Annotated in this window: 48 protein-coding genes and 2 pseudogenes (1 of these 50 running past the window's edge); 17 read left to right on the forward strand and 33 right to left on the reverse strand. The window is 41.0% G+C overall.

Annotation, left to right across the window (positions count from 1 at the left end; all coding sequences use genetic code 11):
* Positions 1 to 178 precede the first annotated feature (178 nt).
* From L1264_RS00005 to L1264_RS00050, 10 genes and pseudogenes are all read right to left on the reverse strand, one after another.
* On the reverse strand, positions 179 to 826 hold the full coding sequence (locus L1264_RS00005) for a transglycosylase domain-containing protein (RefSeq protein ID WP_199527855.1): 648 nt from the start codon (positions 824 to 826) through the stop codon (positions 179 to 181).
* Positions 805 to 1,299 (reverse strand): hypothetical protein, encoded by a 495-nt coding sequence (locus tag L1264_RS00010; RefSeq protein ID WP_199527856.1) that lies wholly within the window; start codon positions 1,297 to 1,299, stop codon positions 805 to 807. Before L1264_RS00010 ends, L1264_RS00005 begins: the two co-directional genes overlap by 22 nt.
* An 88-nt stretch (positions 1,300 to 1,387) precedes the next feature.
* Positions 1,388 to 2,947 (reverse strand): AbgT family transporter, encoded by a 1,560-nt coding sequence (locus L1264_RS00015; protein ID WP_135923948.1) that lies wholly within the window; start codon positions 2,945 to 2,947, stop codon positions 1,388 to 1,390.
* A 149-nt stretch (positions 2,948 to 3,096) separates the two neighbouring features.
* Complete coding sequence (locus tag L1264_RS00020; RefSeq protein ID WP_135923947.1) at positions 3,097 to 3,375, reverse strand: YfcL family protein; 279 nt, start codon at positions 3,373 to 3,375, stop codon at positions 3,097 to 3,099.
* 2 nt (positions 3,376 to 3,377) lie between these two features.
* Positions 3,378 to 4,520 (reverse strand): ATP-NAD kinase family protein, encoded by a 1,143-nt coding sequence (locus L1264_RS00025; protein ID WP_135923946.1) that lies wholly within the window; start codon positions 4,518 to 4,520, stop codon positions 3,378 to 3,380.
* The gene (locus tag L1264_RS00030; protein WP_135923945.1) at positions 4,510 to 5,079 is read right to left on the reverse strand and encodes an elongation factor P hydroxylase; all 570 of its coding nucleotides are present in this window, start codon (positions 5,077 to 5,079) and stop codon (positions 4,510 to 4,512) included. Before L1264_RS00030 ends, L1264_RS00025 begins: the two co-directional genes overlap by 11 nt.
* 90 nt (positions 5,080 to 5,169) lie before the next feature.
* Positions 5,170 to 8,346, reverse strand: coding sequence for an HD domain-containing phosphohydrolase (locus L1264_RS00035; RefSeq protein WP_235403557.1), 3,177 nt, complete (start codon positions 8,344 to 8,346; stop codon positions 5,170 to 5,172).
* Positions 8,347 to 8,468: 122 nt separating this feature from the next.
* A pseudogene (locus tag L1264_RS00040) lies at positions 8,469 to 10,061 on the reverse strand (HD-GYP domain-containing protein); the annotation flags it as partial.
* Positions 10,062 to 10,999: 938 nt separating this feature from the next.
* Positions 11,000 to 12,163 carry a GGDEF domain-containing protein gene (locus L1264_RS00045; protein ID WP_135923942.1) on the reverse strand — a complete coding sequence of 388 codons (1,164 nt, stop codon included), beginning with the start codon at positions 12,161 to 12,163 and terminating at the stop codon, positions 11,000 to 11,002.
* A 175-nt stretch (positions 12,164 to 12,338) separates the two neighbouring features.
* Positions 12,339 to 12,989, reverse strand: coding sequence for a glutathione S-transferase family protein (locus tag L1264_RS00050; RefSeq protein ID WP_235403558.1), 651 nt, complete (start codon positions 12,987 to 12,989; stop codon positions 12,339 to 12,341).
* A 101-nt stretch (positions 12,990 to 13,090) separates the two neighbouring features.
* On the opposite strand from L1264_RS00050, the gene L1264_RS00055 reads away from it, so the two are divergent.
* The gene (locus L1264_RS00055; RefSeq protein ID WP_199527860.1) at positions 13,091 to 13,930 is read left to right on the forward strand and encodes a LysR family transcriptional regulator; all 840 of its coding nucleotides are present in this window, start codon (positions 13,091 to 13,093) and stop codon (positions 13,928 to 13,930) included.
* A 13-nt stretch (positions 13,931 to 13,943) separates the two neighbouring features.
* Here L1264_RS00055 and L1264_RS00060 read toward each other — a convergent pair whose 3' ends face one another.
* Positions 13,944 to 15,947 (reverse strand): winged helix-turn-helix domain-containing protein, encoded by a 2,004-nt coding sequence (locus tag L1264_RS00060; RefSeq protein WP_199527861.1) that lies wholly within the window; start codon positions 15,945 to 15,947, stop codon positions 13,944 to 13,946.
* A 130-nt stretch (positions 15,948 to 16,077) separates the two neighbouring features.
* Between L1264_RS00060 and L1264_RS00065 the strand changes: the two genes are divergently transcribed.
* Positions 16,078 to 18,084, forward strand: a complete 2,007-nt coding sequence (locus tag L1264_RS00065; protein WP_199527862.1) for a fused MFS/spermidine synthase — start codon at positions 16,078 to 16,080, stop codon at positions 18,082 to 18,084.
* Between the two features lie 68 nt (positions 18,085 to 18,152).
* Here the strand turns inward: L1264_RS00065 and aroC are convergent, their stop codons facing one another.
* Positions 18,153 to 19,250 carry a chorismate synthase gene (gene aroC, locus L1264_RS00070; protein ID WP_135923937.1) on the reverse strand — a complete coding sequence of 366 codons (1,098 nt, stop codon included), beginning with the start codon at positions 19,248 to 19,250 and terminating at the stop codon, positions 18,153 to 18,155.
* A 65-nt stretch (positions 19,251 to 19,315) separates the two neighbouring features.
* On the reverse strand, positions 19,316 to 20,251 hold the full coding sequence (prmB, locus tag L1264_RS00075; protein ID WP_135923936.1) for a 50S ribosomal protein L3 N(5)-glutamine methyltransferase: 936 nt from the start codon (positions 20,249 to 20,251) through the stop codon (positions 19,316 to 19,318).
* Positions 20,252 to 20,352: 101 nt separating this feature from the next.
* Here prmB and smrB point away from each other — a divergent pair, with 101 nt between their 5' ends.
* On the forward strand, positions 20,353 to 20,910 hold the full coding sequence (gene smrB, locus L1264_RS00080) for an endonuclease SmrB (protein WP_199527863.1): 558 nt from the start codon (positions 20,353 to 20,355) through the stop codon (positions 20,908 to 20,910).
* A gap of 24 nt (positions 20,911 to 20,934) precedes the next feature.
* Positions 20,935 to 21,855, forward strand: coding sequence for an AEC family transporter (locus tag L1264_RS00085; protein ID WP_199527864.1), 921 nt, complete (start codon positions 20,935 to 20,937; stop codon positions 21,853 to 21,855).
* Positions 21,856 to 21,858: 3 nt separating this feature from the next.
* Here the strand turns inward: L1264_RS00085 and L1264_RS00090 are convergent, their stop codons facing one another.
* Genes L1264_RS00090 through sixA form a run of 4 tightly spaced genes read right to left on the reverse strand, consistent with a single transcriptional unit; the run spans position 21,859 to position 23,926 of the window.
* On the reverse strand, positions 21,859 to 22,593 hold the full coding sequence (locus L1264_RS00090) for an SDR family oxidoreductase (RefSeq protein WP_135923933.1): 735 nt from the start codon (positions 22,591 to 22,593) through the stop codon (positions 21,859 to 21,861).
* Between the two features lie 2 nt (positions 22,594 to 22,595).
* Positions 22,596 to 23,066, reverse strand: a complete 471-nt coding sequence (locus L1264_RS00095) for an ASCH domain-containing protein (protein WP_199527865.1) — start codon at positions 23,064 to 23,066, stop codon at positions 22,596 to 22,598.
* Positions 23,050 to 23,400 carry a RidA family protein gene (locus L1264_RS00100; RefSeq protein WP_199527866.1) on the reverse strand — a complete coding sequence of 117 codons (351 nt, stop codon included), beginning with the start codon at positions 23,398 to 23,400 and terminating at the stop codon, positions 23,050 to 23,052. The genes L1264_RS00095 and L1264_RS00100 overlap by 17 nt, the downstream gene beginning before the upstream one ends.
* Positions 23,401 to 23,449: 49 nt before the next feature.
* Entirely contained in the window at positions 23,450 to 23,926 is a 477-nt protein-coding gene (sixA, locus tag L1264_RS00105; RefSeq protein WP_135923930.1) for a phosphohistidine phosphatase SixA, read from the reverse strand.
* 196 nt (positions 23,927 to 24,122) lie between these two features.
* On the opposite strand from sixA, the gene L1264_RS00110 reads away from it, so the two are divergent.
* Entirely contained in the window at positions 24,123 to 26,843 is a 2,721-nt protein-coding gene (locus L1264_RS00110) for an insulinase family protein (protein ID WP_199527867.1), read from the forward strand.
* 176 nt (positions 26,844 to 27,019) lie between these two features.
* Positions 27,020 to 29,134, forward strand: coding sequence for a sensor domain-containing protein (locus L1264_RS00115; RefSeq protein WP_442960430.1), 2,115 nt, complete (start codon positions 27,020 to 27,022; stop codon positions 29,132 to 29,134).
* On the opposite strand, the gene L1264_RS00120 is transcribed toward L1264_RS00115, so the two are convergent.
* Positions 29,131 to 29,325 (reverse strand): hypothetical protein, encoded by a 195-nt coding sequence (locus L1264_RS00120; RefSeq protein WP_135923927.1) that lies wholly within the window; start codon positions 29,323 to 29,325, stop codon positions 29,131 to 29,133. The genes L1264_RS00115 and L1264_RS00120 overlap by 4 nt on opposite strands.
* A gap of 375 nt (positions 29,326 to 29,700) precedes the next feature.
* Here L1264_RS00120 and L1264_RS00125 point away from each other — a divergent pair, with 375 nt between their 5' ends.
* Entirely contained in the window at positions 29,701 to 30,177 is a 477-nt protein-coding gene (locus L1264_RS00125; RefSeq protein WP_199527869.1) for a DUF4234 domain-containing protein, read from the forward strand.
* Between the two features lie 78 nt (positions 30,178 to 30,255).
* Here L1264_RS00125 and L1264_RS00130 read toward each other — a convergent pair whose 3' ends face one another.
* From L1264_RS00130 to efpL, 7 genes are all read right to left on the reverse strand, one after another.
* On the reverse strand, positions 30,256 to 31,575 hold the full coding sequence (locus tag L1264_RS00130; RefSeq protein ID WP_199527870.1) for a DUF58 domain-containing protein: 1,320 nt from the start codon (positions 31,573 to 31,575) through the stop codon (positions 30,256 to 30,258).
* Positions 31,572 to 32,555, reverse strand: coding sequence for an AAA family ATPase (locus tag L1264_RS00135; RefSeq protein ID WP_138557453.1), 984 nt, complete (start codon positions 32,553 to 32,555; stop codon positions 31,572 to 31,574). Before L1264_RS00135 ends, L1264_RS00130 begins: the two co-directional genes overlap by 4 nt.
* A complete protein-coding gene (locus L1264_RS00140; protein WP_199527871.1) occupies positions 32,552 to 33,700 on the reverse strand; it encodes a hypothetical protein in 1,149 nt (382 codons plus the stop codon). Before L1264_RS00140 ends, L1264_RS00135 begins: the two co-directional genes overlap by 4 nt.
* Complete coding sequence (locus tag L1264_RS00145; RefSeq protein WP_199527872.1) at positions 33,690 to 35,150, reverse strand: hypothetical protein; 1,461 nt, start codon at positions 35,148 to 35,150, stop codon at positions 33,690 to 33,692. Before L1264_RS00145 ends, L1264_RS00140 begins: the two co-directional genes overlap by 11 nt.
* Entirely contained in the window at positions 35,140 to 36,090 is a 951-nt protein-coding gene (locus L1264_RS00150; RefSeq protein WP_199527873.1) for a stage II sporulation protein M, read from the reverse strand. Before L1264_RS00150 ends, L1264_RS00145 begins: the two co-directional genes overlap by 11 nt.
* Complete coding sequence (locus L1264_RS00155; RefSeq protein WP_199527874.1) at positions 36,087 to 36,815, reverse strand: RDD family protein; 729 nt, start codon at positions 36,813 to 36,815, stop codon at positions 36,087 to 36,089. Before L1264_RS00155 ends, L1264_RS00150 begins: the two co-directional genes overlap by 4 nt.
* 177 nt (positions 36,816 to 36,992) lie before the next feature.
* Positions 36,993 to 37,565, reverse strand: coding sequence for an elongation factor P-like protein EfpL (gene efpL, locus L1264_RS00160; RefSeq protein ID WP_135923919.1), 573 nt, complete (start codon positions 37,563 to 37,565; stop codon positions 36,993 to 36,995).
* Positions 37,566 to 37,755: 190 nt separating this feature from the next.
* On the opposite strand from efpL, the gene L1264_RS00165 reads away from it, so the two are divergent.
* Entirely contained in the window at positions 37,756 to 38,142 is a 387-nt protein-coding gene (locus L1264_RS00165; RefSeq protein ID WP_135923918.1) for an MmcQ/YjbR family DNA-binding protein, read from the forward strand.
* 14 nt (positions 38,143 to 38,156) lie between these two features.
* On the opposite strand, the gene L1264_RS00170 is transcribed toward L1264_RS00165, so the two are convergent.
* From L1264_RS00170 to fadI, 3 genes are all read right to left on the reverse strand, one after another.
* Positions 38,157 to 38,687, reverse strand: coding sequence for a GNAT family N-acetyltransferase (locus tag L1264_RS00170; protein WP_135923917.1), 531 nt, complete (start codon positions 38,685 to 38,687; stop codon positions 38,157 to 38,159).
* 138 nt (positions 38,688 to 38,825) lie between these two features.
* On the reverse strand, positions 38,826 to 41,051 hold the full coding sequence (gene fadJ, locus L1264_RS00175; protein ID WP_199527875.1) for a fatty acid oxidation complex subunit alpha FadJ: 2,226 nt from the start codon (positions 41,049 to 41,051) through the stop codon (positions 38,826 to 38,828).
* A complete protein-coding gene (fadI, locus tag L1264_RS00180) occupies positions 41,051 to 42,361 on the reverse strand; it encodes an acetyl-CoA C-acyltransferase FadI (RefSeq protein ID WP_063529462.1) in 1,311 nt (436 codons plus the stop codon). Before fadI ends, fadJ begins: the two co-directional genes overlap by 1 nt.
* 359 nt (positions 42,362 to 42,720) lie before the next feature.
* Here fadI and L1264_RS00185 point away from each other — a divergent pair, with 359 nt between their 5' ends.
* The 8 genes and pseudogenes from L1264_RS00185 to L1264_RS00220 all read left to right on the forward strand — a co-directional run bounded on the left by L1264_RS00185 (position 42,721) and on the right by L1264_RS00220 (position 50,939).
* Complete coding sequence (locus L1264_RS00185) at positions 42,721 to 43,677, forward strand: AAA family ATPase (protein ID WP_135923914.1); 957 nt, start codon at positions 42,721 to 42,723, stop codon at positions 43,675 to 43,677.
* 3 nt (positions 43,678 to 43,680) lie between these two features.
* Positions 43,681 to 44,625, forward strand: a complete 945-nt coding sequence (locus L1264_RS00190; RefSeq protein ID WP_138557446.1) for a DUF58 domain-containing protein — start codon at positions 43,681 to 43,683, stop codon at positions 44,623 to 44,625.
* A 2-nt stretch (positions 44,626 to 44,627) separates the two neighbouring features.
* Positions 44,628 to 45,068 (forward strand): DUF4381 domain-containing protein, encoded by a 441-nt coding sequence (locus L1264_RS00195; RefSeq protein ID WP_138557445.1) that lies wholly within the window; start codon positions 44,628 to 44,630, stop codon positions 45,066 to 45,068.
* Positions 45,061 to 46,047 carry a vWA domain-containing protein gene (locus tag L1264_RS00200; RefSeq protein ID WP_135923911.1) on the forward strand — a complete coding sequence of 329 codons (987 nt, stop codon included), beginning with the start codon at positions 45,061 to 45,063 and terminating at the stop codon, positions 46,045 to 46,047. The genes L1264_RS00195 and L1264_RS00200 overlap by 8 nt, the downstream gene beginning before the upstream one ends.
* Before the next feature lies 1 nt (position 46,048).
* Positions 46,049 to 47,926: a vWA domain-containing protein gene (locus L1264_RS00205; protein WP_199527876.1), complete on the forward strand. Its 1,878-nt coding sequence runs from the start codon at positions 46,049 to 46,051 to the stop codon at positions 47,924 to 47,926.
* Positions 47,920 to 49,569 carry a BatD family protein gene (locus L1264_RS00210; protein ID WP_199527877.1) on the forward strand — a complete coding sequence of 550 codons (1,650 nt, stop codon included), beginning with the start codon at positions 47,920 to 47,922 and terminating at the stop codon, positions 49,567 to 49,569. The genes L1264_RS00205 and L1264_RS00210 overlap by 7 nt, the downstream gene beginning before the upstream one ends.
* A 78-nt stretch (positions 49,570 to 49,647) precedes the next feature.
* Positions 49,648 to 50,190: pseudogene (locus L1264_RS00215) on the forward strand (sigma-70 family RNA polymerase sigma factor); the annotation flags it as partial.
* Positions 50,190 to 50,939 (forward strand): DUF3379 family protein, encoded by a 750-nt coding sequence (locus L1264_RS00220; protein ID WP_199527878.1) that lies wholly within the window; start codon positions 50,190 to 50,192, stop codon positions 50,937 to 50,939. The pseudogene L1264_RS00215 and the gene L1264_RS00220, both read left to right, overlap by 1 nt.
* A 74-nt stretch (positions 50,940 to 51,013) precedes the next feature.
* Here the strand turns inward: L1264_RS00220 and L1264_RS00225 are convergent, their stop codons facing one another.
* From L1264_RS00225 to L1264_RS00240, 4 genes are all read right to left on the reverse strand, one after another.
* Positions 51,014 to 52,204 carry an amino acid aminotransferase gene (locus L1264_RS00225; protein WP_054553227.1) on the reverse strand — a complete coding sequence of 397 codons (1,191 nt, stop codon included), beginning with the start codon at positions 52,202 to 52,204 and terminating at the stop codon, positions 51,014 to 51,016.
* 73 nt (positions 52,205 to 52,277) lie between these two features.
* Positions 52,278 to 52,937, reverse strand: a complete 660-nt coding sequence (locus L1264_RS00230) for a GAF domain-containing protein (RefSeq protein ID WP_199527879.1) — start codon at positions 52,935 to 52,937, stop codon at positions 52,278 to 52,280.
* A 45-nt stretch (positions 52,938 to 52,982) separates the two neighbouring features.
* The gene (locus L1264_RS00235; protein WP_235403560.1) at positions 52,983 to 54,653 is read right to left on the reverse strand and encodes an ATP-binding SpoIIE family protein phosphatase; all 1,671 of its coding nucleotides are present in this window, start codon (positions 54,651 to 54,653) and stop codon (positions 52,983 to 52,985) included.
* Entirely contained in the window at positions 54,653 to 54,958 is a 306-nt protein-coding gene (locus L1264_RS00240) for an STAS domain-containing protein (protein ID WP_135923903.1), read from the reverse strand. Before L1264_RS00240 ends, L1264_RS00235 begins: the two co-directional genes overlap by 1 nt.
* A gap of 133 nt (positions 54,959 to 55,091) precedes the next feature.
* Between L1264_RS00240 and L1264_RS00245 the strand changes: the two genes are divergently transcribed.
* Positions 55,092 to 55,421: a stress response translation initiation inhibitor YciH gene (locus L1264_RS00245; RefSeq protein WP_135923902.1), complete on the forward strand. Its 330-nt coding sequence runs from the start codon at positions 55,092 to 55,094 to the stop codon at positions 55,419 to 55,421.
* Positions 55,422 to 55,437: 16 nt separating this feature from the next.
* Here the strand turns inward: L1264_RS00245 and L1264_RS00250 are convergent, their stop codons facing one another.
* A protein-coding gene (locus L1264_RS00250) for a bifunctional diguanylate cyclase/phosphodiesterase (RefSeq protein ID WP_199527881.1) crosses the window boundary here: on the reverse strand, positions 55,438 to 57,671 show its 3' portion. Its footprint extends 766 nt past the window's final position; the window shows 2,234 of its 3,000 coding nt (coding positions 767–3,000); its start codon lies off the right edge, out of view; it ends in the stop codon at positions 55,438 to 55,440.

A 57,671-nucleotide genomic window follows, 5' to 3' on the forward strand; every position in this document is an offset into this window, starting at 1 on the left:
GCTGTAAGCTGTAAGCTGTAAGCTGTAAGCTGTAAGCTGTAAGCTGTAAGCTGTAAGCTGTAAGCTGTAAGCTGTAAGCTGTAAGCTGTAAGCTGTAAGCTGTAAGCTGTAAGCTGTAAGCTGTAAGCTGTAAGAAATAAAAACCCTTGTCATTCGAATGACAAGGGTTTTTTTATAATTAATCGTACAACAATTTACTTTCAGCCTGTTCTATAGATTTATATTGTTTAATAATCCACAAGGATCTTCTTTCAACTTTTTTCTTCCAATAAGTATCTACTTTACTAGGTTGAGGGTACTTCAAGCGTGCAATAACTTTTGCATAAAATTCTAAATCATATATTTGAGGCTTAAGATTACAGCAAAGAGCAATATAGCCATTCATTGAAGTACCAAAAAATGCCATTGATAAATAACTTTCTGCTATTACTTTTTTACTCAGCTTAATACTCACCAGCAAAGCTATTATTTGTTCTTCAATCTTTCGAGAGACGTTTTTATCATAGCGACCAGTTACAGTTCGAACAAATTGCTGCTCAATCGTACTAGCACCTTGAATATTTCCTCTAAAAGTACTGAAAAGGGCCCTAATAATCCCATAAAAATCTACTCCATAATGGATGTTATTTCGCTTATCTTCTCCTAAGTATAAACAATGGATTAAACGCTCATCAAAGTTTTGGTGTCTAATATTCGCTACTTCTAAACAAAGGTTAAAATATTCTCTTGTTTTACGTATGTTTAAAATATAAAACAGAAAAGAAATTAAAAGGAAAGGCAAAGATATTATCAGATACAAGATTCTTAAAATGGTATTCGTTGCCAAACTGAAAGTCCTTCTTGATCAGCTACAAAAGAATTAAACGTCCCTTTGAGAATACTCTTATTAACTTTTAGAGTAAAAAAGTTTGTTGATTCACGACCTTTGCCACGCTCATTAACATGGATATGAACAAGGTCTTTGCTAAAGTAATTTTTTTCGTAAACACCTGTTAGACTTCCTCTTGACCTATGTTCACCAACATACGCCCTCTCTCCAGTAGAAGAAATTTCATATATCTTTTCCACTGTTCCATACAAGTGATTTCCTTCTCTCCAAATAACAGCCACATATTGCAGAACCATATTTTCGTAAGGTTTATATGCTGTTTTTTCAGTGGTCATATCAAAATACCACTTACCAGATATATTTTCTAAGCCAAAGCATTTTTCACGAACCCAAAAAAAGAAAACAGCTAAGAAAACACCACCAATTATTGTAGATAGAGTACCAACAAAAAAACTCTCTAAAACCCCCATTTTATCTCCCTATTTAATGAAGCTTCGAACAAAATCAACAATATTTTAAAGCCTCAAGCTGGATTGCTGAGGCTTTAAAACTTAATCATTATGAACCAATGGCTGGGTATGCGTAGCTTGATTGTAGACCTAGTGGGATACCTAAGCCCCAGTACGCGAGTAAGAAGATGCTCCAGCCGATTAAGAAGGCGATTGAATACGGTAACATCATCGCAATTAATGTGCCGATACCTGTGCCTTTAACATACTTTTGGCAGTACACTACAACCAGTGGGAAGTATGGCATCAGTGGCGTGATGATATTCGAGCTTGAGTCACCTACACGATACGCAGCTTGCGTTAAATCAGGTGAAATGCCCAGTTGCATCAGCATTGGAACAAAGATTGGCCCTAACAGCGCCCATTTTGCTGAGCTTGAGCCAACAAATAGGTTCACAAACGCCGTTAAAAAGATAATACCTACCACAGTGACTGAGCTTGGCAGTGCCATTGCTTTAAGTAGCTCTGCACCTTCAATCGCAAGTAATGCGCCAAGGTTTGATTTACTAAATGCGGCAATAAATAACGCACAGAAGAACGCCATAACAATATAGTAAGCCATACCGCTCATAGCTTTACTCATGGCATCTATCATATCTTTAGAACTTTTGAAGGTACCCACTGCAAAACCGTAGACGGCGCCTGGGATCCAAAACAGTAAGAAAATAAGCGGTACAATTGATTGCATTAACGGTGAGCGGAAGTTAGTTAATGAGCCATCGCTGCTTCGCATGGCTGAATCGGCTGGGGCCGAAACAAACCAAAGTAAAGCAAGGCCTGCAATCATCACTGTGCTTGCAATATAAAACGCTCGTTTTTCGTCACTGCGCGCTTCATCAAAGGCAGGTAAATCTTGTGTGTCACCATCAAGTGGCGTGTTTTGTAAACGCGGCTCGATGATTTTATCTGTGATATACCAGCCTAATAAGATAATAAATAGGCTCGAAGCCGAGGTGAAAAACCAGTTATTAAGCGGGTTAATCGCCATATCTGGGTTAATAATTTGCGCCGCACTTTGCGTAAAGCTTTGTAGTAACGGGTCAATGCCTGATGGAATAAAGTTTGCGCTAAAGCCACCACTTACCCCAGCAAACGCTGCTGCAATACCGGCAAGCGGGTGACGACCCATCGCATAGAAAATAACCCCAGCCAATGGGATAACTAATACATAACCGGCATCAGTGGCGGTATGACTGACAATCGCCACTAAAATAATAGAAGGCGTTAAAAGCTGTTTTGGCGTTACTTTTAACATTAATTTGAGGCCAGTGTTGATGAAGCCTGAATGCTCAGCAACCCCGACACCTAACATAGCAACGAGTACCACACCAAGCGGGGCGAAGCTGGTAAATGTTTTCACCATCGACGATAAGAAGGTGGCTAATGAATCACCCGCAAGTAAGTTATTTACAACTATGGCTTCGCCTGTGCGTGGGTCTATAGCGTCAAATGTGGTGCCCGAAAAGAGCCAAGATAAAAACCAAATTAATAGCATAGCGACTAAGAAGATAATCGCCGGATCGGGCAGTTTATTACCCACCCTTTCAATCGTATTTAGAAAACGTGCTATCGCACCGCTTTGTGCTTGCACATCATTATTGTTATTCATTTTCAAATTCCCTAGAAAAAATTCTCGTTAACCTTAACGTATCTAAGTAATAAGGTAAATTTTAAGTTAATAGCTTTACTGATAAAGCTAAGGTCTAGCTGTAAAAAAAGCGACACAGGTCGCTTTATAAATTTGGTTTAGATACTAAGTTAAGCTGCTAGCGCTTTAACTTCATCCCACAGACGCACAACAAGCTCTTTATCTTCTTCGTTTAGCTCACCATTGCGGTAAGCTTTAACTAAGCTTGATTCTACTTGATTGTTAAGCTCCTCAATTGACAAGTTTAATTCTTCTACTTGTGCATAACCTACCGCTAAGTCAAAGTGACCACGTAAATAGCCGCCCGCAAACAGTTCGTCGTCAGTCGCTTTATCAACTAAATCATCAAAATATTGCTGCGCTGCATCAATATAACTTACTAAACTCATTGTTACTTCTCCTCTGGGTGCAGCCCATCTTGATGACCCACTGCATACATAATATGGTCATTAAAACCGGTGGTTACGCGTATATAACCACTTAATTCATCGTCTAACTCACTATCGCCGGTATCGGCAATCAGCGGTCGGCCATTTAGGGCCTGTAATTTAGTTTTAGTCGCCACTACAATAATATTGTCACGACCAATAGCACGAATAAGTGCAGGGCTTAATTGCTGATTTCCTCTGCCAAATATATGGCCTTGGCCACCAATTAAGGTAATCACTAATTTAGTCGCTTTACCTTCGGTAAGCTCAAGTAATTGCTGAGCCGTTAAATCCTGTGCAACGAGTTCTTGATCAGCCACTAAATCAACACCTAACAAGGTATTTTCAAGGCCCATTTCTTCCATTATTGCAGCCACGGTTGAACCACTGCCCATCACATATAAACAGTCTTCATCCATTTCACTAACAACATAAGCCGCAATATCAGCAAGGACTAATTCATCCGTTTCTTTGCCGCCATTTTTAACTGCTTGCACATAACGCACTTCACTAGGTACTTGCATTTCACCATAGCGCTTAGCTTTTACCGTGCCTTCGCGAAATGCCTCTTCGTCGATATCCATCACATCTGCATCACCAAGGCTTACAAGCTCACCTTTTACTAACATTTCGACAACGCGACCTGCTGCCTTTGGAGTAATCGCATAAACACCAGAGTGTATTTTACAGCCAGCAGGAATACCCAACACAGGTGTGCTATCACCAACTGCGTGACAAATGTTGCGAGCAGTGCCGTCACCACCAGCAAATAAAATAAGATCGACACCTTGCTCGACCAATAGCTTGGCTGCCTGCTCTGTATCATCAGGGGTAGTGATTTCATTTGTTTGGTAAATGACGTGAGTATTAAAACCAAGCTGGCTTGCCGTTTGCTCACCCATTTCACCGTTTACAGTGTAAATGGTTAACTCATCTTGATGTGCAAGCAGAACCTCAAGTGCCGCTCGGGTGCGTAAGTTTGCTTTTGGCTCTGCGCCAAGTTGCATTGCCTTTGCTGCGGTATCTGCCCCATCACTGCCCTTGAGTGCCACACTGCCACCTAAGCCGGCAACCGGATTAACAATCAAACCTAATTTAAACTGCATCAGCTAAAACTCCTGGGTTGCTATGAAAATCGCGCTGCCACGTAAACTGTGCAGCGGATAATGGCCATGGGGTGTTATAAAAATCGCTCAATGCTTTAAGTAACGCCTCTGTGCGCTGATTAAAGCCAGATGCTAATAGATCCAATACTTGCTGATGAACCCGCGCTTGAAAGTCAAATCGGCAGGTTTGCTCGCCATTAAGATTATCAACCGATACATTAAAATCGAAACCCGCAGCTGTACTGAGCGCCCACTCAATGGCTTGCGGTTTTACTTCAACCGCTTCAAATTCAGCTTGCTGGTGTTTATCACGGCCATCTGGGCAATACCAATAACCATAATCTTCTTTTAACCGGCGTGCCTCTCCTGCCACCAGCCAATGGGCAATCTCATGCAAGGCGCTGGCATAAAAACCGTGGGCAAATACAATTTGATGATAAGGCGTTTGCTCATCAGCAGGCAGGTAAATAGGTTCATCATCACCTTTTATCAAACGTGTATTATGACTTTGATAAAAGGTGTTTTCAAAAATAGTGATTAAGTCAGCAATCTGATGCATACGGCTTGAATTCGTCTCGTTAAAAGCGTCACTAAAAACGAGGCGAATTGTACGGACTTTTCAGCCTAAAGTAAAAGCAACCGCCCTCAGTTACAGGTATTTTGCGATATCAACATCATCAATTTGCTCTGGGTTTAAATAGCGCTTTGCATACTCAAGGTAAATACCTGACGTTAAGAACAATTTGAATACATCTTCATCAACATGCTGATCGGCCACCATCTTGGCTAAAATATCAATGGCAACACTCAGCGGCTTGGCTTTTTTGTAGGGTCTGTCGGCTGCGGTCAATGCTTCAAATATATCAGCAAGCACCAACACGCGTTCAGGTATCGATAAATCATCCGCAGACAACTTACGCGGATACCCCGTGCCTTTTAAAGTTTCGTGGTGAGTCGAGGCATAACGTGGCACACGGGCTAATTCTTCAGGAAACGGCACATTATCGAGCATACGTATAGTACTAATAATGTGCTCATTAATTTTAAATCGGTCTTCACTTGTTAAAGTACCGCGCTGAACCTGTAAGTTATATAACTCTCCTAAGTTATATTTATACTCTGGAATATCTACTTTTATCCCTAACCGTTCATCATAGTGAATTGGTTTATCGTGGGCAATCAAATGCTCAGGCTTATCAGAAAGTAGCTTTTCAGTTACAGGGAGTTGCTCATCATTGCTATGAACTCGCAGCTCTTCGATTGGTGAAAGGCCTATTTTATCGTCAAAATAGCGCTGCCAAGTAATAGTGCTGAGCGCTTCTAAACGCTCAAGGCTAGCTTCATCCATAAACTCGCCCCCGACATTACAAGTAGCGATAAACGAAAAATCACTCCGCAGCTCTGCTTGGCGTTTAGTAAGTTCAGCCTCAAGCTCTGGCTGCTTTTCGGGTGTGGCTTGCAATGCTTTTAGATAAGCGATTTCTGCATCTCGCCAAAGTACTTCAAAACGTGTACGCACTTCGTGTATACGGTTGTATATTGTTTCTAACTTAGTGCCTTTATCTACGATATGCTCTGGCGTGGTAATTTTACCGCAGTCATGTAGCCACGCTGCGAGACTAAATTCTCTTAGCTCGTCTTTATTTTTAAACGCAAACTCTTTAAAAGCATGTTCATTTGAGTTTGAAGCTGCTTTGGCTAGCATAATGCCAAGCTCTGGTACCCGTTCGCAGTGCCCTGCTGTATAGGGAGACTTATCATCGATAGCCTGTGCGATAAGCTCAATAAATGACTCCATTAAGGCCTTTTGCTTTTGCTCATGTTGCTGAATCGATTGACTCATTTGCACCATAGAGCGAGATAGGTTGTTAATTTCTTTAATACTGCTTTTTAGCGTAGAAACTTGGTCAAATTGACGCCGTTTAATCTTTAAGTTTTCGCCCTCTAAGGTCTTAATTGGTGCAACGATAGGTGAGGCAAAAAACCACGACACCGGTAAAACCATAATTAAGCATGCGGCAGTGATAAAAATAGAAAGCTTAATTTTCTCGCGAGTAGAGCTTAATACACCTTCTTTGGGCACCACTATCGCTAGGAAATCGCTATTATCGCCCATCTCAGAAAGCGGGGTGATATATACGTACTTTTCAACTCCATTAAGAGTCATCAAACGTAAATGGGCAAAGTTTGTTTTATCTTTAATTAAGGTTAAAAATTCAGGGTAAGGCACGGTGCCAATCACTTGTGGTTGCTGATTGGGGTCGCTTCCTAACCATTTACGCTCAAGTGCTGCAATATACGAATCTGGCAGTTGCTCTATTGCCATATCAATTAAATCTTTAAGCGCTGCATCCTCAGGGTGAAACAGTAAATGCAGCGTATCGGGTAAAAGGTCATGGCTGTAACTATCAAGCTGATTATATTGAACCCCATCGATAAAAAACTGCTTTTGGGTGTATTTAAACACCGCCTCGTTATCTAGGCCTGCAAAGACCCGCCCTTGGCTTACCGCATCAAGTACCGCTTTTGTACTTGGCAGCTCAACAATGTCGATGTCGGGAAAGTGCTCTTTGATCACTTTGATCACCGACCAACCTTCGCCAATTGCAAGCTGCTTACCCGCCAACTGCTTCATGCTAACAACTGGGGGCGTACCATGTGCAGTAATAATACTAAATGGTAAGGTTGCCATGGTTTGGCTCATAATACCAAGCGGCTCATTGGCAGGCGTTTTAAAAATAGGCTGAATAACATCTATTTCTTTTTTAGCAAATTGATTCAAAAACTCAGACCAAGTAAACCCATTGATAAAGGTCACTTTAATGCCGAGCATATTGGCCAAGCCATTAATGTAATCAATGCTATAGCCTTTGGGGTTACCGCCAACACTAAAATCCATTGGCGGCCAATTAGTTTCGTTTGAAACACTTAAATAAGGGTACTTAGCCAAGACACTTTGCTGGGCCTCAGTCAGAGGAAGTTTTTCAAGCGTTGGCAGAAGTAAGCTATGCTTTTGTTGGTTAGAGGCGACAATTTCACCGTCTTTATTATAAATATACAGCTCACTTAAATACTGGCTGCTCATTTTACTTTGCTGTTTGCTTAGGTACTCTGAAATGCTCGATAAGCTAACGTCTAACGCCAACACACTATTTTCGCTTGCTGACTTTATCGAATAGGTTTGCCCTGGTGCTTGCAGGTGGGTAAAGAAGTATGGTTTGGTTTTATTGACACGGGTAGAGTTTGCTTGCTTAAACCACAAACGCTCTCGGGGGTCATAGCTGGTACCTTTTGTTTGAGAGATGCGTAAATTAAATTGCTGGTCAAAATAATGAGTGTGCTGAACTCGATCTGCCCCTTCATCGGTAATATGGATCACCACCCAGCGATCAGCTTCGATGGCTTGCAGCTGTTGGCGAACTATTTCACTACTCTCTAAATTAATTAATTCGTAAAAGTCACCATTTTCATACCCCACATATAAAGCATAAAACAATGGATTGAGCTGCATGATTTCACTCATGACATTTCTCAGTTCACTTTTATCTTCATTGTTGGCACTGATAAGACTACCGTTTTGTACCATCACACTTAAAGTGTTTTCAGATTTTTCGTTCACACCGGTCAGATAATCAGCGACAGAGCCTGTGGCTAAATTAAAGTTTTTGACACTGGGTTCTAACGCCATTTTTTCACTGAAATAATATTGCAAACTGATGGCAATTAACGCGGTGAGTGAGGTTGCTAATACGAACACAGCAACAACGGTAAGACGAATCGAAAAACGAATTTTTTGTTTGAGTTTTTGAAAAGCAGATACCAGCACTTATGCATCTCCTTGCAATGCTTTGTTCGTAAATAATATTAGCTTGTATAATATGTATACACCAATAACTTTGTATTACAAACAAAAACACTGCAATATTAGCCTAAAGCATAAGCAAATAATTATCTTAGATATTTTTGAATATCGACCGAATCGATTTGCGACTCATCTAAAAACTGTTTTGCATATTTTAGGTATATGCCTGAGGTTAAAAATAGCTCAAATACATCACGATCAATATGCTCGTCATCGACCATCTTCGCTAAAATATCAACGGCAACACTCAGAGGTTTGGCTTTTTTATACGGCCTATCTGTCGCAGTTAGAGCCTCAAAAATATCAGCCAGCACTAACACTCGTTCAGGTATTGATAAATCTTTTGCAGTTAATTGGCGAGGATATCCAGTACCTTTTAATGTTTCATGATGTGTCGAGGCATAGCGTGGGATCCGAGCAAGCTCTTTCGGAAAAGGAACATTAGAAAGCATGCGAATAGTACTGATAACATGTTCATTAATTTTAAACCTATCCTCAGCAGTAAGCGTACCGCGTGAAATAGATAAATTATAAATCTCACCTAGATTGTATTTATACTCAGGGATTGTCATTTTTATCCCTAAATCAGGTTCGTAATCAATGGCCTTTTCATGAGGAATTAAATCACTTGGTTTATCACTCAATAGTGATTCTTCAACAGGCAAAGTTTGATCTTTAAGGTTTACCATGCGCAACTCTTCAAGTGGCGATAAACCAAGACTAGCATCGAAGTGACGATACCACTTGATGCTGGCAATCTGATGTAAACGATTTAATTGCGACTCATCCATAAACTCTCCGCCGACATTACATGCCGCAATAAAGCTAAAATCTGCATGCAACTTTTCAATCTCAGCGTCTAATTGCTGTTGTAACTGCTGTTTTTGTTCTGGGTTTACAAGCAGTTTTTCGTAGTAGTCTAGTTTTGCATCTCGCAGCAGTACTTCAAAGCGCATACGAACTTCATGAATTCGGTTGTAAATTGTTTCAAGCTTAGTGCCTTTATCAACAATATGTTCTGGCGTAGTAATTTTACCGCAGTCATGCAACCATGCTGCTAAACGAAACTCTCGTCGTTCATCTGGGGTTTTAAAACTAAACTCAGAAAACGCCTCATCCTTTGAATCTGATGCTGCATCAGCAAGCCAAATACCGAGCTCTGGCACCCGCTCACAATGCCCTGCCGTGTAAGGTGATTTATCATCAATTGCTTGCGCTATAAGCTCAATAAAAGATTCCATTAACGCTTTTTGCGAGTTTTCATGCTGCTCAATTGAGCGACTCATATCAACCATAGAACTGGCTAAATAATGAATCTCTAGAATATGGCTCGAAAGTGTAGAAACCTCATTGTAATCACGCTGTTGGATTTTTTTATTTTCGCCCACCAATTTCAAAATAGGATTAACAATCGAAGATGCAAAAAACCACGATACGGGCAAAAGTAACAATAAACATAACCCTGTGACTAAAATTGAGATTCTGATTTTCTCTTTAATAATTGCTAGCACATCTTCTTTCGCAACTAGCACTGTAAAGTAATCCACTTCATCAGAGTGCATATCGCCACTAAGTGGCAATGGCACTACAAACATATATTTTTCTTGACCATTTTCGTGCACATCAAGCATTTTACCGAACTGTTGCTTTTTATTGGCAAGCCCAGGTTGTTGCTCATCAAGTCGAATAAGCGCAGATAAGTCGTCGAATGTTCGTTGCTGACTTTGATTACGACTTGCTGCGATGATTTCGCCATCACCCCGGTAAACATACATTTCAGAAGAAACTAAGTACTGCATTTTAAGTTGTTGCTCTACAAGAAAGTGGCTCAAACTGGAGCTGGCTATATCAAGTGCAAGTACATCACCTGTGTCTGCTGACTGTATTGAATAGGTATAGCCCGGCATTTCTAATAGATTAAAAACATACTGCTCAGACTTTGAGACTGAGTCACTAGAGGCCTCCTTAAACCACTTTCGGGTACGAGGATCATAGTCAGTTTTTTCTTCGTTGACTCTAATAACCGAAAGGCTTTCATCCAAGAATAACTTTACGGTTTTGCGAGCATCACCTTGCCCGGAGACTTTATAAATCAACCAGCGCTCCAAAGGCCGGACTTGAAAACTAGCGGGTAAGGTTGCATCACCTTTTAAATTAATTACTTGCAGCATATCACCATTTTGATGCGCAAGAATTAATGAGTAAAAATCCGCATGTCGACTTAGTACCTCTATCAACACATTACGCAAGGTGTCTTTATCCTTGCTATCTTCAGAAAAGAGTCGAGTATCATGGATCATTACGCTGAGCGTATTATCAACCCGATGATTTATTCTCGAGATATGGTCTGCTATTTGTTGACTGGTCTGCTTAAATTGGTCCGTTTTTGTCTGCAGTACAAACTTTTCACTAAAGTAATAATGGAGACTAATTGCCACAATCCCTGTTAATAAACTTGCCAAGGCAAACACCAGTAACACACTGACGCGAATTGAAACTTTAAAGCCCTTAGGTTGGCCTGGTAGCATATTGCGGCTCCTTGCATGCTGAATATACCTATCTAGGTATAAAATAAAAATAAAAGTGAAATCTAAAACAACTTATTTAGACAGACTCGCTAGATTTTAACGACCAGTTGATTGCGACCAGCCTCTTTGGCTTCGTATAACGCTGAATCAGCTCGAGCAATAACAGACTTTTGAAGCTCCTCACGCATAACTGTCAAACCAAAGCTTGCTCTTATTGATAAAGACATATCATTTAGATGTAACGGCTCAGCATTCAGTGTTTCAATCATTTTATTGACAATTATCGTCGCATCTTCAACAGAACAAAGCGGCAACACAATTACAAACTCCTCTCCTCCAAAACGATAAACATCGTCAGAAGCTCTCAAAGACTTTGTAAGGAATGTTGAAAACTTTTCTAGCACAGCGTCGCCAACTTCGTGCCCATGGGTGTCATTAACACGTTTAAAGTAATCAATATCAGCTAAAACAACGCATACTTGTTTTGATTTATATTGATTTTCTTTACTGAGTTTTTGGTAATGCTCATAAGTATTATCAAACGCTCTGCGGTTAGGTAACTGTGTAAGCGCATCTTTCAAGGCCTGCTTTTTCATTTCTTGAGCTAATTGACCTAATTGCGTATTACGTACAAATAGCTCACGACGAATAATGTGTTCATGGGCAGCCATGATCGATCCCGCTAAATTAGCCGCTATGTGAGCTAAAATAACCACATAAAAAGAATGCAAATTTATATCTTTATTAAAATAAATAACGGAAATAGCCAAACAGCTATAAAACACACCTAATAGCGCTGATAGTTTCAAAGAGAGCAAAGTCGAGAAGTAAAATGTAATCAATACAATGACATCAAAAAACATATGCAATATATAATGACGCTCATAGGTGATAACCATAAATTGCATATTCAAAAACATAAATATCATAAAGGCGATGACCATCTTTATTAACTGCTTCGGTGACTTTACAAAACTAATACCAAAAGCAGCGCTAACGCATACAAATACAGTGATAGTTCTGCCAATCAAAGCAATATCAGGCCAGAAATCTGGCTGAATAATCATCTTATCGAAAAAAGTGACGAGCATAGTCACAACGGCGATTATACATGCAAGAAATTGAGCAAGCTTTTTATCTTGCACCAATTTACTTTGTATAAACAACAACTCAACCTGTTTCGACTTGAACTGACAAGCATAACGGTTAATAGTCATATCTTTGTTTAATAACTTTGCAGCATAAACGCCCATAAATGTGCCTACAACAAAAGGGAGAATGAGAAGTGTTGAATTAAAGAGCAACAACTCTATTATAGAAGGAAGAGATTAGAATTGAACTAGTTATTTTGTATAAAAATAACACATTTTAACCAGCACAATATAAGTAGGGACAAACGAAGTATTAATGAAATACTCCGTAATTATGTTATGAAATCTCTTTTCCTGCCTCATCACATACAACAATATCGGTTTCTTTTAATGCTTGATTGATCCAGGTTTGCAACACAGGGCATGCTAGCACATACTGGCAATAAGCTTGTGCTGCACTCGATAGCTCCACCTGATAGGTTTTAAAACGCAACACCACAGGTGCAAACATCGCATCAACAATAGAAAACTCGCCAAATAACCACGCATTAAGATAACGCTGCTGCTGAGCCGAAAAAATCTCATCGATACGTGCGATATCTTTTTTAGCTTGCTCTGATAATTCAACATGCCTTTTAGCGCGAATGTTCATCGGCATTTCATTGCGAAGTGCAGCAAAACCAGAATGCATCTCGGCAGCTAGACTGCGCGCTTTTGCTCTTTGGGCTATTTCACTAGGCCAAGCTGCACCATTTAGATAAGCATCATTGATATATTCACAAATAGCGAGTGAATCCCACACGATTAACTCAGCATCAATAAGTGCCGGCACTTTTTGCACTGGAAACTTACTTTTTAATGCTTCATAAAACTCAGGCGTATCTAAAACCAACTGTTGCTCTGTAAAAGAGATATTGAATTTACTCAGTAAATACCACGCTCTTAATGACCAAGTTGAGTAATTTTTATTGCCAATAAATAATTGCATTGCGCTTCCTTTAACGTTTAGATTAGGCTCACTATAAAACAGCAATTGGGTAATTACTCGCCAATTGTTTTTATGCTACCTATAAGTAAAGTTGATACATTATGGATATTGATGCCCTCAGGACTTTTTGTGCCTTTGTTGATACAGGCAGTTTTACCCGCGCTGCAGCACAGATTTGCAGAACCCAATCTGCGGTAAGTATGCAAATGAAAAAGCTTGAACAAGACATTGCAAGCCCCCTATTTGAAAAGCAAGGTCGTCAACTGGTGCTAACTCATCAAGGCCACCAGCTAGCAAGCTATGCAAAACAATTGATAGCGCTTCGTGATGAAGCGTTTAAGCAATTAAAAGCAGGCACAGGCAATATGCGCGTACGCATAGGTTGTCCTGACGACTATGCCCACTCTTTACTACCAGAGCTTGTTGGTGCCTTACATCAACAGTTTAATGCGCTAGATTTACAAATAAGCTGCGCCCCAAGTACTGAGCTTAGAGCCAAGCTAGACCAAGGTATGCTCGATTTAGTGATTGCCACTCGCTCGCCAGACAGCGAAGAAGGTTACTTATTACAATCAAGCCAAGGCGTGTGGGTGAAAAGCCCCGCTTTTGAGATTAACGATTCAACCCCACTTCCTATCGCCTTGTTTCAACGAGACTGTAAGTTTCACCAAGCCAGTATTGAAGGCCTTTTAAAGGCCGAACGCCGTTTTAATATTATTGCCTGTTGTGGCTCAGCGGGAGCGTTACATGGCTTGATTAAACAGGGACTGGCAATTGGCAGTATGGCGCGAATCAGCATGCAATCAGGTGTGGAAGAAATCAGCGATACCTCACTTCCGATACTGCCTGTCATTGATATCGTCCTGCTTTACGGTAATCATGCCCACAACCCGCTAAGTCATGAAAAAATTAAACAGCTTGTGGAAATAATTAAGGCATAAAGACCATATCAAGCTAAAGAAGCTTTACTAACTTACGAGTTCTATTAGGCTCTGTAAGGTATAAAAACTCTGTTAAATCATGGGCACTGTTGATCAGCATATGTTGCTTAGGTTGAGTTAATTGCCAACTTTCGGTTGCGGCAGTTGCCAAATCGATACGCTGGAAATTAATAGTATCAGCATGCTCCATAGTGACCGCTAATTGCTGGTTGCTTACAGATATACCAATGATGTCATTGTTAGCTGCTTGCCAAACAGTCTCAATATCTCCTCGGCTATTAACTCGAAACACTTCGTTGCTATTTGAAAAATAGATCTGGTCTTGCTCATCTAAATCCATGCCATAGCAGCTTAAACGTTTCCCTGAGCCTGTGAATGGTGTCAACTTTAGGCTTGTTAAATCGAATTTAGCCGGATGAAACGTCTGTCCATCCTCTGCTCGATACGAAACTAAAATCGCGTCTTGATTGTGATACATTTCTCTCAAATAGAAAGAATGATTGCCGTGAGGAATTGTTTCATAAGTGCCACTGCTTAAATCAATTTTAAACAATGTATCTTTACTTGCGGTGTACACCTGTCGTGCGTCCTGGCTCCAAACAATGCCAAATAACTCATGGTTATCAGGATTAGCAAAAATGCGCGTTTGCTTGCCATTATCGTATAAAAATAATTGTTTTAATCCAAAACGATGTGACTCAAAAACAAATTTCGTTGAGTCTGGCGAAAACACGGGTAGAAAGTCGATTGATGAGGTATCAACGAGTTTGGTCAATTTGTCAGGGGTGGCGCGTGTTTGGCTAACAATATCTACATCAACATTCACTAACTCCATCAAAATGGCTTCAGCGTCTGGTGTGTACTGGGCATCACGAATTATTTGATAATTATTAAATGAAATTAGCTGAAGCTCACCATCTAGCTCTAGATTAATAAGCTGATTTCGTTGACTAATCAATAGCGCTTGATTGTTCGGGTGCCAACTTAACCCTTGAATACCGTTTTCTATGATAGCAATAGTTTGTATTTTTTTACTGGCAAGGTCGAGTACATCAATACGGTATTTGTTTTGACCCGCTTCAATCCCCATTGCGACTTTACGGCCGTCTTTCGATAACGCATTAACGAGTAACCAATCTTGCTGTGTAGCGGCTAGTAAATGTGCCTTTTGTTTAGACTCTAAGTTGAGTGAAACCAGTCGAGTATCGTTGTTTAGTTTATCTTTTTCTATGTAATAGAGCAGCTTATCAGCATGCCAATCGATATGGTGACTGGTCAGAACGGTGTCATTTAAAACACTCACCGTCGCTTGTTCTAATGGCTGAAATTTCGATAAATCAATGCTTAATGTGTTCAGATATTGTTTCTGCTCTGCGCTTTTCACAAACGCAATCGCATTATCGGAGTTAGACCACCCCAAAGCGTAGTAGCTTGCTGCGTCTTCAGTTAGCCTCACCTCTCGCTCAGTCGCAAGCTCTTTAATCCAAATCTGCTGACTTCCTTTATTACCTCGAACAAAAGAAAGGTACTTACCACTATGTGAAAGTGACAAATTAGCTTCATTTAGTTCACTCGAAGTGAGTGGCATCAGTTGGGTAAAGTGAGCATTATCTTGTTGCTTAGGGACTAGTTGCCACGCAATAGCGATAAGGCTTACTAGTAAAACAAACAGCAACCCAAGATGTTGCGATTTTAGTTTTTTGCTTTGCCCCTGTGTTACTTTTTCAAGGCTATAACCGCGCTTAGGGTGTGTAATTATATACTGCGGATTTTTGGCATCTTCTTGGAGTGCTTTTCGTAGCAATGCGATACAACGCTGTACAGAACTTGGGTTGTAGGTAGCATTAGGCCACACTTTTGCAAAGATTACTTCTTGGCTTACAACTTCACCTTTATTTAAATAAAGGGTATGTAATACATCCATGACCTTTGGCTCGACTATTTGCTCATAATCTTGCGATGAAATTAAACATCGACTCTCATCAATTGCAAATTTGCCGATTCGATAACGCGCCACTTACTTCTCCAATAAATATTTACGAATCAAAGATTAAGGTTTTCTTAAGAGAAACTCAAGCGTTACTCCATTGTCACTTTGCTCTGGCTATTGGATTGTTTTTGCTATCTCAAAATAGGTAATAAAAACAATGTATAAATATTTATCAACGCTCACTATTTTCATCAGTGCTTTTTTAATTTTTCAAATTCAGCCGATGCTTTCAAAGCAACTTCTACCGCAATTTGGTGGTGGTGCTTCTATCTGGTCAGCAAGTTTAGTGTTTTATCAAGTCATGTTACTTATTGGCTATTTCTATGCGCATGGTATGGGTCGCTTTCATATTAAGTTGCAGGTAGTCACCCATATAGTTTTAGTCAGCTTTGCCACACTCATTGTTGTGACAGAATTTGCAGCCCCAAATCTCACAAATTGGCCGCCTACGCTTGCGGTGTTTGTTAATTTATTTATAGAAATTGGTCCAATATTTATTCTACTGAGCGCTACCAGCGTTCTTTTACAAAGATGGTATGTGCAAACTGCTTCAGCACAGGTGCCTTACCATTGGTATTCCATCTCAAACTTGGGTTCTTTAATGGCGTTAATGAGCTACCCACTCGTTTATGAATTACTATTTTCTTTAGAGCAGCAAACTACTTACTGGCTATTTGGACTCATCAGCTACTGCTTGTTATTAGCACTTCTTGTAATATTTTTACTAAAAAAAGCACCCGATTTATCAAGAGCATCTATTCAGACTAGGCATATCACGCTATTAAAAGGTAAAGGTCAATGGCTGTTATTAAGTGCCTTAAGCTCGGCCATGTTGGTATCTACCACGCATATGATCAGCACTAATATTCCACCCATGCCATTACTTTGGTCGTTACCTCTTGTAATTTACTTGCTCACCTTTAGTTACACGTTTGCCAACAAAGTAAATTATCAGCGTCATGTGTGGGCATATGCGTTTATATTTTCGGCTTTTACAGGCCTGCTGATGTTTTATTTTGGCAGCTTATTCAATGCCCTAGCCCAGCTTATAATTTACAGCTTTATTCTATTAACCGCCGGTATGGTCTGTCATGGTGAGCTGAGAAACAAAGCCCCTGAAAACGAGCAATTTACCGTTTTTTATTTTTATATCGCCCTTGGCGGTGTGTTAGGTTCGCTTTTCAGTACGCTCGTTGCCCCATTGCTATTTGTCCAGATTGACGAGTATTTACTTACATTAGCGGTTATCTTTAGTTTTGTGTGTTACTACCAAACAAAAGCTAAAACAAAGACAAACCAGCTCAAATTCACTCTCATGACCAGCTCAGTTACTTGGTTAGCATGCTATTGTTTTTTAGCGGTAAACTTTAACCAATATAACATTGCCACTAGCCGCAATTTTTATGGCTATTTAGCGGTAAAAGATATAAACACTCAATCAATAAAAGAAAGGCGCTTAATTGACGGCACCACGATTCATGGCTCAGAGCCACTAAATCCAAACCAACAGTTTGAGCAAAGTTATTACCACCAGCATACTGGTGTCGCTAAATCACTTGCCATACTAAAGCAAAACAGCGCACTAAACATTGGCGTGATTGGTTTGGGTGCAGGCGTTTTAGCTCGGTTTGCAGACCAACAGGATAGTATTCACTTTTTTGAGTTAAACCCTGCTGTGTACGAGATGGCAAAGCGTTATTTCTCATATTTAGAAAACAGTGAAGCCAAGCTCACAGTCAGCTTAGGGGATGGTCGTATTGCGCTAAAAAATAATGCGAACGAAGTATTTGATGTTTTAATTATTGATGCATTTTCCAGTGATGTAATTCCTGCACATTTGCTAACCCAAGAAGCAATGTCACTTTATTGGCAAAGGCTCAATGAAAATGGCGTATTGATTGTGCATATTTCAAATAATCATATCGACTTACTGCCTGTATTACAGGCACATAGCCAACACTTTAATAAGGCTATGTTAAAGTTTAGCTATCAAGGCCATAGCCCATCAGACATAGGCTCAGACTGGGTGGTGCTAACTGATAATCAGGCTTTTTTAAATCGTGTATCTATCAGTGATTTGTCGCCTATTAAACGCTACCCACATAGCGAGCTGGCAATGTGGACTGATAGCAAACACAGCCTACTCCCTTTATTAAAATTCTAACAGGCATAAAAAAGCGCGATGATAATCATCGCGCTCATTAACTGCTTTTACTTTATTTAAGACTGCGCTTAAATCGAACCTTTGATTGGTCCATGTTCGTGGCTTACATGTGGGTTTTGACCACGTTGGCGCAATAAGTGATCCATTAAGGTAATCGCCATCATCGCCTCAGCAATAGGAATTGCACGAATACCCACACATGGGTCATGGCGTCCTTTGGTGATCATCTCTACCGCTTCGTTGCTGGTATTAATGCTGTTGCCCGGTATAGTAATGCTTGAGGTTGGCTTAAGTGCGATAGAGGCAATGATATCTTGCCCTGTTGAGATACCCGCAAGTACACCGCCCGCGTGATTTGATGTAAAACCATCAGGAGTTAACTCATCACGGTGCTCAGAGCCTTTTTGCTCAACCACATCAAAGCCATCACCAATTTCAACGCCTTTTACCGCATTAATGCTCATTAATGAGTGTGCAAGCTCTGCATCTAGGCGATCAAATACTGGCTCACCTAAGCCTACAGGCACATTTTTAGCAACCACTTTAACTTTAGCGCCTACCGAATCACCTTGTTTTTTTAGGTCGCGCATGTACTCATCAAGCGCTTCTAGCTTGCTGGTGTCTGGAAAGAAAAATGCATTATTTTCTACTTCATCCCAGTTGTAGTCTTCTGCTTTGATTGGTCCTAGTTGGCTCAAACATGCTCGAATTTCAATACCATGAAACTGTTTTAAGTATTTTTTAGCAATTGCACCTGCCGCTACACGAATAGCCGTTTCACGGGCAGAAGAGCGACCTCCCCCTCGGTAATCACGGATACCGTATTTATGCCAATAGGTATAATCGCCATGACCTGGACGAAACACTTCAGCGATTTTGCCGTAGTCTTTTGAACGTTGATCGGTGTTTTCAATCAGTAAACCAATGCTAGTGCCTGTGGTTTTACCTTCGAATACACCTGAAAGAATTTTTACTTCGTCACTTTCGCGGCGCTGCGTTGTATAACGACTTTGCCCCGGTTTACGACGGTCTAAATCAATTTGTAAGTCGGCCTCGCAAATTTCAAGGCCTGCTGGTGTACCATCAACAACGCCGCCTAATGCAACGCCGTGGCTCTCACCAAAGGTGGACACTTTAAATAGTTGTCCAATGCTATTACCTGCCATTAACTTTCCTCATTCCTAATGACTACTGAGACCGAGCCCTCAGGCTCGGCTTTTAAAATCTGCCGTTAGTCAGCAAAATACTTAACTAGTTGCTCTTTGCTGATCACAAACACACCTAATCCACCTTGCTCAAACTCAACCCACTCAAACGGTGCATTTGGATATAACGCTTCCATATGTACCATAGAGTTGCCGACTTCGACAAATAACAAACCGTTATCAGTTAGATGTTCAGCGGCTTCAGCTAAAATTGTACGCGTTACGTCTAGGCCGTCATGACCCGATGCTAAACCAAGTTCTGGTTCATGGTGGAATTCACGCGGTAAATCAGCCATATCTTCAGCATCAACATAAGGTGGGTTTGCTACGATCAGATCATATTTTTGACCCGGAACGCCACTAAACACGTCTGATTGAATTGGTAGTACGCGGTCATTGAGCATGTAATCGCTAATATTAATATCAGCAACTTCGAGCGCTTCATAAGAAATATCAACCGCATCAACTTGAGCATCTTCAAATGCTTGTGCAAGTGCAATGGCGATACACGCAGAGCCGGTACATAAATCAAGAATGCGCGTTACTGAGCTTGGCTCTTCTAACCAAGGTGCAAAGCGGTTGTTAATTAGCTCTGCAAATGGCGAGCGTGGAATTAACACGCGCTCATCAACATAAAACGGCATACCTGCAAACCATGCTATGTTGGTCAGGTATGGTACTGGCGTACAATCATTAATACGCTCTGCAATTAGTTCAGCTAAACGGTTTTTCTCGGTGCTGGTTAAACGCGCATGCATTAGCTCTTTTGGCGCGTCGATAGGCAAACTTAATGCGGGTAATAATAAGCTAACTGCTTCATCCCACGCATTATCTGTGCCGTGCCCAAAGAAAATACCACTGCTGGCAAATTGACTGGTTGTCCAACGTAACCAATCGTGCAACGTTGAAAGTTCTGCAATTGCCTCGTCTAAAATTGCATCTTCAATCTGGAAATGGTTCATGTATGTTCCTTAACTTTCAAAGTCTATTCTGACGCGTATTGTACCGTCTTTTCAGTTGGTTTTTACTCGATTTTTAGCGTTTTTTTGTTTAGACTGCCGCCATGAAAAAAGATCCCCACGCCAACAATCACATTAGCCCTGACGATATTGATTTATTTCGTCAGAGTATTAGTGGTGCCAAAGCCTTTAAACAAGACACTATTCGATTCACCAATAAGCCTAAAGTGTCACAAGCGAAGCAATTTTCCCAGCAAAAAAAGCAACATCAGGCAGAATTTTTCTTTTCTGATGAATATGTACCAGACATCGACACTCATGGCACTGTCAGTTATGTCAAGCCAGGTCATGATAGCTTTTTGGCAAAGCAACTTCGTCGTGGAGATTACCCACCAGATTTAACCCTTGATTTACATGGCTTAAATAAAGAATTAGCCAAAGATGAGCTGGCTGGATTAATTCATGAGTGTAAAAAACAGCACTACTATTGTGCCTGTATTGTGCATGGTATTGGTGAGCGCATACTCAAACACAAAGTGCCACAATATTTAGTACAACACCCTGATGTAATTGCTATGCATCAAGCACCTCTTGAGTTTGGCGGTAAAGGTGCGGTACTTATTTTAATTAATCTTCCACAAAGTGATGAGTTCAGACGCTAACGTCTTCTTATCATAAGGCCTAATGTGCATATTTTTTCGATTATTTTTCCACTGATTTTTATCGTTTTAAGTGGTTACATTAGCTCGCGTAGCAAGTTTTTATCGAAAGAGCACATAGCAGGGTTAAGCAAGTTTACCTTTTACATTAGCGTGCCTGCTTTTCTATTTTTGAATATGGCACAAGCCGATTTAAAAAATAGTGTTTCTGTTGCCGGCTTTTTAAGTTTTTATATTCCAGTATTAGCTATTTATGCCCTTGGCTATGTAATTGACCGGTATTTTATAGCAACGCAATCTGCACCATCGCGTCATGCTGTATTTGCTCTTGGCAGTAGTTACTCAAATACCGTACTGGTAGGTCTGCCTATTATTATTGCTGCTCTTGGGCAGCAAATGGTCGGCATTGTGTTTATGATCATCACTTTTCACAGCGCATTATTGTTTACCCTCACCTTTTTGCTCAGCGCTAAGTCGCAGCAAACATTCTCTTGGCGAGCGTTTGCTAAAAACATGCTACTGAACCCAGTCGTGTTGAGTATCAGTAGTGGCCTTGCTGTTAACCTATTTGGTTTTACACTTTTTGAAGATTTAGCAAATGGCCTGAGCTTACTTGCTAAACCCGCCATTGCGTGTGCGTTATTCGTGTTAGGGGCAAATTTGGTGTTCTATAAAGTTGCAGACAACTGGCAAGCCTCCGTTATTGCTACCATCATCAAACTTGCCGTTTTACCTTGTGCTGTATACTTTTTTGCTAGCCATGTTTTTAATTTGGAGCAATCTCTGCTGAAAGTACTTGTTCTTTTAAGCGCCTCTCCTTTAGGTGTAAACGCTTATTTAATTGCTAATCAAATTAAACAACATCAGGCGACACTGGCAAGTAGCGTTGTGCTTTCAACGGTGTTAAGTGTAGTGAGCTTTAGTGTTTGGTTAACTATTTTACTTTAGTTTTTATAAACCACCTGAAACATCTATAAAACTGCCTGTTGTAAATGATGCTTGCTCACTTGCCAAAAAGTAAATCGCTGAAGCGACCTCATCAGCTTCTCCACCACGCCCCAGCGGCAATTTAGATTTTAAACGATCGACGCGGTTTGCTTCACCACCATCACGATGCATATCGGTATAAATAAGACCAGGCCTTACCGCATTAACTCGAATGCCTTTACTCGCTACTTCTTTGGCAAGGCCAATAGTGAAGGTATCAAGTGCTCCTTTAGATGCGGCATAGTCTAAATATTCATTTGGCGAGCCGGTTCGCGACGCACCCGATGACACATTCACAATACTGCCTTTATCCATGCGCTTAATTGCTTCTCGCGCACACAAAAATGCCCCTGTGACATTGCAACTTAAAATAGCGTTGATTCGCTTAGCATCCATCTCTAATAACGGCATTTGCGGCATCATCATCGCCGCGTTATTCACTAACACGTCTAAGCGCGCAACCAGCCCATCGAGTTTGGCGAACATGGCGATTACTTGCTGCTCATCTGCGATATCAGCTTGTAATAAGTACGAATTCACACCGAGGGATTTTAGCTGTTGGGCTACCTGCTCTGCACTTGCTTGATCTGACTTATAATTAATACACACATCATAGCCATGTTTAGCAAACAGCTTTGCTGTCGCGGCACCAATACCTCGTCCGCCGCCAGTGATAAGAACCACAGGATTTGAACTCATGCTCACTCCTTAAAAATTAACTTAAACTGTTCACACACTAAAGGCATATCGGGGTGACATTGATAGCCTGTGCCAGCTAATTCTCGCTGATAATAGTCCCAATGTACGCGTTGCCAATATTCAAGGCTTTTGTCGCCCTCGCCTTCTAGCGCGGCATAATCTGCGCTTATTTGATTAAATGCGGTAATGGTTACAGAGACAGTTTCAATAATGCCGAGGGGCTGCCCCTGCCAATTGGTAAAAATGGCCAAATCACCCACTTCAGGAAGGGCTTCATTGTTGGCTTTAAACCAATAAAGTGAAGGGGTTGTTGCTTGTTTTACACCCTTTAAAACCAGCAATGCGCAGTCATTGGCATCTTGCTCATTGTCGCAAAAATGCCAACTTGGTAATTGAACAACTGCGCGCCCTGATTGCTCATTAAAGCGAGCAATCATTTGCGCTATACGCTGCTCGTTACTTAACGGCTGCAACAACAGATATCTCTACAAGCAGAGCATCGCGCGCCATTTTTGCCTCAACACAAGCGCGAGCAGGTGCATGGCCTTGAGGTACCCATGCATCCCAAACAGCGTTCATCTTGGCAAAATATTCCATGCTTTTCAGATAAATAGTGGCACTTAACATATGCTCTTTGCTACTACCCGCATCAATGAGTAAGGCTTCAACTTTATCAAGCATAGTTTGAGTTTGTTCAGTGATATCTTTTTCAGCATCAGCACACACTTGGCCACACAAGTAAACAGTGCCGTTATGCTTAACGATGCGGCTCATACGCGCACCCGTTTGTAAGCGTTCAATTGTCATAGTAAGGACTTAAAAAATTAACAGTGGCGCTAATTTAGCAAATCCACTGTTATATTTCGACGTTATTTGGTGAGTGAATACTATGGTAGTAACTGCGCTGATTGTGCTCATCATATTCAATTACGGCGACTGCGCCAGTATTGAAAATAGGCATGTGGCCAGGACTCAACTGATCAACTAAATAGCTGACTATTGGCATGTGCGCTACCACTAACCAAGTATTACACTGAGGGTGCATGGCAATGAGGGTTTCTAAATAATCAGCAGCAACTTGTGGCACGCCATCTGGCGTAATATCGCTACAAGTTTCATTAAATTGTAACGAAATATTTTGCGTTGCATCAGTAGCGGTTTGTTGAGCGCGAATGTAAGGACTCACCAACAGAGCATCTGGTTTATAATGTGTTGCTAACCATTGCCCCATTCTACTGGCTTCTTGATGACCATTTTCGGTCAGTTGTCTTGCTGCATCATCTGCTTGCATTGGCGTTGCTTCACCATGGCGCATGATTAAGATTGTTTTCATAAAAAATCAACCGATTAAAGAATATAAAACAGTAGCCAGTTTGCTTGATTGTTAGCTATATTAGAATATCATCACTAGATACATTAAACATCCGCTTATTGATATTCAGGTAGATTTTCATTGCTGTGCCATTTTTAGCCTTCCTGAAGTTATCATCTGTTGTTAGCGAGTTAACGCATTCTTTCAGGAGCATCTTTTGAATATCAGCCGCAATGATAACAGAACATATCAGCCCCTAACACTGGACAATGGTCTAAAAGTGCTCTTGGTGCAAGACCTTGAGTCAACAAAATCCGCGGCTTCTATGGCGATAAACGCTGGTCACTTTGACGATCCTCTTGATAGACAAGGGCTCGCTCACTTTTTAGAACATATGCTTTTTTTAGGTACCGATCTGTACCCAGAGTCAGGCGGGTTTTCTAATTTTGTTTCACAATCAGGTGGCAGTACCAACGCATGGACAGGCACTGAGCATTCTTGCTTTTTCTTTGATATCAATAACCAACAATTTTCAGAAGCTCTGGCTCAATTTAGTCGCTTTTTTATTGCGCCATTATTAAGCCCTAACGAAACTGCTAAAGAACGAAATGCGATTGATGCAGAGTTTAAATTAAAAATAAAAGACGATGGCCGTCGTATTTACCAAGCCCATAAAGAAACCGTTAATCCTGCTCACCCTTTTGCTAAGTTCTCGGTTGGTAACCAACAAACACTTGCAGATCGTGAAGGTTGTATTAGCGATGAATTACGTGCCTTTTTTGACCGCCACTACCAAGCACAATGGATGACTTTAGTCATTTGCAGTAACGAAGATATTGCCACGATGAGCGACTGGGTAAGCCAATATTTCAGCGCCATTAAAGGGCAGCAAAAAAGTAAGGCGATCATTGAGCAGCCTCTTTATCGCAAACAAGACTTAGGTAAAGTGCTGCATATTGAGCCACACAAGCATATGCAAAAGCTAATTATAAGTTTTGCAATGCCGAACATTGATGACTTTTATCGTCACAAAACGGTGAGCTTTATTGCTCACTTACTCGGCTATGAAGGCAAAGGGTCGCTGTATTCAATTTTGAAAGAGCAAGGTTGGATCAACGCGCTTTCTGCAGGTGGTGGTATCAATGGCAGTAATTTCAAAGACTTTAACATCAGCATGGCGTTGACAGATGAAGGTATTGAATACTATGAAGATATCGTCGAAATGGTGTTTGAATATATCTGCTTAATTAACCAAAACTGCGATAAGTTGCCGCGTCTTTATCAAGATAAAAAGAACCTTTTGCAAATCGCCTTTGATAATCAAGAAAAAGCACGCTTAATTGATTGGGTAAGTAATTTAAGCATTAACATGCAGCATTATGATGAAGCTAACTATGTTCAGGGTGACTACCTTATGGAAGGCTTTAATCAGTGTGCCCATGAAATTGCTATGCAATGGCTTACACCAGACAATATGCGCTTAGTGTTAATTCACCCAGGTGTCGAACCTGAGCATACGACAGCATGGTACAATACGCCTTATAAAATTGAGGATATTTCTCCTTGCTGGTTAGAAGCACTCGGCGAAATAAACACCCCCCTGCCTAAAATGTGCTTACCAAGCGCGAATCCTTACCTTAATAAAGAGGTTGAGTTACTCCCCTTAGACGCGCCAACAAAAACACCAGAATTACTTGTAAAACAAGAAGGTTTTGATTTTTGGTTTAAGCAAGATGCAACCTTTCGTGTTGCAAAAGGGCATTTTTATTTAGCAATGGACTCTTCCTTTGCGATAAAAGATGTTAAGCATATGGCACTCACACGTTTGTTTGCCGACCTATTTATGGACAGTGTCGCTGAACAATTTTATCCAGCAGAACTGGCTGGCCTTAGTTATCATTTAACCTCTCACCAAGGCGGTTTGACCTTACATACTGCAGGCCTTTCATCGAGTCAGTTAGAGCTGGTTAATGAATTACTTGAAGCACTCTTTAATGTTGAGATCTGCGCAAAACGCTTTGCAGAATATAAAAAGCAACTAGTTAGGCATTGGCGAAACAGCAATCAAAACAAACCTGTAGGTGAATTATTTAGTATCCTTGGTGCACAGATAATGCCTTGGAACCCAGAACCAAATGCACTTGCACAAGCTTTAAAAGATACGAGTTTTCATCAATTTAATTGCTTTAGAGAAGAGTTTTTCAAAGCATTGCATGTAGAGTCTTTTTTGCATGGTAATTGGCAGCGTAGCGATGCATTGAAATTTCAAAAACAAATCGCTGAGCACCTCGCTGGCAGCAATACCATTATTGATTTAACCAGACCTCTATCTACTATTACGGATGTATCGCAGCAGCGCTTTTGTTTAAATTGTAATGACCATGCGATGGTTCTTTATTACCAAGCTCAAACCGATGCGACTGAAGAAAAAGTAAAAATGATGTTGTTGAACCACCTCATCAATCAAGATTACTTCAATGAATTAAGAACCAAGCAACAGCTAGGTTATTTGGTAGGTGCAGGTTACGCACCTTTCAATACCCGCGCTGGTATCGCTTTTTATGTGCAATCCCCTAAACATAGCGCTGATGAAATTTTAAAACGTCATAAGCAATTTATTGAAAATTATGTGACACAGATCTCACAAATCAGTGAGCAACAATGGCTTGATACAAAAGCAGGCTTAGTGACTCATATCGCAGAAAAAGACAAAAATTTGCGTCTTCGCTCACAGCGTTTATGGCTAGCCATAGGTAATCGCGACAGTGATTTTAACATGCAACAGCAACTTTTAACTGCCCTAGAAGCATTAAGTCTGAGCGATATGCAGCAATATGTGTGCGAGATATTCAGCGATGAACGCCCAAGAATAGAACTTTTAAGCGAACCTAAGACTAAAAAGACAGCAAAAACCACCCTTTATTCGCATTCTCTTTGACTCATTCGTCAGCTTGGATTAAATTAACTGGTGCGAATTAGGGTAATGCATTAATGACAAAAATAATAACAATGATTTCTGCTTTTCTAACAATAAGTATAGCGAGCGTTTTTAGCGCCGCTGCAAGCCCCATAGAACTTGAGCAAACAACTTTGCTGTTAATACCAAGTGGGGTGATGTTGTTATTATTGCCGTACCTATTATTTATAATTTTCAAGCTCAAACGCTCTCGCCATCAACTCCGTATCTCAGAACATCGACTAAAAAGTACTGTAGAAGGAAGTGGAGATACATTGTGGGATTGGAATATAAAAACAGGCGAAGTGCTACGTATTAACGACAAATACACCGCGAATACTAATAATACCAGCGCCTTCCCTCCTAATCGTGACCTTATCCATCCCCATGATGTCCAACAAGTAGAAAAAGCACTAAAAAAACATTTCGCTGAACACACTGCTTTTTTCGAGGCAAGTTACCGTATTAAAGATAATTTTGACCGTTGGCACTGGGTATTAGACCGCGGAAAAATTATAGAAAAAGACGCAAACTTACAGCCATTACGCATGACTGGCACCGTGCGGGATATTTCGCAATTAAAGTCCACTGAGGCACGCTTAAACTTATTTGCTAAATGTGTTGAGTCATTAACTGACGCGATTGCTATTTACGATAAAAACTTCAAATTAGTCGATTTAAACCCAAGCTTTTTAACCTTGTTTGGTGGCAGCCGCGAGCAATACCTAAAAAAAGACTTCATGCTTAATGGTTATGACCAAAGTTATGTAGATGAAGTTAAAGCGACTGTTAAAGCCACTGAACATTGGCAACAAGAAGTCAAACTGAGAAACGCCAAGCGACAGCTACTGCCCATTGAAATTTCAATTGATGAAATCAAAAATGAGCACAATCAAATTTGTAATTATGTGGTTGTATTCTCAGATCAAATTGAACGAAAAAAAGCCGAATCGCAACTTCATAATTTATCAAACCGTGACCGCACAACAGGCTTACCTAATCGAAATCTGTTCTTCACGAATTTAAAGAAGCTCGCTAAGCAAGATAACCATCATGCCCTGTTAGTTTTCGATTTAGATAACTTTAAAAAGATCAACGACTCACTTGGTCATCAACTTGGGGATAGCTTGCTGTCTAAGCTTGCGATGCGTTTGAATAAACTTACCCGCGAAAAAGACGTATTTTATCGCCTAGGTGGAGATGAGTTTGCGCTGGTCATGTCGGGTACCAACGACATACACACCATTACTCGTATGGCTAAGCTATTTTTAGCGGCGATAGCTACACCATTCAACATGGCAGGCCATGAGCTGGTGATCACATCGAGCGTCGGTATTGTGTTATTTCCTGAAGATGGTAATACCCCAGAGTTATTGCTTAAGAATGCCGATACAGCCATGTATCATGCCAAGAAAAAAGGGAATAGTTACCTATTTTTCAACGACACGATGAACCGCCAAGCCGTCAAAAGGCTACAAATCGAAAACTTGATGCGCTACGGCTTAAAAGAAGATCATTTTGAAGTCTATTATCAGCCGAAAATGAATATTCGCACTGGCAAACTAGATGGTATGGAAGCACTGGTTCGTTTTATTACTCCGAAAAAAGGCATTATAAGCCCGGGCGTATTTATCCCTATTGCAGAAGAAACCGGGCAAATCATCGAAATCGGTGAAGTGGTATTAAACAAAGCATGTCGTGATGTAAAAAACTGGATTGATCAAGGCTTATTTAACGGCCGAGTTGCTGTTAACTTATCAGCGAAACAATTCAGCTTGCCTGATTTGACCACTCGCATTGATGTAATTTTACAAAAAAATGAGCTGCCATCTTATTTTTTAGAACTTGAAATTACCGAAGGTACAGTAATGGATGACCCTAAAGAAGCGATTACAATTATGCGCTCACTAAGCGCTCGTGGTATTCACCTAGCAATGGATGACTTTGGTACGGGTTACTCATCATTAGCCTATTTAAAGCAATTTCCGCTTAACACCTTAAAAGTTGATAAAGCCTTTATTGATGATATGCAATCAGAGCGTGGTCGCAACATGGTCGACTCGATTGTGACCATTGCCCATAACCTTGATTTACATGTAGTTGCTGAAGGGGTTGAACAAGCTGACCAAGTGACAATGTTAGAGCAATTGAAGTGCCAAACAATACAAGGTTATTTCTATTCTAAACCGTTATCACAGCCAGAATTTACAGAATTTTTAAAAAGCCAGCTCGATAAGTCTGCGCCAAGTTTATTAAGAAGCGTAGAAGCCTAAGGTCGCCAGCCACATGATTGGCGGCCGATATGACGAATAAAAGCACGTCGATAATGTACGTTAAACAAACACCACGCAATTGGGCCAAGCATTCCACCGAGAAGCATCCAACGCTTTACTGGCATCCCTTTAGACAACGACTCTAGATACATCACCAAAACAAACATACAGCTTAAAATAACAAATAGCACACAACACCTCATTAAAAATCAGCGGCAGTGTACATAATTCACACAGCTTTTGGAACTTCACACTTTATATAGTCTGCATAACGCGTGTTTATACAACGAACTTTTTATTATTTTTACTAGGTAAAGCAACAATTAATGTGTACTAAATAATTACAATTTACTAATATAGGAACAAACTAATACCAGTTCGCTTAATTAAGTGGTCTATTTTGAGGCAATAAAACCTCGTTGATAGCAAGGCAAAAATTTCGTTATTTAGTTGTTCTAAATCAGAAATTTTTAACGCAGATAGCGACAGGTTTAATCCCTCAAAATGATTAAGTATTATTGCGGATTGGTGTAATCAAGGAACTAACAAAAAAATGAGGATCCGTTGTGTCTGAAGAATCAACAAATGTATATGAAGCACCTGAAGCAGAGCTAACTCAAGCAAATACAAGTGGCAATAAACCTATTTTAAACTTTGAGCGCTTCTCCGCTTGGGGCGTATTCTTTTTGAGTCTTATCACATTAGGTATCTACGCCTTATACTGGCTAGTAAGCCGCGCAAACAAAGCAAACGCACTTGCTAAACATCAGGTAAATCAAAACTTAATTTATGGCTATGTTGCTATTTACGTAATCAACTTTGTTTTGGCATTCACCGATATTTCTGAAGCCTTGTCTGCTATTGCTTCTATTATTTCTTTAATTGTTGGTCTGGTATTCATTTTCTCGCTACGTACTTCACTTAAAGAGTTAATTAATGAAGGCAGCAATGAGCCGGTACATTTAAGTGGCATACTCACGTTTTTCTTTTATGCGATTTATTTCCAATACAAAATTAATGAGGCCATTGATAATCAAAAGTAATCGTTTCACAGGTTTCGTTAATTAATAAAAAAGGCATTGAATTCAATGCCTTTTTTATTAAAGCTTGGTATTCGGGTATTACAACGCCCCTGAGTGCTTCACATTCAAATAGGTATTAAGCACATGCGGTAACAGCTGCTCAGGGTTACAGTCTATGGCTATCACCCCTTGCTTTTTCAGCTTAGCCATATTGGCTTTATGTGAATTTAGTAGTGCTAATGCTGCACAGTAGCTGGTTGCATCTTCATACTTTTCTATAGGCTCTTCGAGCACTTCACTCACGGCTCGATTGTTAATATTGATAAGTGCCACTAAGTGATGTTTTTGCAATAGCTTTATTGCAGGCATTAACTCGTCAATACTTTGCTCATCTAGGGTGGTGACTAATAACACTAAAGAGCGTTTACTGCGCTTAGCAATTAACTGGTTTACAGCTACCAAATAGTCACTGCTGCTATTATCTGGGTATAAATCATAAAAATGATTCATCACCCGAGATACATTCTGCGCGCCTTTAACATCGGGTAACCAGCGTAGGTTTTGATTAAAGCTCTGCATACTAAACCAATCACCTTGCTTTAAAACCGTGTGAGAAAGTAGTAATAATGCATTTAAAGCATGATCAAAGTGGCTGCCTTCATTGGCTTCTATGGCCATTTTCTTTGAGGCATCAAGCATAACTATTACATGCTGGTTTTGCTCTTCTTGATACTCTCGCGAAATTAATTTTCGGCGTTTACTTGTTGCCTGCCAATCTATCTGCCTGACGCTGTCACCTTGGCGATATTCGCGTAATTGCTGGAATTCAATACCATCACCGCGCTTTTTGGTGAGTTTTAACCCCGAAATAGGCTTATTCACGACCCCGTTTAAATGCTGTTTCGAGGTAACACGGCTAAAGTCTGGGTAAACCTTTAACTGAGTAGCTTGAGTTGCCAACCAATTTGCTTGCCAAAGGCCTAGTGGCGACCCTACCCTCAGCTCAATCGCACTAATTTGTGCATCCCCCCGCTTATGGGCGCGTATCATAAAGACCAGCTTTGCCTGTTGCGTAGCGTCAATGAATAGGGTTTGCACTGGCTTTAACAATTCAATAGCGTTGCTTAAATGCACACTCACATCTAATTGCTTAGCATGTTTGGCATTATTTTTAATCAACACGTTTAAATCTTGGCGTCTGTATAACGCCATATTTAGGTTAGTTTCTGCGCTTACTTCGAGTAAAGGCGATGACTTAGCTGCCAAGCAATCAACAATTGCAACTAAAGCTGGCACCAATAACAAGGCGGTTAAAAGCATGCCATTGAACTGAGCAATAGCACACACAAGCATAAGCAACAGAATGAATGCTGTTAACACAACTAAACGTTTTGCTGGCCTAAGCTTGATACGGTTCATGAGCGTGGCGCTTCAACACTGGCTAGAATAGCACTGATCACTTCGTCAAACGAAACACCTTCCAGTTCTAAGTCCGCAGATAAAATTAAACGGTGCCTTAAAATATTTGGCGAGACTAGCTTCACATCATCTGGGGTAACAAAATCACGGCCATTCATCAATGCCATTACTTTTGCAGCTTTAATGATATTAATTGAGGCACGTAGCCCTGCACCGTGCAGTACACCTTGCCAAGTTCGTGAGCTACGAACTATATCAACGGCATAATTAAGAATTTGCTCGTCTACTAAAATATCCGCACAAAGCTGTTTAATTTCAGCAATACGCTTGGCATCTAATACCGCTGGAAGCTGCTCCACTTTGCTTTCATTAGAAACTATTTGTGTATTCAGTTTTAAAAGCTCAACTTCCGATTCATGAGAAGGAAAACCAAGCTCTACTTTCATCATAAAGCGGTCTAATTCGGCCTCTGGTAATGGGTAAGTCCCTTCTTGATCTAGTGGGTTTTGAGTGGCTAATACCATAAACGGGGAGTTTATTAATAACGATTCACCATCAATAGTGATTTGTTGTTCTTGCATCACTTCAAGTAAGGCTGATTGCGTTTTTGCTGGCGCACGATTAATTTCATCAGCAAGTAAGATATTAGTAAAGGCAGGGCCTTTTTTGATATTAAACTCACCTGACTTCATATCATACAAGCTATGCCCTACTACATCCGAAGGCATTAAGTCTGGGGTAAATTGTACACGTGAGAAATTTACACTTAAGCTTTTAGCTAAAGCTCTAACAAGTAATGTTTTACCAAGTCCCGGAACCCCTTCAAGCAGCACATGGCCACCAGCAAAAAGAACGGTAAGCACATCTTCTACAATGGCATCTTGACCGACTAACACACGCGAAATGTTATGCTTTACTTGTTTTACTGCATCAGCGGCCTCAACTAAGCTCATGCGATTAGTGTCTAATTCCGTGCTCATAAGGCATTCCTTAACTGTTTAAATCGTTTTATATAATTTGTTATTTGTGTTTTTGAGTCAGGTAACTTGCTAGCCAATAGCTGCGCTACCTGTTGTTTTTCAAAATGGGTTAAATTAGCAATACTCTGCGCCTGTTTTTCTGCGCTTAGCATTTTAAAGTTTGGTACACGCGCTTCTACCTTGCTGTAAAAGTCTTTCTTGAGTGCGGCAAATAATACGGCTTCATGGCCGTGTTCAGAGTAAAAATTAGCGAGTGCACGAATATGCTGATTAAAACTGGTTTTAGCTTCAAAATCAGGGGCGTATGCTCGGCCAATACGGCTCGTAATATGCCACACTGCAAGCACAATTAATAACACTAGAGTCACTACAAATTGCCAGCTCCAGTGCCAAAGCTTTGCAAGCCAATTAGGGTAAGTTAGGTATGGAACATAGCTAATACTCTTAGCGCCTTTACTTAACCAAAGTAATAGACTGCCATGGTCGAGGTGGCGCAAACGATAGTTAGTAAAAGGTAATAACGATGGCATCACAACTACTCTGCCTTGACCAAAGGCAAAATCACACATTAGGGTTTTGCCCTCAGAAGTATTTGTACTTACACCAGGGCAGTTTTCGATGTAAAAGGCACGGCTTAATTCGAGTTCGAGCTCAGTATTTTCATCAATAGACAACACACTGTTTTTATCCCCCTCTTTGCGCATCGCAAAATCATACTCAAAGACATCTTCTTGACTTAGCACATTGATGCCAAGCTGCCCAAAGAACACTGAATTATCGATTGCTAGCTCTTCGCGCTGCCTATTTAATACATAAATTAAACGCCCGCCATCAGCGACCCAGTCAGCAAGCTGAGTATCAAGCAGATAAGAGTCAGCAAGTACGGCTTCATCTAAAATTAAAATGCTTTTTGGTTCTATCGCAAGCTCTTCACTTTGTGCTTGTTCAGCCAAGTGTTTATCTTTGATCCAACTTATTCCATTGGCCTTTAAAAGACGTTGGGCCATGGTGAAGTTATCTTTGGCAACATCTGAATGAAACCCTATTTCAACTTCTTTTTTTTCCCAATCTAATGAGGCCAGTGAGGCAACAATAAACACGGTAAACAAGACTAATAGAGCAATTAGCACAACCTTAAGCTTCATGGGCTTGCTCCTGAGTATTTGCTGTCATTGCTGTAATTTGTGCAGTTAACTCTACAAAATTGATCTCAGGGGTTTTATGACCCCAAGCAACCGCGACCCATGCAGAAAATAAGCGGGCAAATATCGCTTGCCCTTGATTTGGCACCTTTGCATCAATTGCACGTTTACATTCGCGTTCAGTCATCGAGCGATGCAGGCGCACTTGGTGATGCTGCTGAGCCCAACTCAGAGTATGATGAAGCAAATACGCTAACGCTAAGCGATGCTCACCTTGCTCAAAGCATTGCTGTGCAGCAGCTATTAAATCTGCTGGTAAATCTTTACTTTTAATCTCTGCAAATAAGGTTGGGATCACTGGCTCTTCAATTACTTTTGTGCGCTCAGGTAAGCTTAAGTTGGCAAAAAAACCTCGTTTTTTAATCAAGTAATAAACGAGCCAAACCAGTAATAACCCAACTAACAGCCAAACTAATACACCAAACCCATTGCCTATCGCTGTAAACAGATCGATAAGCCATGACCAATCACTGTGTGATGAACTCTCTGTAGGCTCTAAATTTGGCACCCAGGTGGTTTCTGTTTCGATGACATTAGGCTCATTATAGAGTGCGGTGACTTGCTCTTTTATCGCTTGCTTATCGATTTGCTCAGCATAACTGGTTGATGGTTGCAGGGTAAACATTGTTAGCATAAATAGCCCTACAGCACTGAGTAAGCCTGCGAGGCGGGTACGAATGTTTTTAAATGCCAGCTCAATGTCCCAACCTTCAAGCTCTACACGGCGGTGTAAATAAGCAAGAAATCCACCACTAACAAATAAAGGTGCAACCAACGAAATACTAATTATGTAGATAAGGTTAAAAGCTATCTCTAGCCACTCTGGAGATTCAAAAATTTGGTACATAGCCTCTTCGGCAGAAAACGATTGGGGGATTAATGCGATAGTAAGTGCCGATATCCCCATCAACAAAATGTATTCAAAATGCACACAAAACAGCATCCATAGTGTTTGCTTAGGCTTCGTTGAGGCAAACAATACTTGCTTACGCTTGGTTTTTCGCTCACCTGAAAGTCGTTCTAGTTGCTCAACTGGCGCTAAAAATGCTCGATTTGGGCTAAGCCTATATATCGTTAAATGAGCGACCATGTCGGTCATTTTTAACTGTTTCACTGACCTTAAGCTATGACTAATACTTAGCGGCTGATTAAACACCGCTTTTGACATGTAATCGAGTAATGGCCGCTCAAATAGAGGCTTGAGCCACCAGATAACAAAAGCACTTATTCCCCAATTAAACAACAGGCCAATCATTAAAAACACCGGGACAGCCATTATTAAATACATAGCTACCAATGCTACAAAGTGTGGCTTAACCAGTAATACCGCTAAATCAAAGGTTTCGTAGGCGCTGCGCTTACGAGGGTTAAAGCTTAGGTGATTAAGCTCCATAACGCATACCCTTATATAAGCGAAAAATCACATAAGCCCAACAGCCTGCGCCAACAACATACTTAATTTCATTGGCAATATCACGAGGTGACCAAAATGCTTCAATAAAAGCGGCTATCACCAACATTAAAAACGCCCCAACAATCAGTGGGAGTGCTTTTTGAGCAGCCTGTTTCATCGCATATGCACGGGTAAACTGGCTGGGATTTAAAAGCCCGTAACCAATCTGACAGCCTGCCGCTGAGGCAATGATGATAGCGGTTAACTCAAACGAGCCATGGGTGATAACAAATGAGAAAAACGGCCCTTCAAAACCAACATTAACAATATGAGCGGCAATAGCCCCAAAATAAAAGCTATTGAATAATAAGAAAAAGGCAGCGCCTACACAGAACAACACACCGCCTGCAAACATCTGAAATGCAATACCAATATTATTGTAAATGTAGACCCCAAACATCATGAGATCTTGTGATGCGCCTCGCTCAGCCGATTGTACGCTACCACTGGGGTTATACATTTGTTCGATATTAAGGACGGTGCCTTGCCCTAAAAATGTATAGACGGCATCAGGGTCAAGTGTCACCCAAATAAAAGCAATAAGAGCCAATCCCCAAAATGCCAATAAGTTAATACCAAGCATTAAACGGTTTTCATATAGGGCGCGAGGAAATGCTGTGCGTGCTACGTGCCATAATTCAGAAAATTGATTACTACGCGATAAATAAAGTCGCTTTTGCCCTAACTGCACGAGTCTATTGATTTGCTCAATCAACACGGGGCTGTATTGACGACTTTGCGCAATGGCTAAGTCATTACACACTTTTCGATACAAATTAGGAAAGTGAATAGGTAAAGTCTCTGTACTTTTTTGTTCACACAAAGTCTTAAATTCATCCCAGCGTTCACTATTCGACTTTACAAATTGAGTTTGTTTCATGGTTTACCCTCTTGCGGTGGGTAATCTGTATTATCATTGACTTGTCCAGCATAATGGCGCGCATAACTGAGCAAGTGCCACTCAATATTGTTTTCATCTGTCGCAAATGACTCTGCGAGAATACGCGCTAGTTCGTGGCGCCTAGCATCAGATAACTCGTCATGACGCTCAGCAAAAGCCAGCACTGCAAGTTGCTCTTCGGTAGTTAAACTTACTGTAGGTACATGCACTTGGCCTTTCGACAGCTCTGGTCGCGCTTCTAACTCGTCTTCATAAATAACCATAGTACCAGCAGCCCAATCACCAATTCGCTTGAAACGGTTGTTAAACAACATAACCACAAGACCCAAGAAATAGCCTATCGGTAACATATCTGCGGGGCGTAATAAGTTGCGCACCACTATTTGCGAAAAGCTCGCGGGTAAGCCATTATCTTGCACAACACGAATTTTAAGTCTTTTTTTACCGGGTGTTTGGCCACTCTCCATTTCATAAAGAATGTTGTACCCCCAAGAAATTACAAAGTAAGCAATTAAAATAAGCCCTTGCCCTGCATCACCTAAAAATGCCAAAACGCTGCTCACAACAATTAAAACAAGGCCTCGGATAATAAAATCAATAAGGTAAGCGTAGCTTCGGGCAACAACGCCAGCAGGAGTTATGGCGATATCAACGCCTTCGGGAAGTTTTATATATTCTCTGTTTTCCAATCCGTGGTTTAACATTAATCTACAACTAGCATTATTATTGTTTTCGTAAGCTCTTAATGATGCGGCTTTTCTGTCCCTTTTTCAATGCCTTTGTAGGAGCAAACTTTTATTCTGTCGCTTAATAAAACACTGAAATACTATTTTTTGACACAAAAAAACCGGCAAAAAGCCGGTTTCTATCAGTGAGTGCCATTATTTCTCAGCACGGCCCATAAATTTATGTTCAACCGTGTTGATACGAATTCGGTCGCCTGTAGAAATATGCTCAGGAACTTGAATCGTTAAACCCGTAGTTAAACGTGCAGGCTTTGAACGCGCACTAGCAGAAGCACCTTTAATTGAAGGGTCTGTTTCTTCAACAACAAGTTCAACGCTTGATGGTAAGTCTAGGCCAACCGGAGCACCATCAATTACAATTACGTGAAGACCCTGAGTTTCTTCATTCACGAATAAAATTTCTTCGCTAATCGCTTCTTTGTTTAAGTTATATGGCGTGTAATCTTCATTATCCATGAAAACATACTCTTCACCGTCAATGTAAGAGAACATTGCTTCACGGCGAGTTAAGTCAGCTAGCTTTAACATGTCGCTGTCTTTGAATGTTTCATCCACTTTACCGCCTGTTACCACATCGTATAAACGCATACGGTATAAGCTACCACCTGCACGACCTTGCGGTACAGAACGTTGAATATCTTTAACTACTAAAACACGGCCGTTATGCTCAATAGCGGCGCCTTTTTTAACTTCACTTGCCTTAGGCATGGGTGTATTCCTATCGTTTTTTGATGACAGGAATTTACCACGTAATAGCGTTTGTTCAATAAAAATTTATAGTTTTAAATCACATCTGTGATTTATCCTATTTTTCAGCAAATTATGGCAATAGTTGTCTCCAAACTACGAAAAAGCTGCTATGTTTATAACTACGAAAAATGACTTCAAGGATTGGATCATGAATCAACACGCAGTACACGAATATTTAATGAACAAGCCATTGGTGATGATCACACAACCATTTGGCCAAGATGTCGATGTTTATAAAGTTAATCATAAAATGTTTGCCACCCTCGCAGAGGGCAAAGAAGGTCAAACAGATGATGAAGGCAACCTTGTATGGTGGCTTAATCTAAAGTGCGACCCTGATGAGGCTCAAGCATTACGTGATATTTTCCCGTCTGTGATCCCGGGTTATCATATGAACAAACGTTTATGGAATACGGTTATTTTAGATGGCACCGTACCACAAGGAGAAATTGAACGAATGATCGATAATTCGTTTAATTTAGTGGTTGCGAATATGCCAGAAAAAGACAGAAAAGCGATTGAGCTTCATCTGTAAAAGTTTTGCACTGATCACACTCTGTGATCAGTGCAGCTTAAATGATAATGATGATCGGCATACAAAATACCACCAATCGCATAGGCATCAGGTTGCTTTTCAATCAGCTGAAAGCCACACTTCTCAAGTACTTTTTCTGAACCGATATTTCCTTCGGTAACAACCGCTTTAAATTCACGTACAGCATGTTCTGATGCGGCATAATCGAGCACCGCTTGCAAAGACTCAGTGGCATAGCCTCGACCATGAAAGTTAGGCAACAGCAAATAACCAACTTCTTGTATCTCAGGGACAGTTGATGAGGTAAACCCAGTCACGCCAACTTCTTTTCCTGTGCTGGTTTCAACAATCACTAAACACAGTGGTGTATTCGAATTTGGCAGCCAAGGCTTTAAACGTTCATTAAACTTAGCGCGTAGCTGCGCTTCTGACGGCTTATCAAAGCATTTCGCTATTACTTGGGCATCATTATGCAAAGTATAAAACAATGGCCAGTCATCGGCATTTAACAGCCGTAATGTTAATCGCTCAGTGGTGAGAGTCATGATGATTAATCAATTAGTAAATAAACCTAGTTATAACAAACCGACATGGCAAGTTAAATACCACTTATGGCCAATATCGAAGCAAAAAGCCCCGCTCAATGTGAGCAGGGCTTTTAAATTAGCTAATTAATTAAAATACTAGCTTTTAGTTGTTTCGGTATCAGCTTCTTCTGACGCTTGCTCGTCTTCGACCACTTCTTTGGTTACTTCAACCGGATCGACAGGCGCAGCTTCTTCAACTGCCGGCTCTTCGCTTTCTGCTTGGTAAAAACGACCACCCTTTTCAGCCATTGCTTTTAACGTATCACAAGGTGTGAAAATTGGGTTGTAGTTAGCAAAAGTCGCCATTTCTGAGCTCACTTGTGCGGCACCCAGTTTATCCATATAGCTAAATGGACCGCCTAAGAATGGTGGGAAACCGATACCAAAAATAGCACCAATATCACCGTCACGCGGGCTTGCAATAATGCCATCATCTAAACAGCGCACTGCTTCGTTCAGCATTTGCGCAACACAACGTTTAGCAATTTCGCTCTTGTTTAAACGAGGTGATGGCGTAACACCCAGTAGCTCGTATACTGACTCATCCACTTTTTTATCTTTCTTGTCGTAAAGATAAAAACCACGGCCAGTCTTACGACCTAAACGCTTAGAGTCAATTAAGCGATTAAAGGCATCCGGGGCTTTAAAGCGCTCGCCCAATTCTTTTTCAAGGATTGGCGCAATTTTAGAACCGATATCAATCCCTACTTCATCAAGTAACGCTAAAGGCCCTACCGGGAAGCCAAACTCAACAAGTGCTTGGTCAATCTTTTCAATTGGCTCACCTGCAAGCAGTAAATTAGCCGCTTCATTTACATAAGGCGCTAAGATACGGTTTACATAGAAACCTGCCATGTCTTTAACCACAATTGGAGTTTTACCTTGCTTACGGGCAAAGTTAACCACGCGTGCGATAGTTTCTTCAGACGTACCAGCGTGTGGAATAATCTCAACAAGTGGCATTTTCTCAACAGGTGAGAAGTAATGCAGACCAATTACATTTTCTGGGCGTGCTGCATCAGCAGCAATTTGTGCAATTGGTAATGATGAGGTATTACTTGCAAAAATCGTGTTGTCTTGGCATTCACGTTCTACATCAGCCACCATACCTTGCTTTAAAGCAAGATCTTCGAACACTGCTTCAATAACGATATCAATGTGTTTAAAGCCGCTGTAATCGGTGGTACCGGTAATGCGATTCATGGTTTGTTGTAGATCAGCTTTAGATAAAATACGACGCTTTTGCTTTTTATCTAAAATTTTATAGCTGTAGTTCATTGCATTGCTAATGCCCTTTTCAGCCACATCTTTAATGCGCACTGGAACACCGGCTTTTACGGCACTAACATGGGCAATACCCGCGCCCATTAGGCCGCCGCCTAATACTGCTGCTTTAGCGATTGCTGGTGCGTCATCATTGCGCCACTCTTTTTTCATTTCAGTGGTTGCAAAGAAAATACCGCGCAATGCTTTTGACTCATCGCTCATAACTAGCGTGGCAAAACCTTCAGCTTCAGTTTTGTATGCTTTTAACTGATCAAGCTCAACACTTGCACGAACCGCTTTAATAATCGCTAAAGGAGCTGGGTAGTGACCGCCTGTTTTCTTCAGCACATTTTCTTGTGCTTTTTTGAAAATAATATTACGACCAAATGGGTTTGACTCAAGTAATTGGCTTAATCGGTCTAGCTTAGGTTTAGTAACCTTAGCCTTACCTTTGAGTGCAAACTCTTTAGCAACATCTAGTAATACACTGTGCGGGACACAATCATTTACTAAGCCTGCTTTCTTCGCTTGCTTTGCACGCACTTGTTTACCTGTAAGCATCCACTCAAGTGCTTTTTGCAAACCAACTAATTTAGGTAAACGTTGAGTACCGCCACCCCCTGGTAATAAGCCTAACTGTACTTCAGGTAAACCAAGCTTAGTGATATCGCTGTCTGAACACACGCGATAATCACAAGCTAAAGCAAACTCTAAACCACCACCTAATGCTGCACCGTGTATAGCACTAACCGTTGGGAAAGGCAGCTTTTTCATATCGAAAAATGCTTGCTGGCACATTTCGCTTAACGCTAATGCATCTTCACGGCTATTGGCGCTATCAAGCATTTTAATATCAGCACCAGCGATAAAGTTATCGCTTTTACCACTGATAAATACCATGCCTTTTACCGCTTTTTCTTGTGCGTCTTTAAGTAAGGTTTTTAAATCTTCTGCAAAACTACTTCGCAGGGTGTTCATTTTTTCACCCGGCACATCAATAGTTACAACGGCTACGCCGTCATCAGCCACTGATAAACTAAATACTGAATCTGTCATTACGCACTCTCCAATACAAAGGCTGCGCCTAAGCCACCCGCTGCACACGCAGTCGTAAGCGCTAAGCCGCCACCGCGACGATTAAGTTCATGTAAGCTTTGCGTGATCAGGCGCGCGCCTGTTGCCGCAAATGGGTGGCCGTATGCAAGAGAGCCACCTAATACATTGAACTTGTCCATGTTAATTTCGCCGATCGCTTTACTACGACCTAGCTTTTCTTGTGCAAATTTATCTGACGCAAACATCTTCATGTTGGCAAGTGTTTGCGCTGCAAATGCTTCGTGCATTTCGATTAAATCTAAATCAGCTAATGTGATACCAGCTCTATCTAAGGCAATTGGCGTTGAGTGCGCCGGACCCATTAGCATGTCTTCATGTACACCAATTGCAGAGAAAGCAAAACTGCGTACATAACCTAAAATGTTGTAACCCAATGCTTTAGCTTTGCTCTCACTCATCATTAATACCGCTGCTGCACCATCTGTTAATGGTGTAGCGTTAGCTGCGGTAACTGAGCCGTGTTGACGGTCAAATACTGGCTTTAATTTGGCGTAGCCTTCAACTGTTGAGTTATGACGGATGTTATTGTCTTGCTCAATAAAGCTCTTATAAGGTGCAACATGGGCAGTCATCACTTCGTCTTTCAGTTTACCATCAGCCCACGCTTGGCTTGCAAGAGTGTGAGAACGGTGTGCTAAAGCATCTTGATCTTCGCGGCTAATGTTATGCGTTTTCGCCATTTGCTCAGCTGTTTGACCCATAGATAAGCCAGTAGAGTACTCAGCGACCGCTGGCGGTACAGGCAGTAAGTCTTTAAGACGCAGTTTTGAGAAAATCTTTAATCGCTGACCAAGAGTGCGTGCTTTGTTTAAATCAACAAGGCTACCCGCTAATTTTTTGCTAACACCAATAGGTAATACAGATGATGAGTCAGCACCGCCCGCGATACCAACTTGCACTGAGCCTGCCATAATTGACTCAGCCACGTTAGCAATCGCTTGGAAACTTGTCGCACACGCACGCGATACAGAATAAGCATCAACAGATACAGGCATACCCGTACCTAATACGATTTCACGGGCAATATTTGGCGCTTCTGGCATTTGTACTACTTGACCAAATACCAGTTGGTCGATTTCAGATTTATCGAAATTTAGTCGCTCAAGCATTTCGTTGACAACTAACTTACCCATATCAAGGGCTGGTACATGGTGGAATGCTGTGGCTTGCTTTGCAAACGGCGTTCTTAGGCCGCTAACGATTGCGATACGATCGCCTTTTGCTGTTTTAAGTATATTTTGCTCAGACATTTATGCTCTCCCGCTGACAGGTCTGACCTGTTTGTTTTTCCTGATTCTAAAACAACCCGTGTACGAATGCCAATAGTAAGTTTTCAACCATAGGCTTTTTTCGACCGATTTACAAAAAAACACTGTATTTATATGGTAGGCTAAAATTTTTACAGGTTAGGATAAAATTCCTTAAAAAATAACGAACTATTTGAGGATTTTCTGTCTAACACTTGTGTTATAACTTTTGAATCCTTATAACTTGTTGATAGCGCCCCCTTCACGGTAGCGTAAACACGATTGATAAGCACTGAACGTTTCACGTTTGTGCGGTATAAAAAACAATTTTTGACTCACGCTTTTAGGACAGTCTTTTTATTATGGCAGTTAACGCATTTTCACAATTAAAAACATACTTAGACACGCAAATTATCGGCCAACCCCAATTAACTCAAGCACTGTTAATCGCAATTTTGGCTGATGGCCACTTATTAGTTGAGGGCCCTCCGGGTCTTGCAAAAACCCGTGCTGTAAATGCATTAGCAAAAGGCGTTGAAGGCAGTTTCCAACGAGTTCAATTTACCCCTGACTTACTACCTGCGGATGTCACCGGTACCGATATTTATCGTCAGCAAACCAGTGAGTTCGTATTTGAAAAAGGCCCGTTATTTCATAACCTAATTTTGGCTGACGAAATTAACCGTGCTCCAGCTAAAGTACAATCAGCACTTCTTGAAGCAATGGCTGAACGCCAAGTAACTGTTGGTAAAAACACCTATCCACTGTCTGACCTATTTATGGTTATGGCAACGCAGAATCCGCTCGAGCAAGAAGGCACTTACCCACTGCCAGAGGCCCAGCTTGACCGCTTTTTATTACATTTAAGCATTGATTACCCGGGTGCTGAACACGAATTAGATATCCTACGCTTAACTCGAGGTGAAGCTATCTCTGATAAGCAAGCAACGACGCAACAAATTAGCCAAAGTGAGCTTTTTGCTGCCCGTAAAGCCATATTAGGTTTGTATTTAGCTGAACCGCTTGAGAAATACCTAGTACAATTAATTGTTGCCACTCGTGAAGCGTCTGAACTTGATGAGCAACTTGGCCGCTGGATTGAATATGGTGCAAGCCCACGTGCAACGATTGCCCTTGATAAGTGTGCGCGTGCTCATGCTTGGCTTGAAGGTCGTGATTTTGTAGCCCCTGATGATATCCAAGCTGTGCTTCACAATGTGTTGCGTCATCGTATTATATTGAGCTACGAAGCGCAGGCCGATGGCATTAGTAAAGATGATGTGATCAGCCGTATTTTAGAATTGGTGGCAGTACCATAAGCTATGTCGAGCCAATTTGATACAGCGGCGTGGTTAGCGGCAAGCCATAGCCAAGGCGTAAATTTATCACTCAAAGAGTTGATGTATTACAAAGCCAAAGCTCGCTTGCTAGAACTTGCGCCCAAAGTAAAAATCAAAAACAGTTTAGCTGGGCAATACCTTGCGCCTCATAAAGGTCGCGGTATGGAGTTTGCCGAGGTACGGCATTACCAAGCCGGTGATGACATACGCTCTATCGACTGGCGTGTTACCGCACGTACTGGCGAAACCCACACTAAGCTGTTTCAAGAAGAAAAAGAACGCCCTGTTTTCGTATTTACTGACTTTTCAAACTCAATGCTGTTCGGCTCAAAGTTATTATTAAAGTCAGTGCAAGCAGCGCACATTAGTGCATTGGTTGCATGGTCAGCATGTCAACGCGGTGATCGGATTGGTGGTCTGGTGTTTAATCAGCATAGCCATCACGAATTAAAGCCTACATCGCGCGAAAAAGCAGTGCTAAAGCTTTGTCACAATTTATGTGATATTCACAGCCAAGCACTGACTAATATAGATCAAACAACCACCAGCTTATTTAGCGAAAACCTTAAACGCCTTAATCATTTAGCAAAACCAGGAAGCTTGGTTTATATCGTCTCTGATTTCAGTGCCCTTGATGAAGCAAGCTTCAAACAGCTTGAGATGCTAAGCAGACACTGTGAGTTAATTGGCTGCCATATTAGCGACCCATTCGAGCATCAGTTACCGGCTTTTAAGCAAACTGTGACCGTGTCGGCTAATGGTCAAGAGCTTGCTTTACCGTTAATGGATAAGCAATTTCGCGAGCGTTTTGCTAAGTCTGCTGAAGAGTCGTTTTCTAATAGATTAAAACGCTTACAAAAATCTGGGCTTAGTTTAATTTCATTCAGTGCAGCCACCCCACTTGAGCTGCAATTAGTGAGAAAGTAACAATGCAAAAAAATCCGCTAGATGGCTTACATGATGTCATTGCACCAACCGAGGTTGCATGGTGGCCACTTGCTCCAATTTGGTGGCTTATCATCGCCTTAGTTGGTTCGTTATTAATTGTCGGCTTAGTGCTTTTATATAAAAACCAGCAGTTTAAAAAAGCCAAAAAACAAGCCATTAAATTAAGTAAAACAGTGGCTGATGATGACGCACAACAGCTACACATTATTTTAAAACGTTTAACTCGTCATTATTACAACAACCAGCTTGCCTCTCAGCCTTTAGCAAAATGGTCAGAAAGCTTGTCTAAGCTTAGTGGCGACAACTTTAGTTACGATGAACTAATGCCACTTTATCAACAGCAAACGAATAATGCCGAGCTTGGGGCTAAATTACGCAGCGCCATCCACAACTTTAAACTCAAGGAGCCAATCAATGTTTGAGTTTAGTTGGCCATGGTGTTTTGTACTTTTACCACTTCCTTGGTTATTAAGCCGCTTTATGCCGCTAAAGCAGCAAGGGCAGTTACGTTTACGTATCCCAGGCTTTGCTAAGCTTGGCTTGAATAATCAAACAGTGCAGCAACATAGCCGTAAAGTTTCATTACTCGAATGGGCAGTATGGGGTTCACTGGTTGTTGCAATTGCAAACCCAACTTGGCTTGATGAGCCTATCACACTGCCTAATGAAGGCCGCGACATTATGCTTGCAGTGGATTTATCTGGCTCAATGACCGAGCAAGATATGGCCTATCAGAATCAATATGTCGATAGGCTAACCATGGTAAAAGCTGTATTAAGTGACTTTATTGAGCAGCGTCAGGGTGACCGCCTTGGTCTTATTTTATTTGGCGATACGGCATTTTTACAAACACCACTTACACGTGATGTTAAAACCGTGAGCCAAATGCTAAGCGAAGCACAAATTGGCCTAGTTGGCCGAGCAACAGCCATCGGTGATGCATTAGGTTTATCGGTAAAACGCTTTGCCAACAAAGATGAAAGTAATCGTATCGTAGTGCTATTAACTGATGGACAAAACACCGCTGGTAACCTTGATCCAGAAGATGCGCTACTGTTAGCCCGCGAAGAAGGTATCAAAGTATATACCATTGGCGTTGGCTCAGATAACCCACGTGGTTTTAGCCTATTTAATATGGGTGGCATGAATGGTGGTAACCTTGATGAAAGCTTATTAAAGCGTATTGCAGAGCAAACCGGCGGCTTATACTTTAGAGCAAAAGATGTGGCTGGTTTACAACAAATTTATCAAGAGCTTGATAAGCTTGAGCCTATTAGTAGCGATGAGCAAACGTTCCGCCCGCAAATTTCTTTGTTTTATATTCCACTGCTTATAGCGCTTGGCTTAATAAGCTTAGCAATGCTAGTCAGTTTTATCCGCCAATTTAAGCAGGAGAGCTAGTATGGATTTTGAATTTATTCGCCCTGCCCTACTTTGGTTATTAATCCCAGCATTGATTATTTTTAGTGTGTTGTTAGTGCGCAATAAAAAAAGCGCCCCAGCTGATTTAATAGCCCCCCATTTGGCACAGTTTGTAATGAGCGACAACCACAAAAAACAAAGCCAACCACTTTGGTTAGTTGCGCTGTTTACCTTATTAGCTATTGTATTTTCTGCTGGCCCAAGCTTTGAGAAAAAACAAGTGCCAGTGTTTCAAGCAAAAAACGCTCGAGTCATTGTGATGGATATGTCGTACTCTATGTTCAGTACCGACATTGCGCCAAGCCGGTTAGTTCAAGCTCGCTTTAAAGCACTTGATATGATTGAGCTTTTCAAAGAAGGTGATACGGCATTGGTTGCTTATGCAGGCTCTGCATTTACCATTTCGCCGCTAACCAATGACGCCAGCACGTTGGCTAATCTTATCCCAAGCCTAAGCCCTGATATCATGCCAAGCAAAGGCTCAAATGTGATTGATGGTTTAGAAAAAGCAAATGAGCTACTTAAACAAGCGGGTTACCTTGAAGGCGATATTATTTTAGTAACGGATGGTGTTGACCAACTTGACCAAGAAGATATTGCTCGCTTTACAAGTGAATCGGATTATCGCTTAAATATTTATGGTGTAGGCACTGAGCAAGGTGCACCAATCAAGCTTCCTGAAGGCGGTTTTTTGAAAGACATGCAAGGACAAATTGTTATTCCAAAATTAAATGTGAGTCGCTTAAATGCACTTGCACGTAATAGTGGTGGCAAATTTGCACTCTATCAAACCAGTAATCAAGATATTAAAACATTCGCACCTAGTGCCAATGCTGAAGTGCTTAAAGATGAAAAACAAAGCCAAGCTTTATGGCGTGTTGATGCGGGTATTTATGGCCTTATTATTTTACTACCGTTAGCACTTTTTATGATTCGCCGAAGCAGCCTAGTGCTTGGGGTTTTGTTTGTTATGCTACTGCCTCAGCAACAGGTTTACGCCGCTGAGTTACCAGAGGTGTTTAAAAACCAAGACCAACGCGCCCTTGATGCCTATCAGCAGAATCAATTTGAACAAGCCGCACAAGCAGAAAACGCGCAACTAAAAGGCGCAGCCCTTTATCAGCAAGGTAATTACCAAGCGGCCATGGACGCCTTTAGCGAAGATAAGTCAGCTACTGGTTTGTATAACTATGGTAATGCTCTTGCCAAGGCTGGTGAGCTAGAGCAAGCCATAGAGGCTTATAAACAAGCCCAGCAACTTAAAAATGATTTTACTGAAGCAAAAGAAAACCAAGCCCTCGTTGAACAGTTATTGCAGCAGCAAGAGCAACAACAGCAGCAACAAGATCAACAGCAAAACAATGATCAACAAAACAGCGATGGCCAGCAAGATAACCAGCAAAAGCAACAGGGCGAGAATTCCCAGCAAGGCGAAAACTCTGAGCAAAGTGAGCAGCAAGAGGGGCAACAGCCCTCTGAGCAAGGTGAACAATCAGATCAAAAAGGTGAGCAAAGCGAGTCTGAAAGTGGCCAGCAAAACAAACCTGAAATGGAATCACAAGCACAACAGTCACCACAATCAGGTGAACAAAAGCCAGAGCAGTCCCCAGAGCAACAAGATGCAAAGCCAGAGCCATCGCAAAGCGATGAACAAGCTAAACAGCAAGCAGAGCAACAAGCTATGCAGGCACAAGCAGCTGAACTGACTAATGAAGAGAAAGAAAAAGCACAACAGCTTAATCAGTTACTTCGTAAAGTCCCTGATGATCCTGCGATCTTATTAAGAAATAAAATGCAATTAGAAGCACAAAAACGAAACTATCAACGTCGTCCACGAGGAGCCGAAAAATCATGGTAATGCGATTATTATGTTGTTTATTGCTAATCGCGGCAGCGCCGCTTTGGGCTGCCACCCAACTACAGGCAAGTGTTGATAAAAACCCAGTCCTTGCAGGTGAGTTTTTCATATTAACTATTACCGCTGACGACACCATCAACAGCGAGCAACCTGATACCTCTGTACTATTAAAAGACTTTGTTGTTGGACCAACGAGCGTTAGTACCCGCACCAACATTATTAATGGTGAAATCAGTAAGCAAACGAGTTGGTCTGTAAAATTAATGACTCGCAAAGAAGGGACTTACACAATCCCAGCATTTACCGTTGCTGGTGCAACTTCGCAGCCAATTGAGTTAACGGTTAGCAAACGGAGTCAAAACTCTGAACAAAGCCAAGATGCATTTATCAAAACCAGTATTAAACCGCAAAGTTTGTATGTGCAAGAAGCCGGTGTTTATACAGTTAAGCTATACATAGACAACAATAAAGAGCTACTTGATGGCAACCTTACGACACCAGAAATGGAAAATGCCGAATTAACCGCCATCAATAAACAATCAGAAAGCTATGAGCTGATTGATGGAAAGCGTTATTTGGTGATCACTCGCGAATACCTAGTGCAACCACAAAAAAGCGGCATTAATACCATTACAGCCCCTGTCTTTAATGGCCGTATCCGTCAAAACTATCGCCAAATGGCAATTTCAGCTATGGGTGAAAATGTTGATGTAGACATAAAACCAATTCCTGATAACTACACAGGTGCTTGGCTGCCAAGTGAATTAGTCAACCTTGATGAGCAATGGCAACCAAAAGATGACACGGTAGAGGTAGGTACGCCAATTACACGTACAATCAAACTCACCGCGCTTGGTGTCACCAAAGAACAGCTGCCTGATATCGAGATGCCACAAGTACAAGGTTTTAGAAGTTACCCTGATCAAAAAGAGAATAACCACTTAGTGCGTGATGGTCGCGTTATTTCTCAGCAAACAGCGTCTTATGCGTTATTACCTCAAACACCAGGAACATACACTTTACCTGAAATAAAATTGCCTTGGTTTAATACTAAAATAAACCGTATCAGTTATGCCACGCTTCCTGCACGCACAATTACGGTGATACCAAGTACTAACCCATTAACCCCGCCACCAGCGACGCTTACACAGCCCCAAACTGACAACTCTGCCGCTGTGACAGATATACCACCGGCTGTGCAAACTGTCACTCAAGTCAGCACACCAGCTTGGCTCGTAATTGTTGCAGCTGTAGGCTATGGCCTGTGGTTAGTCACTTTGGTTCTGTATATTAAAAAACGCCCAACAGTACGTGAAGTCGCACCACAATCAGTAGCTGCTTCTTCAACATCACTTGATGAGCTTAAGAAGGTCGCTAAACAACGCAACAATGCTCTCTTCTACAGCACGTTAATGGCCTACGCTAAACAGCAAACCGGTCACACAACACGACCAATTGAGCACCTGCAAGCAACACTTAACAATCAAGCCCTCAATGAGGAAATTGCTAAATTACGCGCTAAACTCTATAGTTCAGCAGACGAGCATCCTGATTTAGCAAAGATTGTGGCTTTGCTTAGCCAAGCCACTAAGCACGTTAAGTCGACAAACCAAGAAGATGTATTAAAGAATCTATACGATTAATATTAATACGTTGAATTTAAACGGCTAATCTACAATTAGCCGTTTTTTATATAAAAATAATATAAATTCAGAAAGTTTTTTTCTGGTGGGCGGGTCTTATTTACTATGACAGAAAAACAAAAGCGATATGAAGCACTGGTTCATATCTACCACAGTGAGCTTTTTCGCTTTGCATATTGGTTATGTCGTGATCAGAGTATTGCAGAAGACTTAGTGCAGGAAACCTTCCTGAGGGCTTGGCGTGCCTTGGATTCACTGCAAGATCAGCAAGCAGCCAAACCTTGGTTACTCACTATATTACGACGAGAAAATGCTCGGCGATTCGAACGCAAACAATTTGATTACGCCGATGTTGAAAATGACACACTTGTAGATGAAAAAAGCACGACGCTTGATGCTGAAATGGAACAAACAGTGATTCAACGACAAATTGGAAAGTTATCAGAAGAGTATCGCGAGCCACTGCTGTTACAAGTAGTAATGGGGTGTTCGGGTGATGAAATTGCCGAGATACTCGATTTAAATAAAAACACGGTAATGACACGTCTTTTCCGTGCCAGAAACCAGCTTAAAGAGGCTTTAAGCAGTGATGATGATCAACTTAGAGGAGCATCAAATTAATGGATGAACTCGAGTTTCGCCGCCGCATCCTCGCCGAGCCAAGCACGACTGATAAGGAGCTTGACGCGTTTGCCGAGCAGGACGAAGATAAACAGGCGTTTATCGATGATGTACGTGCCTTAGATGATGAGCTAAGCAAGGCACTCAACGTACCCGTGCCTGAAAATCTAGCAAAGCGAATTATTGATAATACTTATGCAGCAGAAGAACAGCTCTCTGAGCAGCCGTTAGACACTATTATTGAGGCTAAGTCGCGCTTCGCCTTTAATCGCCTTTATTTAGCTGCTGCAGCGTCGTTTTTAGTGGCAATTAGTGTGTTCTTCGTCACTAACAAACAGCATACGTTATACAGTGTTGGTGAGCATGCTTTTACTCATTTGTATCATGAAATTGACTCGCTCAATAAACATGAGCCAATTGATCTTGAATATGTGAACGAAAAGTTTGCCACAATTGGCGGACATTTAGATGAGCTACCCGGTAAAGTTACTTATTTAATGTTTTGTAATTTTCAGGGGAAAAAAGGCCTGCACTTGGTATTTGAATCTGACTTTGGCCCAATGACTGTCTTTATCGTCCCTGCTGACGAACAGCCTTTTGGTACTGGCTCAGAAGATTTCAGTGATGAACGTTTTGCTGGGCATATAAACCGCGGAAAACAAGCTGACACGATACTAATAGCCAGCCTTGATGCACCGCTTGATAGCTATAATGCAATGCTAAATGATGCGATACGCTGGTTACATTAGCCCTGTCCGCAAATAAAGTTTAGATACAAAAAAACCGCAGTGTGACTGCGGTTTTTTTATCGCTATAGAGCCGATTATTTACAAACGTCTGCTACTGCATTAGCAAAGTAATCAATGTTTGCATCACTGATACCAGCAACGTTTACACGGCTAGAACCAACAATGTAGATTGAGTACTCTTTTTGTAAGCGTTCGATTTGCTCTTTATTAATACCTAGGAATGAGAACATACCATTTTGACGGTCAATAAATGAGAAATCTTGTTCAATCCCTTTCGCTGCTAAGCTTTCTTTGATTAAAGTACGTAAACCATTAATACGGTTACGCATTTCATCAAGCTCATCGTGCCACATTTGCGTAAGCTCAGTGCTGCCTAAAATCGTGCTAACAATATCAGCACCGTGTGCAGGCGGCATTGAATAAATACTACGTACAACGCTTAATAATACAGAGTTAGAGATATCAGCAGTTGCAGCATCTTTTGCAATAATTGAACACGCACCGATACGCTCGCGATATAGACCGAAGTTTTTCGAACATGAAGAACAGATGATTAGCTCATCTACCGCTGCAGCTAGTTTACGAAGACCAGCAGCGTCTTCTTCAAGGCTTGAACCAAAACCTTGGTAAGCAATATCAACAAGTGGCGTGAAACCAACTTCAACAGCAAGATCAGCAACTGTGCTCCATTGCTCAGCATTTAAATCCATACCGCTTGGGTTGTGACAACATGCGTGGAATAACACAACATCACCTTTAGGCACTTGCTTTAGGGTGTTTATCATGTCATCAAATAATAGGTCTTTATTTTCGTAATCGTAGTAAGGGTACTCTTTTACTGTTAAGCCTGCCGCTTCAAATAAGCTGATGTGGTTTGCCCACGTTGGCGTAGTAACCCATACCGTTGCATCTTTATTGCAACGCTTGATGAATTCAGCTGCAACACGAAGTGCACCTGTACCACCTGGTGCTTGTGCAGTGCGAACACGGTTTGCTAATAACGCAGGATGCTCACCCAGTAATAAGTTTTCCATTTTTTGGCAGTAATCTAAGTTACCCGCCAAGCCAATGTACGATTTACTGGTTTCGTTTTCTAAACGAAACGCTTCCGCTTTTTTAACCGCTTTTAATACAGGCGTATTGCCTTGCTCATCCTTATAAACACCTACACCCAAATCGATTTTCTTCGGGTTTGTATCTTGTTTAAAGGCCGCCATTAGGCCAAGAATAGGATCTGTTGGTAATGGTTTTAATTCTGAGAACATTGACTATCTCTTTTTATAGGGGTTAGCGTTGCCACTAGCTTAACATAAAAACCCAGCCTAATTACTAGTTAAATTAGACCAAGAGTTGAGGAATTTTAATACAACACGCCACAAGTAATGCAAGGGTTTGTTGATCAAAGAAATCAGTATTAAATGCTTCTGCATCTATAATACCTAAGCATTCGTTTTTGTCTGAAAGTAATGGTAAACAGGTCTCTGCTTTCACTTTAGGATCGCAAGTATAGTACTCACCACCTTGAGCAAGGTAATCAGCAACGTTATTGATCACACGCCCTTGCTTAGATAGTGCAACCTGTACATTATTGCTACCCTTAGCGAATGCTTCTGTTAGAGGAAATAACGGACGACTTGGCGCGCCATGGTAAACCAGCTTCAATAACTGTGAGCCTTCGTCTGTATTTGTTGCTTGATAAATACCAAACCAATCTACTTGCGTCTGGGCTACGACAAAATCGATGATTTGTTGAAGCTTAGCCAGCTTTTCAGTGTTTACAGCATTGTCTGCAACATAGTCGTTTAATTTGAATGGTTCATCTTGCAAATAACCAAATAAGCTACACGCACCACCCTCGCCTAGCTCAGGGATTTGATACTGCCAGCGCACTGAAGGTAATGCTGACTCTGCAAGATATTGCTCAAGGTTTGATAATTGCTCCGCAACAAGGTTTTCAGGTAAATCTAGTTGGGCAACAGATAAGTAAGTAGAAATCATTTAGCCATCCAAACATCTATAATGCCGAAATGATAACATGCGATTTTAGTGTGAGCTAGCTTTGCTTGCAGTTAATTTATAATTAATTTCGACTTGGTTGCCAGCGCTATTAAATGAGACTTTAGAAGCTATCTCAGAAAGTAAACATAGACCTCGACCATGTTCTCTAACTAGGTTTTGCTGACTCTGCCCTGTTTTTGAAAATCCATTCCCTGAGTCACAAATCGTAAAGTCTAATTCTAATGTTTCGGGACTATATTGAATATCTATAATGATTAATGCTTCGCTTAACGAAGCCAGAGCTTCTTCTCGCTGTTGATAATAGATTAAAAAACCGTCTTCTTGGTTTTTTATCTCTGAGTCAAGCCCAAGAACACCATGATCAAGTGCATTATTATAAGCCTCAGATAACATCAAAAATATATTAGCCCGATGATCATTTAAGCCACCAATTTTGCTAAGCAGTTCGATCACTTCTAAAACGGGGTCGGTACTTTTAATTTGCTTTGCGTTTAAACTCATTGAGATATGAAAAGGTAAAGGCGAAAATTGCTCATATGTCTGTTCTGGTGAAGGAACCGGCAAACAATTTAACAACACTAAGCTCAAGTCATCTTGTTGTTGATTGCCACGCGCAAAACGATTAACACGCTCTATTATTTGTTCTTTACTTATATACGATTTTGACGCTAATACTTTTTTAAATCGTTGTTCACCAAAGTACTCATCATTGAGGTTAGTCGTTTCAATAATGCCATCTGTCGCCATCACGATTCGCGATGATGGCTCAACTTCGATGTGAATTAAACCACGTTCAAACTCTTCAGGCTCAAGAATACCCAGCGCCATATGCTGTGATTCTAGCGTTCGGGTTATGTTGCCTTTTTCATTAATAACATAAATGTCAGGTAAACCACCTAACCATGCTGAAACACTTCTTCCAGACTTACTCAACTCTAAAATAGTCGCAGCACAAAACATATGGCCTGGCAGTAAATTGCCCAGTACAGTATTAATCTCAGCCGCAATATCACTGACCGACATACCTTTACTTACCATGGTATAAAACACGCGTGAAGCGGGTAATGCACCAACCGCTGCAGCTAAGCCGTGACCTGTAAAGTCTCCTAACATGCAATATAAACTGCCAATAGGGCTTTGTGCCACAAGAAACATATCACCATTAAACATGGCGGCAGGAGATAAATGGTAGTCTAAATGAGCAGGAAATGCTTGCTGGTTTTCTAATGCGTTATTAAAGATATGCTCAACAATCTCATGCTCTCTTTCAACTTGATTTTGATGGTACTCAAGTTGCAAATTCTGATCATGGGCTTTTTGGCTTAAGTTTCTAATTCGGCTGTGTGCTTTTATCTTGGCGTTTAGAATCACTTCTTGAAATGGTTTTTGTAAGAAGTCATCTCCCCCAACAGCTAAACAACGCTCAAAACTTGCCTCATCTTCTAATGAGGTAATAAAAATAATTGGCAGGTAAACTTGGCTGAAGCGCTTTTTGATTATCGATGCAGTTTCAAAGCCATCCATAACTGGCATGATGACATCAAGTAACACGATGTCGATTTTATTCTCTTCTAATAGCTTTAATGCATTCAAGCCATTATCGGCAGTAAAAACACGATAACCTTGTTGCTCTAACATCACTGTTAATAGACGGCGATTTAACTCTAAATCATCAACAACCAGTATATTTAGCATCAATCAATATCAAACTTTTTGTCAAAACGAGAAATTTGCAGAATTTTCTTTAGCTGTGGCTGACAGTTACTGATTTGAATTGTGTCGACCTTACCAGAAAGGTTTTTTTTCATGTTAAGCAGCATACCTAGTGCAGAGCTATCCATATAGTCTGTTTCTCTTAGGTCAATAACAACTTTGTTAATATTATCGTTTAAGTCAGCATAAGCCTGACGAAAAGTTTGCACTAGATTAAAATCAAACTTTCCTTTGATCTGAACGGTTAAAATTTCGCCATCTGCAGATGTACTGCACGTTAAACTCATAATAAACTCCTAACAAACAATTCCTTCCTCAGAATTATCTAAATATAACTGCTTAAAAGAAATAAGCCAAAAATTAAAACACTTAGAATGAAATTTGTTATTATTTGGGCAAGCTTTCACAATGAGATCCACTATGAGCGACAATAATCTAGTTTATTCAACAGCGACTGGCCGTATTGAACAACCTAAAGAAACAAAGCCAACCCAAAGCAAAACGTTTAAAGATGGCTTTTTACGTATTGAGCGTCAAACAAAAGGCCGCAAAGGCAAAGGCGTCATGCTAGTTGTTGGTATTGACAGTGAGCAACATGACTTAAAAAAGCTGGCTAAAACCATTAAAAGTAAAATGGGTCAAGGTGGCGCCGTTAAAGAAGGCATCATTGAGGTGCAAGGTGACGACAGAGAAAAACTCAAAGCTATTCTCGAAGGGCTTAAATTTAAAGTAAAAATTGCAGGGGGCTAGTCAGCCCCCTCACTCATTATGACTTCATTGAGCTTAGGTGCTCATAAAGTGCTGGTAACTCATCTTCTGGGACTGGTTTACTGTAATAGAAGCCCTGCACAATATAACAATTGTTATTTTGCAAAAATTCTATTTGTTCAATCGTTTCAACCCCTTCAGCAACCACGTTTAGTTTAAGCTTTTGCGCCATCGCGATAATTGCAGCCGTGATTTCCATGTCGTTGCTATCCTCAGGAATATCTTTAACAAACGAGCGGTCAACTTTCAAAATATCAACCGGGAAACGCTTCAAATAACTTAATGATGAATAGCCTGTACCAAAGTCGTCAATCGAAATCGACACGCCCAATGCTTTCAGTTGATGTAGTTGCAAGATAGCAGCTTCTACATGCCCCATCAGCATACTTTCTGTGAGCTCTAAGTGCAGTCGCTTTGGCTCCACACCGGTTTGCTTAATAATGTTATCAAGCGTCGATACTAGGTTGGCATCTTTAAACTGTCGAGCAGATAAGTTAATCGAGATATTATTTTTTAAATTCTGATCTGCTAACCGAGCTGCAAACTCACAGGCTTCTTTTAAAATCCAGGCTCCTAACTCAACAATTAATCCAGTTGCTTCTGCAATAGGAATAAATTTTGTCGGTGGGATCATTCCCTCTTCCGGATGGAACCAACGTATCAGCGCTTCGTACCCAACAACTTGGTTGTTACGACAATCAACTTGAGGTTGGTAGTACACTCTGAATTGGCCTTCACGAATACCTGTACGTAACTCATTTTCAATGAATAATCGTTCATTCGCAGCAGCATTTAATTCTTGGCTATAGAAGTGATAGGTGTTTCGTCCCTTTGCTTTCGCTTCATACATTGCAAGATCAGCATGTTTGAGTAATTGGTCTTCTTCTTGGCTATCAAATGGTGCCATTGTAATACCAATACTGGCACTAATGATCACTTCATTGTTACCTAACTTAATTGGCTCATTAAGCGTACGTTGAATGGTATTAGCAACTTCTGTCGCATGAGTTTGATGCTCAATACCACTAAGTAAAACCGCAAACTCATCACCACCTAAACGGGCAATGGTATCTTCTGTGCGTAAACGTTTTTTCAAGCGATTGGCTACTTCAACCAGTAATTGGTCACCTGCATCATGGCCTAACGTATCATTGATACGCTTGAATTCATCTAAATCAAAATAGAACAAAGCAAAGGCATAATGACCACGCTCTGCTAAGGCCATTGACTTACGCAATTGCATTCTAAAGAAAGTACGATTTGCAAGCCCCGTTAAGGTATCAAAATAAGCAAGTTGCTCCATCTTACGTTGGCTTTCTTTTACAAAAGAAATATCTTGAGCTGATGCCACGTAACTGGTTATCTCACCACTGTCTTCACGAATTGGCGAAATACTTAAAGAAACCCAAACAGATTGACGATCATTTGCTTGTAATAAGGTATCACCGCGCCAATAATTTCGGCTTCGCAGGTCAATATCAATATCATCAACTAATATTGCCATCTCTTGTGAAATAATGCTCAGTAAAGGAGAGCCTATAAAGTGACGTTCTTCAAAGCCTGTCATCTCAACCATTTTTGGGTTGACGTATTTTACTTCAAACTCTTCATCTGTAATGACCACCCCTGTTCCTGAGAATGCAACAGCCTTAGATAATCGATTTGCCGCTTTTTCTGCAATTTCCTTTTCACTGATACGCTGATTTAAACCATCTATCAATTTACGGATCTCAACGGCCATATCTCTGAAAGAACCATTCAAGGTACCGATTTCATCTTTATTTTCTTTGGGAAACTCTGTTTGCAATTGCCCTTTACCAAAGCTCACCACAGCATTAACCAAAGAGTGAATACGGCGTAACACTAATTGATAAAGTGCTTGATGAAGTAACAGTGCAACTAAAATAGCGTACAAAATAAATAAGCCAAAAAATTTAACTTTCAGCTCTTCTAACGCAGATAATGCCGATGAACGCTTTTTATAAATACCAATATACCAGTCAAGCTGTTCAACTTTGCGGATATTGATAATGTGAGTTTCACCATCTTGTACAAATGAATTTGCCGACTCAGGCAACCTAAGACGAATGGTTTCAGAGACGAGCTTTTGCAAGTCAGCATTCACAAAATCTTGAGTCGCTAATTTTTTCCCCTCACGCCCGTATTTTTCTAATGTTTTCTTATCTAAATCAGGGTGCGCCAATAATTGACCATTCGCATCAAAAACAAATA

The sequence above is a fragment of the Pseudoalteromonas sp. APAL1 genome, from assembly GCF_021532475.1.
Taxonomy (GTDB): domain Bacteria; phylum Pseudomonadota; class Gammaproteobacteria; order Enterobacterales; family Alteromonadaceae; genus Pseudoalteromonas; species Pseudoalteromonas lipolytica_C.

Coding starts and splice junctions, on each gene's coding strand:
- L1264_RS00130 (WP_199527870.1), bottom strand. CDS start 31,575: ATGAACCGTATCAAGCTTAGGCCAGCAAAACGTTTAGTTGTGTTAACA.
- efpL (WP_135923919.1), bottom strand. CDS start 37,565: ATGCCTAAGGCAAGTGAAGTTAAAAAAGGCGCCGCTATTGAGCATAAC.
- L1264_RS00240 (WP_135923903.1), bottom strand. CDS start 54,958: ATGAGTTTAACGTGCAGTACATCTGCAGATGGCGAAATTTTAACCGTT.
- L1264_RS00165 (WP_135923918.1), top strand. CDS start 37,756: ATGAATCAACACGCAGTACACGAATATTTAATGAACAAGCCATTGGTG.
- L1264_RS00140 (WP_199527871.1), bottom strand. CDS start 33,700: ATGAAGCTTAAGGTTGTGCTAATTGCTCTATTAGTCTTGTTTACCGTG.
- L1264_RS00225 (WP_054553227.1), bottom strand. CDS start 52,204: ATGTTCTCAGAATTAAAACCATTACCAACAGATCCTATTCTTGGCCTA.
- L1264_RS00010 (WP_199527856.1), bottom strand. CDS start 1,299: ATGGGGGTTTTAGAGAGTTTTTTTGTTGGTACTCTATCTACAATAATT.
- L1264_RS00065 (WP_199527862.1), top strand. CDS start 16,078: ATGTATAAATATTTATCAACGCTCACTATTTTCATCAGTGCTTTTTTA.
- L1264_RS00145 (WP_199527872.1), bottom strand. CDS start 35,150: ATGGAGCTTAATCACCTAAGCTTTAACCCTCGTAAGCGCAGCGCCTAC.
- L1264_RS00245 (WP_135923902.1), top strand. CDS start 55,092: ATGAGCGACAATAATCTAGTTTATTCAACAGCGACTGGCCGTATTGAA.
- fadI (WP_063529462.1), bottom strand. CDS start 42,361: ATGTCTGAGCAAAATATACTTAAAACAGCAAAAGGCGATCGTATCGCA.
- L1264_RS00045 (WP_135923942.1), bottom strand. CDS start 12,163: ATGGGCGTTTATGCTGCAAAGTTATTAAACAAAGATATGACTATTAAC.
- L1264_RS00190 (WP_138557446.1), top strand. CDS start 43,681: ATGTCGAGCCAATTTGATACAGCGGCGTGGTTAGCGGCAAGCCATAGC.
- L1264_RS00150 (WP_199527873.1), bottom strand. CDS start 36,090: ATGAAACAAACTCAATTTGTAAAGTCGAATAGTGAACGCTGGGATGAA.
- L1264_RS00210 (WP_199527877.1), top strand. CDS start 47,920: ATGGTAATGCGATTATTATGTTGTTTATTGCTAATCGCGGCAGCGCCG.
- L1264_RS00230 (WP_199527879.1), bottom strand. CDS start 52,937: ATGATTTCTACTTACTTATCTGTTGCCCAACTAGATTTACCTGAAAAC.
- L1264_RS00115 (WP_442960430.1), top strand. CDS start 27,020: ATGTTGTTATTATTGCCGTACCTATTATTTATAATTTTCAAGCTCAAA.
- L1264_RS00185 (WP_135923914.1), top strand. CDS start 42,721: ATGGCAGTTAACGCATTTTCACAATTAAAAACATACTTAGACACGCAA.
- L1264_RS00025 (WP_135923946.1), bottom strand. CDS start 4,520: ATGCAGTTTAAATTAGGTTTGATTGTTAATCCGGTTGCCGGCTTAGGT.
- L1264_RS00135 (WP_138557453.1), bottom strand. CDS start 32,555: ATGAGCACGGAATTAGACACTAATCGCATGAGCTTAGTTGAGGCCGCT.
- L1264_RS00155 (WP_199527874.1), bottom strand. CDS start 36,815: ATGTTAAACCACGGATTGGAAAACAGAGAATATATAAAACTTCCCGAA.
- L1264_RS00030 (WP_135923945.1), bottom strand. CDS start 5,079: ATGCATCAGATTGCTGACTTAATCACTATTTTTGAAAACACCTTTTAT.
- smrB (WP_199527863.1), top strand. CDS start 20,353: ATGAAAAAAGATCCCCACGCCAACAATCACATTAGCCCTGACGATATT.
- L1264_RS00050 (WP_235403558.1), bottom strand. CDS start 12,989: ATGCAATTATTTATTGGCAATAAAAATTACTCAACTTGGTCATTAAGA.
- L1264_RS00100 (WP_199527866.1), bottom strand. CDS start 23,400: ATGACAATTGAACGCTTACAAACGGGTGCGCGTATGAGCCGCATCGTT.
- L1264_RS00200 (WP_135923911.1), top strand. CDS start 45,061: ATGTTTGAGTTTAGTTGGCCATGGTGTTTTGTACTTTTACCACTTCCT.
- L1264_RS00235 (WP_235403560.1), bottom strand. CDS start 54,653: ATGCTAAATATACTGGTTGTTGATGATTTAGAGTTAAATCGCCGTCTA.
- sixA (WP_135923930.1), bottom strand. CDS start 23,926: ATGAAAACAATCTTAATCATGCGCCATGGTGAAGCAACGCCAATGCAA.
- L1264_RS00015 (WP_135923948.1), bottom strand. CDS start 2,947: ATGAATAACAATAATGATGTGCAAGCACAAAGCGGTGCGATAGCACGT.
- L1264_RS00170 (WP_135923917.1), bottom strand. CDS start 38,687: ATGACTCTCACCACTGAGCGATTAACATTACGGCTGTTAAATGCCGAT.
- aroC (WP_135923937.1), bottom strand. CDS start 19,250: ATGGCAGGTAATAGCATTGGACAACTATTTAAAGTGTCCACCTTTGGT.
- fadJ (WP_199527875.1), bottom strand. CDS start 41,051: ATGACAGATTCAGTATTTAGTTTATCAGTGGCTGATGACGGCGTAGCC.
- L1264_RS00020 (WP_135923947.1), bottom strand. CDS start 3,375: ATGAGTTTAGTAAGTTATATTGATGCAGCGCAGCAATATTTTGATGAT.
- L1264_RS00055 (WP_199527860.1), top strand. CDS start 13,091: ATGGATATTGATGCCCTCAGGACTTTTTGTGCCTTTGTTGATACAGGC.
- L1264_RS00090 (WP_135923933.1), bottom strand. CDS start 22,593: ATGAGTTCAAATCCTGTGGTTCTTATCACTGGCGGCGGACGAGGTATT.
- L1264_RS00205 (WP_199527876.1), top strand. CDS start 46,049: ATGGATTTTGAATTTATTCGCCCTGCCCTACTTTGGTTATTAATCCCA.
- L1264_RS00220 (WP_199527878.1), top strand. CDS start 50,190: ATGGATGAACTCGAGTTTCGCCGCCGCATCCTCGCCGAGCCAAGCACG.
- L1264_RS00195 (WP_138557445.1), top strand. CDS start 44,628: ATGCAAAAAAATCCGCTAGATGGCTTACATGATGTCATTGCACCAACC.
- prmB (WP_135923936.1), bottom strand. CDS start 20,251: ATGAACCATTTCCAGATTGAAGATGCAATTTTAGACGAGGCAATTGCA.